A 53,711-nucleotide genomic window follows, 5' to 3' on the forward strand; every position below is an offset into this window, starting at 1 on the left:
CCGCCGCCGCAAGGTCGCAGGCCTTACGAGCCCTCCGATGCGACGAGACGCGGCAAGAATACGCGCGTTTCGGAGGGAGGATGGATGATGGGGGAGATAATTCGGCAAGCGGTTGGATTCGCTAGGAATCAACCAGCCGCATTGTGATGGCTGGGCGAGCCACCCTCTCAATCCGTCACCCTAGGCCTTGTGCCGAGGATGACGAAGTGGGGTGGATGGGGGGAGAAGACGGGGGGCGTTCAGCCCTTCATCCGCCAGGTCGCGCCGTCGGGGCCGTCCATGACGACGACATTCAGGGCGTTCAGCCGGTCGCGGATGCGGTCGGCCTCGGGCCAGTCCTTGGCGGCGCGGGCGGCGGCGCGTTGCTCCAGCAGGGCCTCGACCTCGGCCTTCAGGGCGGGATCGCCGCCCTCGAACCAGGCGTCCGGCGTCAGCGACAATACCCCAAGCAGGCCGGCGGCCTCCCGAAGGCTCCAGCGCGCCATGGCGACGTCGTTGATGTCGGCCTCGGCGTCGTTCAGCAGGTCGCGCAGGGCGTTGCCCAGGCCGAACAGCTGGGCGATGGCGCCCGGCGTGTTGAGGTCGTCCTCGAGCGCGTCGAGCACGGGGTCAAGGGCGTTTTCGGCCAGCTCCGTCTCGGCCTCGTCCAGCGTGGCCGGGTCGAAGTCGGCCAGGGCCGCGTCGGCGTCGCGCAGGACGCCGTACAGCCGATCCAGGTTCTTGCGGCTCTGATCCAGCAGGCCCTGGTTCCAGTCCAGGGGCTGGCGATAATGGGCCGACAGCAACGCCCAGCGGACGACCTCGCCCGGCATGGCCTGGACCAGATCGTGAAGCAAGAGAACGTTGCCGATGGATTTCGACATCTTCTCGGCGTCCACCGTCAGGAAGCCGTTGTGCATCCAGTAGCGGGCGTATTCGTCGTGCGCCAAGCCATCATGCGCATGGCCGTGGGCGCAGACCCCCTGCGCGATCTCGTTCTCGTGGTGGGGAAACACCAGGTCGACGCCGCCGCCGTGGATGTCGATGGGCAGGCCCAGGGTCCGTTCGATCATGGCCGAGCATTCGATGTGCCAGCCCGGACGCCCCTGCCCCCAGGGCGACGGCCAGGACGGCTCGTCCGGCTTGGACGGCTTCCACAGGACGAAGTCGTGAGGGTTCTTCTTGTAAGGCGCGACCTCGACGCGGGCGCCGGCGATCATGTCGTCCAGATTCCGGCCCGACAGGGCGCCGTAGGCGGGATAGGACGAGACGTCGAACAGGACGTGCCCCCCCTCCTTCTCGTCATGGACGGCATAGGCGCAGCCGGCGTCGACGATGGCCTGGATCTGATCGACGATGGCCGGGATGTAGTCGGTGACGTGCGGGGCGATGTCGGGCGGCGAGACGTTCAGCAGCCCCATGTCGGCCAGATAGGCGGCCTCGTAGCGGGCGGCGATCTGGCCGATCGGCACGCCTTCGCGCGCGGCCTTCTGGTTGATCTTGTCGTCCACGTCGGTGACGTTGCGGGCGTAGATCACATGGTCCGCGCCGTAGGTCCGGCGCAGCAGGCGCACCAGAACGTCGAACACCACCGGCGGGCGCGCATTGCCGATATGGGCGTAGTCATAGACCGTCGGGCCGCACACATAGAGCGTCACCCGGTTCGGATCGCGCGGCTCGAACAGGCGCTTTTCACGGCGCAGGGTATCGTGGATGTGCAGCGGCATCGGGTAAGGCGGACTTCGTTTTCTTGCAGGACGGAGGCTCCGTCCCATATAGCGGCCTGATATACAGTCCGAGCGGATTGTTAAATGCTAACCTGGGGGCGTCGGCCCCGGTCGGATCAGTTCATGAGCGTCATCCCCGCCAAGCCCGTCCTCGTCAGCGACGGAATCACCCAACGCCCCAGCCGCGAACAGGCGCTGGAGGCGGTGCGGACGCTGATCGCCTGGGCCGGCGACGATCCCGACCGGGCGGGCCTGATCGACACGCCCCAAAGGGTGGTCGACGCCTATGGCGAATGGTTCGACGGCTATGAGGCCGATGCGGCCAGGGAACTGAGCCGCACCTTCGAGGACGTGACCGGCTACGACGACATGGTCATCCTGCGCGACATCGAGGTGGAGAGCCATTGCGAGCACCATATGGCCCCCTTCCTAGGCAAGGCCTATGTCGCCTATCTGCCGGGCGAGAAGGTGGTCGGCATCTCCAAGCTGGCGCGGGTGGTCGAGATCTTCGCCCGACGCCTGCAGAACCAGGAGACCCTGACCAACGACATCATCGACGCCATCGAATCGCATCTGCAGCCGCGCGGCGTGGCTGTTCTGATCGACGCCGAACACCAGTGCATGACCACGCGCGGGGTGCATCATCGGCACGTTTCGACCATCACCACCCGCTTCACCGGCGCCTTCAAGGACGATCCTGCCCTGGCGGACCGTTTCCTGAAGCTGGCGAAGGCGTGAAACGGTCCTGCGCCGGCCCGTGTCGGGGGGCTGTCGCGTATAATTGACGTTCGGGCACGGCCGATCGTTTAGAACCGCTTTACAAGCGCGCATCGGGACGCCAAGAACCGAACGAGCTTTCGGGCGACCCATAGGGCCAAGACCGGCGCGCCACGGCGTCGGCCAGTAAACGGAGACGCAGCATGGCTGCCAAACTGAGCGGAGCCGGCGGCGACGGCGGCAAGACCATCGAACAGAACGCGGACATCAACGTCACGCCGTTCGTCGACATCATGCTGGTGCTGCTGATCATCTTCATGGTCGCCGCGCCTATGGCCACCGTCTCGATCCGCCTGGACCTGCCGCCGGCCCAGCCGCCGGTCAATCCGACCCAGGAAAAGGAACCGGTCTACATCACCATCCAGGACTCGGGTCAGCTGTTCATCGCCGAGAAGCAGACCTCGCTCGACAACCTGGCCACCGACGTCTGCACCGCCCTGGGCGGCGGCGCCTGCCAGGAAGAGCGCGTCTTCGTCCGCGCCCAGCCGGAAGTGAAATACTCCCAGTTCATGGAAGTCATGAACAAGATGCAGGAGAACGGCTTCTTCAAGGTCGGCCTGCTGAACGAAGACATCGAATAAGACCGGCGTCCTCTTCCCCGGATCAGGGCCGCGCTCCGAAAGGGACGCGGCCTTTTTCTTTGGGCAAACCCAGCGTCAATCCCGTCTGGCTGAGGGCCGCGCTGGAGAAGCGGCGGCGCAAGGCGGCGCCGAAAAGCCTGGTGAAACAGCGCCCGGCCCCTACCGATCCGGCGAGGGGCGCCTAACTACGTCCCCTTGCCCGAACGACGCGAAGGAGCGCCCCCCATGGCCTATGGCGACCAACCCACGATCACCGTCGACGGGATCGAAATCCCCCTGCTGGGTTTCGGCACCTGGCAGCTGGAGCCCGACGACGCCCGGCGCATGGTCGCCGAGGCCCTGCGCATCGGCTATCGCCACATCGACACCGCCTGGATCTACAAGAACGAGAAGGCGGTCGGACAGGGCATCGTCGATTCGGGCGTGCCGCGCGAAGACATATTCCTGACCACCAAGATCTGGGTCGAACATTTCGGCCATGACGCCCTGCTGAACCAAGCCAGGGAATCGGCCGAGAGCCTGGGGACGACGCCGGACCTGCTGCTGCTGCACTGGCCCAAGGCGACGCCGTCGTTCGAAGAGACGCTGGGCGCGCTGAACGAAGCGCGCGACCAGGGCCTGACGAAGTCGATCGGCCTGTCCAACTTCCCTTCCAAGGAATTCCGCCAGGCGCAGAGCCTGTCGAAGGCGCGGCTGCTGACCGATCAGGTCGAGCACCACCCCTATCTGGCCGTCGATCGGCTGGTCGCGACGGCGGCCGACCTGGGATCGTCGATTACGGCCTGGTCGCCCCTGGCCCAGGGCAAGATCGCCGACGACGCCACCATTTCCGAAATCGCCGCCGCCCACGGCAAGACCAACGGGCAGATCACCCTGCGCTGGCTGATCCAGAACCGGATCATCGCCATCCCCCGCACCTCCAAGGAAAGCCGGGCGCGCGAGAATTTCGACATCTTCGACTTCGCCCTGACCGACGAGGAGATGCAGCGGATGGACGCCCTGGACCGGGGCGAGCGGCTGGGCGACTGGCTGGACCCGGCGTTCGAATGGGACAAGGCTGACGCCTGATCGACGGCGGAGGCGGCGATGCTGAGGGAAAGGGACCGGCCCCGGCTGTGGCGGGCGACCTTCGCGGTCGTCGGCTGGGCCGCGTTGGTCCTGCAGTACATAGTGATGGTCGGCCCAACCCAGGGCTGGGGCGTGGTCGAGCGGACAGTCAACTATTTCAGCTTCTTCACCATCCTGACCAACATCCTGGTCGCCCTGGCCTTCACCGGACCGCTGATCGACGCCAATCGCAGGCTGGCGCGCTGGAGCGCCAGCGAAGGCGTTCGGGCGGCCGTGGCCATGTACATCGTGGTCGTGGGCGTGGTCTATCACGTGCTTCTGGCGCCGCACTGGAAGCCGGAGGGGCTGATGTACGGGGTCAATCTGGTGCTGCACTACGTCATGCCGGTCGCCTTCGTGCTGGACTGGCTGTGGTTCACGGCGAAGGGGCGGCTGCGCTGGATCGACCCGGTGAAATGGCTGGCCTTTCCGCTGGTCTATGGCGGCTGGACGCTGGTCCACGGTCTGGCGACGCACTGGTGGCCCTATGGATTCGTCGATGTGGACGCACTGGGCCTGGGGCGGGTGCTGGCCATCTTCGCGGGATTGCTGGTCTTCTTCCTGCTGGTGGGTGTGGGGCTGGTGGGTCTGGATCGGCTGTTCGGGCGCGCAATGCGTGACAGTTCCGCTCCGGCGCTCTAGGCATCTTCAAACACCGCTCATCCCCGCGAAAGCGGGGACCCAGTTCTTTCGCGTAGCAGGGTTTCGGGGGATCATGGGTTGCGCCGCAATCGCGATTTCGAGACGCCCAAAGCACTAGGTCCCCGCTTTCGCGGGGATGAGCGGAATGAAAAAGACCGGACGCTTCATGGCCTACAAATCCCTTCGCGACTTCATCGATCAGCTGGAAGCCCAGGGCGAGCTGGCAAGGGTGTCCGAACCCGTCTCCACCGTGCTGGAGATGACCGAGATCCAGACGCGCCTGCTCAGGAACGGCGGCCCGGCGGTGCTGTTCGAAAAGCCGGTGATGCCGGATGGGACGATCAGCCCCATCCCCTGCCTGGCCAATCTGTTTGGCACGGTGAAGCGGGTGGCCATGGGGGTGACGCTGGAGGGCAAGAGCCGCACCACCACCGCCGAACTGCGCGAAGTCGGCGAACTGCTGGCCTTCCTGCGCAATCCGACGCCGCCGCGCGGCCTGGGCGACGCGATGGAGATGCTGCCTCTGGCGCAGACGGTCATGTCGATGCGGCCCAAGACGGTGAAGAAGGCGCCGGTGCAGGAGGTGGTGCTGAAAGGCGACCAGATCGACCTGACGGCGCTTCCCGTCCAGTCGTGCTGGCCCGGCGAGCCGGCGCCGCTGATCACCTGGGGCCTGGTCGTGACCAAGGGTCCGTCGGACGACCGCGAGGACGACTTCAACCTGGGCATCTATCGGATGCAGGTGCTGGGCAAGGACAAGGCCATCATGCGCTGGCTGGCGCATCGGGGCGGGGCGCAACACTACGCCCGGCACAAGAAGGCCGGAAAGCGCGAGCCCCTGCCCTGCGCCGTGGTGCTGGGCGCCGATCCGGGGACCATACTGGCGGCGGTGACGCCGGTGCCGGACACCCTGTCGGAATATCAGTTCGCGGGCCTGATGCGGGGCGCCAAGGCCGAACTGGTCGCCTGCAAGACCGTGCCGCTGATGGTGCCGGCCCAGGCCGAGATCGTGCTGGAAGGCCATGTCCTGCTGGACGCGTTCGAGGACGAAGGCCCGTATGGCGACCACACCGGCTATTACAACTCGGTCGAGAAGTTCCCCGTCTTCCAGGTCAGCGCCATCACCATGCGCCGCGACCCGATCTATCTGACCACCTTCACCGGCCGGCCGCCGGACGAGCCGAGCGTGCTGGGCGAGGCGCTGAACGAGGTGTTCATTCCCTTGCTGCGTCAGCAGTTCCCGGAGATCGTCGACTTCTGGCTGCCGCCCGAGGGGTGCAGCTATCGCATCGCCGTGGTGTCGATGAAGAAGGCCTATCCGGGCCACGCCAAGCGGGTGATGCTGGGCGTCTGGAGCTATCTGCGCCAGTTCATGTACACCAAGTGGGTCATCGTGGTGGACCACGACATCAACGCCCGCGACTGGAAGGACGTGATGTGGGCCATCTCGACCAAGATGGACCCGGCGCGCGACATCACCGTGATCGAGTCGACGCCGATCGACTATCTGGATTTCGCCAGCCCCGAGAGCGGCCTGGGCTCCAAGATCGGCCTGGACGCGACGGACAAATGGCCGCCCGAGACCAAGCGCGAATGGGGCGAGGAGATTCGCATGGACGAGGCGGTCGTCGAACGGGTCAACGACCTGTGGGGCCGTCTCGGCCTGCCGGGTGACGGGACGCCGATCTGGAAGTAAGCTTGGCTTTTGGTGACGCCGGGGGGCGATGTGAGCGCGTTCGAGTTCTTCTTCAGCTTTTACGGCCTGCTGCTGGGCCTGTCCGTGGCCGAACTGGTCGGCGGGTTCGCGCGAGTGCTGCATGAGAAGCAGCGGATCCGGTTCGGTTGGTTGACGCCGATGCTGGCCCTGTTCGTGGCCATCGACATCGCGACCTTCTGGAATCAGGCGTGGGTGATCTTTCGTGGTGCACCTTTCAACACCTTCGTGCTGCTGATTTCATTGGCCATCGCCGCGACCTTCTATGTCGCCGCCAGCGTGACCTTCCCGCGCGTATCGACCAAGGGCGTGGGCGAGCGCCTCGACCTGGACGACCATTTCTGGAGCCATCGACGCCTCGTGTTCGGCTGCATCCTGGCGGCCAACCTGATTGTGGCCGTCGTGGTGATCGGCCTGGCTCAACTGAATTCCGACTTCGCTCGGCTCGCTTCGTCCGTCCGGCTCTGGGTGGGGGTGGCCATATTCGTGATCGGCACAGCGACGGCCGCCTTTGCACCCCGGCGCCGGGTCGCGGCGGGCGCCTTGATCGTCGTTCTGCTCTACAGCCTGTGGGGCGTGGCGAACTCGGCGGCGATCCTGATCAAGGCTGGAGGCTGGGCGCCGGCGCTGGGCGGCGGTTGAATCTTGTAAGCTGGATGCAATCGGCCCACGAAGAGCCATGAAATCCTTTGTCCTGGTCACGGCCCTGCTGGCCGCCCTTGCCTGTAGCGTGAGTTCCGCCATGTCCCAGACCCCGCCCGCGTCGCTTGCCAACGGCGCCCCCTGGGATCAGCCGTTCCTGCCGCCCGCCCTGCCCTGGGAGGGGGCGTCCAAGGCCCTGCTGCGCGACGTCTCCGATCCGTGGGTCACGGCCTTCGAGGCCGATCCGGGCCACGACTTTTCACCGAACTATGTCGACACCCGCGCCTGGTTCGACCGGCTGGACGCGGCCAGCGACCTGATCCGCATCGAACAGTTCGGCGTCTCGCCCGAGGGACGGCCCATCTATGCGGTGATCGCCTCCAAGGACGGCCCAAAATTTGGTTCTGGGTTCGATCCGGCCAAGCCGGTGCTGATGATCCAGGCCGGCATCCATCCGGGCGAGATCGACGGCAAGGACGCGGGCATGATGCTGCTGCGCGACATCGCCTTCTACGGGAAGGACGGCCTGCTGGACCGGGTGAACCTGATCCTGATCCCGATCCTGAGCGTGGACGGGCACGAACGGGCCAGCGCCTATTCCCGTCCCAACCAGCGCGGGCCGCGCATCCAGGGCTGGCGCAATACGGCGACCAACCAGAACCTGAACCGCGACTATCTGAAGCTGGACCAGCCCGAGATGCGGGCGGTGCGCGGGCTGATCCTGAAATACCGGCCCGACCTGTATCTGGACGTGCACGTCACCGACGGCATGGATTACCAGTACGACGTCACCTATGGCTTCAACGGCGAGGACGGGGCGTTCAGCCGCTCGCCCAACAGCTCGGCCTGGCTGGATTCGGTGTTCAAGCCGGCGATGAACGGGGCGCTGGAACGCGAAGGCCACATCCCTGGCGAACTGGTCTTCGGCATCGACGACGACGAGCCGAAGAAGGGCCTGTCCGACGGCGGACTGGGCGAGCGGTTCTCCAACGGCTGGGGCGCGGCGGCGCATGTGCCGACGATCCTGATCGAGAACCACAGCCTGAAACCGCACGAGCAGCGGGTGCTGGGGACCTATGTCTTCATCGAGGCGGCGCTGCGGCTGCTGGCCGACCAGGGCGCGGACCTGCGCGCCGCGACGGAACAGGACAAGGCCCTGCGCCCGGCGCAGATCCCGGCCAACTTCGAAGCGGAAGAGACGCCGTCGTCGATCCGCCCGTTCAAGGGCGTGCTGTACGAGATGTACGACAGCGCCGCCTCCGGCCGCAAAGAGATCCGCTGGCTGGGAAGGCCCGATCCCGAACCGTGGCGGATGCCCTTCTACGGCTCCAGGCCGACCCTGACCCTGACGCGGCCGACCGCCTATTGGGTTCCCGGCTATCGCACCGACATCATCGAGCGTCTGAAGGCGCACGGGATCGAGATGGAGACGGTCGAGGCGCCGCGCACCATCACTCTGTCGATGCTGCGCTTGGTCGAGCCGAAGCTGGCGACGCGGGCCAACGAGGGCCATGTCCAGGCCTCGGTCAAGACGGTCGAGGTCGAGCGGCGCAACTGGACCTGGCCGGCCGGATCGGTGCGCGTGCCGACCGACCAGCCGCTGGGCGACATCGTCGTGCTGCTGCTGGAGCCGCAGTCGAACGAGAGCTTCTTCGCCTGGGGGATGTTCCCCGAGGTCATGAGCCGGGTCGAATATATCGAGGCCTACGCCATCGCGCCCTTGGCGGACAGGATGATGGCCGCCGATCCCGCGTTGAAGGCCGCGTTCGAGGCCCGGCTGGCGGCCGAGCCGGCGTTCGCCGCCGATCCGCAGGCGCGCCTGGCCTGGTTCTACGAACGGACGCCCTTCTACGACGACCGCTATCTGCTCTATCCGGTCGGGCGCGAGGACTGAAACCATGACCACGCCGATGATGTACGCCGTCCAGGCCGCCGCCCTGTGGAGCGGCCTGCTGATCCTGCTGATGCTGGTGCTGTCCGGCGTCGTGGTCAGCGGCCGGCGAAAGCATATGGTGTCGTTCGGCGACGGCGGGAACGCCGACCTGATGGCCGCCAGCCGGGCGTTCGGCAATCTGACGGAATATGCGACGCCGGGCATGATCGCCCTGCTGCTGTTGGCGGCCGTGGGCGGGCCCGCCTGGATGGTCCATGCGGTCGGGGCGACCTTGCTCGCCGGGCGGATCAGCCATGCGCTGGGCCTGCTGTTCCAGACCGGACCGTCGCTGGGACGGGTCGCGGGGATGCTGCTGACCTGGGTGGCCTTGCTGGCGGCGGCGGTCGGACTGATCGGCTTCGCGGTCGTCTGAACCACCGGCCGGTTGCGGCGCAGCAAGCCGTCCGCCATATCGGGGCATGACCGACACCCTGGCCGCGCCCGTATCCACCGATCTTCTGAACGACATCGTCAAGGCGGCCTTGAAGGCCGGCGCCGACGCCGCCGAGGCGGTCAGCGCGGATCGCCGCGCCCTGTCGGTCGGGGTGCGCAACGGCGGGCTGGAGGATGTGGAGCGCGAGGAATCGCGCGACCTGGGCCTCCGGGTCTTCGTGGGACAGCGTCAGGCCTCGGTGTCGGCGTCCGACCTGTCGCCGGCTGCCCAGGCGCGGCTGGTCGAGCGGGCGGTGGCGATGGCGCGCCTGGCGCCGGAAGACCCCTACGCCGGCCTGGCCCCGGAGGACCGTCTGGCGCGCGGCCCCTTCCCCGACCTGGACCTGTTCGACGCCACCGAACGCAGCGCCGAGGCCCTGGAGCGCGCCGCCGCCCAGGCCGAGGCCGCCGCCCTGGCCGTCGACGGGGTGGCGCGATCCGAGGGCGGACACGCCAGCTGGTCGTCCAGCCAGTGGCGGCTGGTCACGTCGCACGGTTTCGACGGCGCCTATCAGGGTTCGGCCTTCTCGCTGGGCGTCGGCGTCATCGCCGAAAAGGACGGGGCGATGGAGCGCGGCGGCGAAAGCCGTTCGACGCGGCACCTGTCCGACCTGCCGGACGCCGACCGGATCGGACGCACGGCGGGCGAACGCGCCGCAGCCCGCGTCGGGCCGCGCAAGATCGCCTCCACCACCGCCCCCGTCATCTTCGACAACCGGATGGCCGGCCAGATCGTATCGCCCGCCCTGGGGGCCATATCCGGTCCGTCCATCGCGCGCGGCACCTCCTTCCTGAAGGACCGGCTGGGCCAGCGGGTGTTCGCCGAGGGCGTCACGCTGATCGACGACCCGTTCCGCCCGCGCGGCATGGGTTCGACCCCCTTCGACGACGAGGGCGCAGCGGTCGAGAAGCGCGCCCTGTTCGACGACGGCGTCCTGACCACCTGGCTGCTGAACAGCGCCGCGGCCCGGCAGCTAGGTCTGCAATCGACGGGTCACGCCTCGCGCGGCCTGGCGGGACCGTCAGGCGTCTCGACCCATAATCTGCACATGGAGCCGGGCGAGCGGGACCTGGAGGGGCTGATGGCCGATGCGGGGTCCGGGCTGCTGATCACCTCCATGTTCGGCCCGTCGCTGAACGGCAATACGGGCGACTGGTCGGCCGGGGTGTCGGGCTTCTGGTTCGAGAACGGCCAGATCGCCTATCCGGTCAGCGAGGTCACGGTGGCGGGCAGGCTGACCGAGCTTTATCTGCGGATGCAGCGTGGATCGGACCTGGAGTTCCGGGGCGGGTTCAACGTGCCCAGCCTGATGTTCGACGCGGTGGCCATCGCGGGCAAATGACGAGCCTGGACGACGACCTCGACCTGATCCGCCAGGCCGCCCTCGACGCCGGCGCCCTGGCCGTGGGCGAGCGCGAGGCGGGGCTGACGACCGAGGCCAAGCCCGGCGGGTCGCCCGTCACCAGCGGCGACCTGAAGGTGGACGCCATGCTGAAGGAAAGGCTGCTGTCCGCCCGCCCCGACTATGGCTGGCTGTCGGAGGAGACGGCGGACACGCCCGACCGACTGTCGAAGCGGCGCATCTTCGTCGTCGACCCCATCGACGGCACGGTCGCCTATATGAAACGGACTCCCTGGTGGTGCACCCCCATCGCCGTGGTCGAGGACGGCCAGGTCGTCGCCGCCGTCATCCACGCCCCCGAGGTCGAGGAGACCTATGTCGCCGTGCGCGGCGGCGGGGCGTGGCGCAACGGCAAGTCCATCCACGCCTCTGACGTCGACACGCTGGAGGACGCCTCCGTGCTGGGGGACGCGCGGCTGATCCAGGCGCCCTGGTTCGAGGAGCCGTGGCCGCCTATGCGGTTCGCCAAGCGCAACGCCCTGGCCTATCGGATGGCGCTGGTGGCGTCGGGCGCCTTCGACGCCGCCCTGGCCCTGACGCCGAAATGGGACTGGGACGTCGCCGCCGGCTGGCTGATCGCCACCGAGGCGGGCGCCCGGGTCAGCGACCACCACGGACGGCCCTGGGCCTTCAACCGGCCCGATCCGCGCCAGGCCAGCCTGGTCTGCGCCGCCCCGACGATCCAGCCGATGATCGTGCAGCGCTGTAAAAACGTGCCGTTTTCGACCTAGGCCCAGGGTGGAAAAACCCCGGGCCGCATTGATCCAAGACCGTTCTCGGCCTATTGCGCGCGCAAAGCTCCTCCCCAAGCCTTTCAGGACTCTTCAATGACCGACCAGAACGTCCCGCAGCAGCTTCTGCACATCGTGATCGGCGGCGAGCTGCGCCACCTGAACGAGCCGGTGTTCCGCGACGTGTCCAAGGTCGAGTTCGTCGGCGCCTACGGCAGCTACGACGAGGCCAAGAAGGCCTGGAAGGCCCGCGCCCAGGCCACCGTGGACAACGCCCATATGCGCTATTTCATCCTGCACGCGCACAAGCTGATCGACCCGCGCGGCGAAGGCGCCTGATCCTGCGACATCGGGGCGTCCGAACCGATGTCCCGATCCCGCGTTTCGCCTGCAGGACGCGAGGACGACGGTGAACCTGGAACCGCAACAGATATTCCAACTGGTCAGCCTGCTGACGGTGCTGGCCCTGTTCAGCTTTTCGCTGCGCGGCCATCTGAACCATGCCCGCTGGTTCAGGCGCTGGGAGGCCGACCGGAAGGCGCGCCGCGACGCCGAACTGGCCGCCGAAGCGCGCCAGAACGGCCAGGACGGCGACGCGCCCAAGACCGGCCCCTGGGGCTGAACCCCTACTCCCGCCGCAGCAGCTTGTCGGTCAGCAGCGTGCCCCACCAGCCGGCCTTGAACTCGGCGCGGATGGCCTTGGGGTCGTAGTCGGGACTGTCGATCCAGTCGATGAAGCTGACGCCCTTCGGCTCGATCTCGCGGACGTATTTCTCCAGCGTGTAGTCCAGCACCCCGGTCAGGCCCTCGCGCGAGTGCAGGTATTTCTTGGACAGCTGTTTCATGGCGACCGAGATCGGCTCGCCCAGGTGGAAGTGGCGATAGAAGACCGCCATCATCCCCGCGCGGTCCGCCCCGGACTTGCAGTGGATCAGCACCGGGTATTCGATGGTCCTGAACAGGTCGCGGGCGCGGTGGACGCGGTCGCGCTGAGGCGGATCGCGCGAGTCCAGCGGAGCGTCGATCAGGGTCAGGCCCAGCCGCGCGCAGGCATCCTTCTCCAGCCAGTAATAGCCCTCGTCGCGTTCGCCGCGCAGGTTGATCACCGTCCTGACGCCCTTTGATTTCCAGTAGGCGAGTTGGCGCGGCGACGGTTGATTGGTGCGGACCAGGTCCGGTCCCAGCCAGTGGGCGTTGGAAAAGGCCAGGCGCAGGAAGCCGTGATCGGCCCAGAAATAATGCCAATGCGCCCGGAAACGGCCCATCGCGGTCGAGAGATCAAATCGCGCCATGAGCGCCAGATAGCGAGCCGCGGCCCTGACGTCATCCAAACACCGCGTCCGCGCGTTGGATTGGCCATGCCGCACCCAAGGACCGCCATGACACGCCAAGCCGCCGCCCTCGCCCTCGCCCTCGCCGTCGGTCTCTCGACCGGGGCCGCCGCCCAGGCGCCCTCCGCCGCCGCGCCGCCCGAAGACCCCGGCCTGATCGCCTATCTGCGACAGCGGGCGCACGATGCGCTGGACACCACCCGCTATACGGCGGCCAACACCCCGGACGGGGCGATGACCGTCGTCTATCTGACCGGACCGAACTGGTGCGGATCGGGCGGATGCCGCCTGCTGGTGCTGGACCGCGTGGGCGGAACCTATCGCTCGATCGGCGAGATCGGCGTCGCCCGCGCCCCGGTCCGCCTACTGGAACGCCAAAGCCATGGCCGGCGCGATCTGGCGGTGCAGGTCGCGGGCGGCGGGATCGTGGAGGGCTACGAGGCCGCCGTGCCGTTCGATGGGCGGCGATATGCATCCAATCCGACCGTCGCCCCCTCGGCCCGGATCGAGGACGCGCCGGGCGAGACCCTGATCCGCGCCGACGAACCCGGCCGCCCGCTGGTTCCGGCGCCCGACAAGCCTTGACTCGAGGGGCGGGTCGGACGACCGAAGGCCGATGAGCGAGCCCGCCCCCTCCATGCCCCTTCGCGTCCTGCTGGCGCGGATCTGGCGTGACTATCTGAGCAGCCGCAAGGGATCGCTGATCCTGTCGATCCTGTGCGCGGCGACGACGGGCCTGCTGACCGCCGCCCTGCTGAAGCTGTTGGAGCCGGCGGTGAACGGCCTGTTCCTGGGCGGGGATCAGCCCATCGTGCTGTTCGACCGTTTCCGCTTTCCCGCCGACCAGGCCCTGATCGTCATCCCGGCCGCCATCCTGGGGGTGGCGATGGTGCGGACCCTGGCGGCCATCGGACAGGCGGCCCTGGTCAACCGGCTGGGCCACACCATCGTCGGCGACATCCAGATCCGCCTGTTCGGGGCCATGATCCGGGCGGACCTGGCGCGCCTGCGCAGCCAGCACTCGGGCGGCTTCGTCTCCTCGGTGCTGTTCGACGCCAATCTGGTGCGCGAGGCCTTCACCTCGGGCGTGGTCAACTACACCCAGAACCTGCTGACCCTGATCGCGGTGCTGGTCTATATGGGCTTCATCGACTGGCGGCTGACCCTGGTGGTGTTGCTGGGCGTGCCGCTGGTGGCGCTGGTTCTGCGCCGGTTCGGCCGCAAGACGCGCAAGGCCGCGCGCGGCGCCATGGCCGAGACCGAAAACCTGTCGACCGCCCTGATGGAGAACCTGGACGGGGTTCGCCTGATCAAGATCGAGAACCGCGAGGCGGCCGAACAGGACCGCGTCGCCGAGGTGATCGCCCGCCGCCAGCGCCACGTCATCAAGGGCGCCGACGCCCGCGCCTTCGCCGGGCCGTCCAGCGACATGGTGGCCTATGTCGTGGTCGCCGCCGTCATGGCCTACGCCGGGTGGCGGGCGCAGTCGGGCGACATGACCGTGGGCGGGTTCGCCGCCTTCATCGGCATGCTGCTGGCCGCAGGGCAAGCCCTGCGCCAGGTGACCAACCTGGCCACGGTGATGAGCGAGGGCTTCACCGCCGCGCGCCGCCTGTTCGCCGCCCTGGACATCCAGCCCGAGATCCGCGAGGCGACCGACGCCGCCCCCCTGCCCCCCGGCCCGGTGGAGGTGGCGCTGGACCGCGTCGCCTTCGCCTATGCTGGGACGGACGCGCCGACGCTGGAGGATGTGTCGATCCGCGTGGCGCCGGGCGAGACCGTGGCCCTGGTCGGGCCGTCGGGCGGGGGCAAGAGCACGATCCTGAGCCTGCTGCCGCGCTTCTACGACGTGACGGGCGGGGCGGTGACGATCAACGGCCGCGACGTGAGGGCGCTGCGCATCCACGACCTGCGCGACCACATCGCCCTGGTGACGCAGGAGCCCTTCCTGTTCGACGACACCATCGCCGCCAACATCGCCTATGGCCGGCCGGGCGCGACGCAGGATCAGATCGAGGCGGCCGCCCGCGCCGCCGCCGCCCATGACTTCGTCACGGCCCTGCCTCAGGGCTACGACACCCGCGCCGGCGAGGCGGGTCTGCGTCTGTCCGGGGGGCAGCGCCAGCGCATCGCCATCGCCCGCGCCTTCGTCAAGGATGCGCCCATCCTGTTGCTGGACGAGGCCACCAGCGCCCTGGACACCGAGAGCGAGGCCCTGGTCCAGGCGGCGCTGGAGCGGCTGATGCACGGCCGCGCCACCCTGATGATCGCCCACCGGCTGTCGACCGTCAGGAACGCCGACCGCATCTATGTGATCGAGGCGGGCAAGGTGGTCGAACAGGGATCGCACGACGCCCTGGTGGCCAGGGGCGGCCTCTACGCCCGTCTGGCGCGGCAGCAGTCGCTGGACGGCGCGCAGCCCAGCGTGGAGACGGTGGCGTGAGACCCCTGCGCAATCCCGCCGTCCAGTCGGCCCTGGCCTGGACCCTGGCGAAATGGATGCGGTTCTGTTTCGCCACCATCCGTTGGACCCATGTGAACCGGGAAGCCGCCGAGGCGGTATGGGACCAGGGCGGCGGCGTCCTGTGCGTCTTCTGGCATTCGCGCATCGGCCTGGCGCCGGCGTGCTGGCCGCTGGATCGGGCGCAGCCGGCCAAGGCCCTGATCTCGCTGTCGGCGGACGGGGAATTCATCGCCAAGGCCGTCGCGCGTCAGGGCTTTCCCGCCGTGCGCGGGTCGTCCGCCAACAAGGACAAAGCCGCCATGGCCAAGGGCGGTTCGCAGGCCCTGCGCGACGGGCTGAAGCAGCTGAAGGTCGGCGCCCTGGCCATCACCCCCGACGGCCCGCGCGGCCCCGCCAATGTGATGGCCGAGGGGCTGCCGCTGCTGGCGAAACTGTCCAAGGCGCCGGTGCTGTTCATCGGCCTGTCGTGCAGCCCGGCGATCCGGCTGAACAGCTGGGACCGCGCCGTCCTGCCCCTGCCCTTCGGCAAGGGCGCCATCGTGTGGGACCGGGCCGACTACCCCGCCGGGGCCGAGATCGCCGATGTGGCCGCCGACTGGACGGCCCGGCTGAACGCCGTCGAGGCGCGGGCCGACGCGATGACGGGCCTGAAACCGTGACGCCCCTGCCGCTGATCGCCTATCGGCTGGCGACCCGCGCGCTGGAGCCGCTGGCGCCGCGCCTGCTGGACGCGCGCGCAAGGCGGGGCAAGGAGGATCCGGTGCGCGTGGACGAACGGATGGGCTTCACCCGCACCGAACGCCCTGACGGCGACCTAGTCTGGCTGCACGGCGTCAGCGTGGGCGAAAGCCTGTCGCTTCTGCCCGTGGTCGAGCGGTTCGTCAAGGCGCGGCCGGACCTGACGGTGCTGGTCACGTCCGGCACCGTGACCTCGGCCCAGGTCCTGGCCGAGCGCCTGCCGGCGGGGGTGATCCATCAGTATGCGCCGGTCGACGCGCCCGGCGTGGTCGCGCGGTTCCTGGACCACTGGCGGCCGAGCCTGGCGGTCTTCGTCGAGAGCGAACTGTGGCCCAATCTGCTGCTGGAGGCGCATCGGCGCGGGGTCGGACTGGCCCTGGTCAGCGCGCGCCTGACCGAAAAGACGGTCCAGGGCTGGGCCCGGTTTCCCGCCTCGGCGCGGGCGGTCACGGGGGCGTTCGACCTGGTCATGCCCCAGGACGCGACCTCGGCCCGGCGGCTGGAGGCGATGGGCGCGCGCATCGACGGGCTGGTGAACCTGAAACTTTCGGGCGAGGCCCTGCCCCACGACCCCGCCGCCTTCAGCCGCCTCTCCGCCGCCATCGGCGACCGCCCGGTGGTCGTGGCCGCCAGCACCCATGAGGGCGAGGAGATCGCGATCGTCCGCGCCCTGGACGGCTTGGGCGACCGCATCTGCCTGATCCTGGCGCCGCGCCACCCGGAACGGGGGCCGCATATCGCCCAGGGTCTGGCGCGCGAGGGCTACGCCTTCGCCATGCGCTCGCGCGGGGAAACGATCGGGGCGGACACCGACATCTATCTGGCCGACACCCTGAACGAGATGGGGCTGTTCCTGCGGCTGGCCGATGTGGTCATCATGGGCGGATCGTTCGCCCCGGCCCTGGGCCTGCCGCCGGTCGGGGGACACAATCCGCTGGAGCCCGCGCGGCTGGGGCGGCCGGCGATCACGGGGCCGGACGCCTCCAACTGGGCGCCGGTGACGGCGGCCCTGAGCAGCGCGGGCGGTCTGGCCCTGGTCCAGGCGCCGTCGGACCTGGCCGGGGCCGTCGCGCCCCTGCTGGCCGACCCGGCGGCGGCCAAGGCGATGGGCGAGCGGGCGCGGCGCGCAGCGGCCGAGGCGGGCGGCGGGCTGGAGCGGCTGTGGGCTGCGCTGCTGCCGCTGACGCCCCCGCCGGCGCGGGCCGGACGATGAGGCTGAACACCCCCCGCTGGTGGTATGTGCGCGACAGCAGCCATGCGCGCCTGACCCGCACCCTGCTGAAACCGCTGGGCTGGGCCTGGGCCGGCGTGACGGCGCGGCGCATCGCCAGGGCCGCGCCGGTCGATCCGGGTTGCGCGGTGATCTCCGTCGGCAATCTGACGGTGGGCGGATCGGGCAAGACGCCGGTCGCGCGTGAAATCCTGCGTCTGCTGCGGGCGGCCGGCGTGGAGGCGCAAGGGCTGTCGCGCGGCTATGGCGGGCGGCTGGAGGGGCCGGTGCGGGTCGATCCGACCGCGCATACGGCCGCCGACGTCGGCGACGAACCCCTGATGCTGGCGCAAGGGGCGCCGGTCTGGATCGCGCGCGACCGAATCGCAGGGGCCAGGGCGGCGGTCCACGGCGGCGCCCGGACCCTGGTGCTGGACGACGGGCACCAGAACCCGGCCCTGAAGAAGACCGTCAGCCTGGTCGTCGTGGACGGCGAGACGCGCGGCGACGAATGGCCGTTCGGCGACGGCTCGGTCTTTCCCTCCGGCCCGATGCGAGAGCCGCTGAAGGCGGGGCTGGCGCGCGCCGATGCGGTGGTTGTGATGCTGCCGACCGACGTCGAGACCGCCGATCCCGAACTGCTGGAGACGTTCGGCGCCCTGCCCGTCTTCGTGGCCCGCCTGACGCCCGAAGGCCCGCCCCCGACCGGACCGCAGGTCGGGTTCGCCGGCATCGCCAAGCCGTGGAAGGTCGAACGGTCGCTGAAGGCGGCGGGCTGCGACCTGGTCGACTTCGTCCCCTTCCCCGACCACGCGGCCTATGGCGCCGACACCCTGGCCTTCCTGGCCGACCGCGCGGCCGTCTATGAGGCAGGCCTGGTGACGACGGAGAAGGACTGGGTGCGGCTGACGCCCGAGCAGCGCGCGGGCGTTTCGGCCTGGCCCGTCGTCGCCCGGTTCGAGGATCAGGCGGGCTTCACCGCCTTCCTTAACAAGCGGATTCAATCGGCGCGGTAGCGGCCACGCGCCATCTCTGCGCTTGGTTCCCCTTGATCACGAGAGTTTTATCGCGCTGCACAACGCCGTTCATCGGGTCCGTCTGCAACCTTGCACCTGAACGAACGTTGTCAGCGATTAGGATGAAACCCCAACGCCCGTGGGGCTTTGACGGGCGTCCTCGGTCGCCGCCGCCGCCATCGGCGCGGCGGGCTTCGGCGCCATCCGTCGCATCCGTCCGTCCATACAGGGCCGTCGCCGCAAAAATGCCCCACAAGGCTCAGGTTGCCTCGTCGTTCCGGCTTTGAAACAACCATGCCTTCGGACCAACCGCAACGAGGGCGTCGCATGCGGCTATCGAGACGAGGGCTGATCCTGGGCGGATCGGCGATGCTGGCCGGATGCGCCAGCGCCAGCGCAACCCCGCCGCTGACCACGGCCCAGACCATCACCCCCGTCGCGCCGCCGCAGGTCGGATCGCCGACCATCCAGACCGCGTCCCTGACGCCGCCGCCGCTGGACCCGCGCGGCCAGGTGCGCAAGGAACTGATGGAAAAGGCCATGACGGCGCTGGACACCCATCACCGCCACCTGCCGCTGCGCGACCGGATGTATCTGGTCGATTTCCAGAAATTCTCGGGCGAGGAACGGCTGTACGAGGTCGATCTGGTCGCCGGCGAGGTCAAGGTCCTGCGGACCTGCCACGGTCGCGGCTCGGACCCCCGCCACAGCGGCTACGCCCAGCGGTTCTCGAACACGCCGGATTCCAACATGTCCTCGGTCGGCGCCTACGCCACCGCCGGCGCCAACTGGGGCCGCCAGCAGGGGCCGAACGTGCTGCTGGATGGGCTGGAATACACCAACGACAAGGCGCGCGAGCGGGCCATCATCATCCACGGCGCCGACTACGCCGACCCCGACTTCCTGGCGCGCGAAGGCAAGCTGGGCCGCAGCTACGGCTGTTTCTCGGTCGCCCACACCGACCTGCCCGCCTTGCGCGAACGCATGGGCGAGGGCCGACTGCTGTACGCGGCCGCCTGACGCTCAGCCGTCCGGCCTGCGCGCCGAATGGCGGATGGTGATGACCTCGACATGGTCCACCTGACCGCATATCTGATCAGATAGGGCTTGACCAAGGTGAGTTCGCGCGTGCCGTGGATCGCGTGTCGTCCGCGATCGGCGAATTCCGAAAGGCTTTCTGCGGCGGCTTTCAGCCTGATGAAAAATCGGGCGGCGGCGGCCGGAGTTCGCGATATACAGGCTGATGTCTTCCAGATCGGCCAGAGCCTGATCGGTCCAGACGACTATCCGCATTTCGGCCTAGGCAGGGGATTGCCCGAGGCCCAAGACTCGACCCACCGCATTACGGTGTCGTTGTCCACCACCCGCCCGGCCTCGGCGTCCGCCAGGCCGCGCAGGGTCGCCGCCTCGTCGGCGGCGTCGTCGGGAATGTCGAAGACGCCCGGCTCGTCGTCATCGTCGTGACAAGCGGGTTCGACCATGCCCCGACCCTTAGCACAGCTTGGGCGCGCGGTCAGCCCCGCTCCAGCGCCCGCCAGCCGATGTCCGAACGGTTGAAGCCGCCGGGCCAGTCGATCTTCCTGATGGCGGCGTAGGCCCGGTCGCGGGCCTGGGCGATGTCGTCGCCCTCGGCGCAGACGTTCAGAACGCGCCCGCCCGAAGCGCATAGCTGGCCGTCGTCGCGGCGTTTGGTGCCGGCGTGGAACACCTGGACGTGGGGGCCGAAGTCCTGATCGGCGCCGCGGATGATGGAGCCTTCCAGCGGGCTGTCGGGATAGCCCTTGGCCGCCATGACCACGCAGATCACCGTCTGCGGCTTGAACGCCGGCGCCGGCAGGCCCGACACGTCGCCCCGCGCGCAGCCCAGCAGATAGGGCACGATGTCGCCCGCCATCCGCATCATCAGCACCTGGCATTCCGGGTCGCCGAAACGGGCGTTGAACTCGACCACCTTGGGGCCGTCCTCGGTCGCCATCAGGCCGGCGTAGAGGACGCCGCGATAGGGGGCGCCCTCTTCGGCCATCTTCTGGATGGTCGGCTGGACGATCCGCTCGTCGGCCTGGCGCACCAGATCGGCGGTGAAGACGGGCGCCGGCGAATAGGCGCCCATGCCGCCGGTGTTCGGTCCCAGGTCGCCGTCGAAGGCGCGTTTGTGGTCCTGAGCCCCGCCGAACAGCAGGGCGTGGCGACCGTCGCAAAGGGCGAACAGCGACCCCTCCTCGCCGTCCATGAACTCCTCGATGACGACGCGCGCGCCGGCCGCGCCGAAACGGCCGCCCAGCATCCGCTCGATCTCGGCCTCGGCGTCGGGGCGGTCGGGGCTGATGGCCACGCCCTTGCCGGCGGCCAGGCCGTCGGCCTTGACGACATAGGGAGGGCGGAAGGCGTCCAGCGCCGCCTTGGCGCCCGCGACCGTATCGTAGACTCCGTAGCTGGCGGTCGGGATGTCGTGGCGTTCAAGGAAGGCCTTGGAGAAGGCCTTGGACGTCTCAAGCCGAGCGGCCTTGGCCGTGGGGCCGAAACAGGGGACGCCCGCCGCCGCCAGACGGTCGGCCAAGCCGGCGGCGAGCGCCGCCTCCGGTCCCACCACCACCAGATCGGCGCGGATCTCGCGCGCCAGGGCCGCCAGGCCTTCGGCGTCGTCGGCCTTGACCGCGCGCAGTTCGCACAGTTTCTCGATCCCCGGATTGCCGGGCGCCGCCACCAGGCGCGTGACCAGCGGCGACTGGGCGATCTTCCAGGCCAGGGCGTGTTCGCGGCCGCCCGATCCGACGAGAAGAATGTTCATGAGACCGGGCAATGACCGGCCCGCGCGGGCCGGTCAAGCGCCGGTCGGGCTTAACGCCGAATTCGGCGCTGGATCATCGCGCGGGCGGCGTCCAGGCCGGCAGGGCCTGAAGCTGGCCGGGCGTCAGGTCCGTGACCAGATCCTTGTCGCCGTTACGGTCGACGAGGGCCACGTCGGCGACCGGAACCAGCACCTTCATGTCGCCCGGGCCGTTCAGTTCGACCACCAGATGGGTCAGGGCGCCCGAGGCGTCCAGCACCAGGGTCTCGACATCGCCCAGGTCGGCGTCGGCGCGCGAATAGAGGTCGGCGTCCTCCAATTGATCGCGCGTCATACCGAAGGCCAGGGCGGCGTTGGTCGCGGCGGCGTCGGCCTGACGGTCGGGCAGAGGCGCAGGCGGAGCCCCCGGCGCCGGCGCCTGGACCACGTCGTCGTCGCGGTCCGAACAGGCGGCGGCGGCTCCGGCCAGGCACAGGACGGCGGCGAACGGGACAAGGCGGTTCATGGGATCTCCTTACAACAGGGCGAAAACGACGTAGGCGGCCAGACCCAGCAGGGCGATGCCGCCGACGATCAGCCACGGGCTCATGGCGCCGCCCTCGCCCGCGCGGCGGCGCAGATCGCGCTCACGCGGGTCCTGGTCGGACGGATCGGTGCCTGGGGGATCGGCGGCCATGAGGACCCAACGAGGCGCCGCGGCCCCCGTTCCCGGACGCATCGACGCAGGCTAGAATGCCCCGATGAGCGACGACTATGTTTTCGAAGGCCCGGCCCAGGCCCCCGCCCCGCGCGACAACAATCCGCCGCTGTCGATCTCGGAACTGTCGTTCGCGCTGAAGCGGACGCTGGAGGACCGATTCGGCCATGTGCGGCTGCGGGGCGAGATCTCCAAGGTCAACCGCCACGCCTCGGGCCACATCTATCTGACGCTGAAGGACGACAAGTCCGCCATCGACGGCGTGGTGTGGAAGGGATCGACGCGCGGCCTCGGCGTCCAGCCCGAGGCGGGGCTGGAGGTCATCGTCACCGGCAAGATCACCTCCTATCCGGCGCGCTCGTCCTATCAGATCGTGATCGAGAGCATGGAGGCGGCGGGGGCGGGCGCCCTCCTGGCCCAGCTGGAGCGGCTGAAGGTCCGCCTGCGCGAAGAGGGTCTGTTCGATCCGGCCCGCAAGAAGCCCCTGCCCGCCTTTCCCGCCGTCATCGGCGTGATCACCAGCCCCACCGGCGCGGTGATCCGCGACGTGCTGCACCGGATCGCCGAGCGCTGGCCCTGCCGGGTGATCGTCTGGCCGGTGGTGGTCCAGGGCGACACGGCCTGCGGCCAGGTGTCGAATGCGATTCGCGGCTTCGACGGCATGACGGAGGGCGGTCTCGTCCCCCGCCCCGACCTGCTGATCGTGGCGCGCGGCGGCGGGTCGGTCGAGGACCTGTGGTGTTTCAACGACGAGGGGCTGGCCCGCACGGTGGCGGCGGCGCGCATCCCGATCATCTCGGCCGTCGGGCACGAAACGGACACCACCCTGATCGACTTCGTCTCGGATCGGCGCGCGCCGACCCCGACCGGCGCGGCCGAAATGGCGACGCCGGTGCTGGCGGACCTGCGCTACGCCGTGTCGGATCTGGACCGGCGCATGGTCCAGGCGGGCGGGCGGTTGATCGAGGATCGGCGCACGCGGCTGCGGGCCGTGGCGCGCGGCCTTCCGGCCCGGCCCGAGGACCTGCTGGCCCTGGCGCAGCAGCGGCTGGACCATGTGTCGAGCCGTCTGGGATCGGGTCTGCAACGCAATGTCGCCCTGCACGAGCGGCATCTGGCCGTCGCGGGCGGCAAGCTGAGCCCCGCCCTGCTGCGCACACGGATCGAGCGGGGGCGGGACCGGCTGCGCGGCGCCGGCGACCGGCTGGGCGCGGCCCTTCAGGCGGGGGTGGCGCGCGGCGAGCGGCGGCTGTTGCAGGTGTCGGCCCGGCTGTCGCCCGAACCGCTGCACCGGCGGCTGGACCAGCGCGAGGCGCGGCTGGATGCCCTCGGCGCGCGGCTGGACAGCGTCATGCCGCGCCGGATGGAGCGGGAAGCCGACCGTCTGGCGGGCCTGTCGCGGGCCCTGGCCACCCTGGATCCCGGCCGACCCAAGCCGGGATTCGCCCGTGTCGAGAATGCCGACGGCGGCTGGATCACCTCGGCCTCCGCACTGGAGACGGGTCAGGCGGTCCGGCTGGTGTTCGGCGACGGCGCCCGCCCGGCCGTCATCGAGGGCGATCCCGGGCCGGCTTCGCCGCGTCCGCCGGCGAAACCGAAGCCGCCGGCGGCGGGTCAGGGAAGTCTGTTCTAGCTTCTGTCGCCGACCGTCATTCCGGGGCGTCCGCAGGACGAACCCGCAACCCAGAAGGCGTGCATCCGGCGCCCAATGCATCGGACAGCTCGAGTGCGGCCCTGGGTTCCGGGTTCTTCGCTTCGCTCAGCCGCGGAATGACGACCGGGCGGCAGGTGACGGCCGTTTTCCGCTTCGTCCCGGCTGCGCTTCCTGCTAACCGGCCCGGCATGAAGATCACCCGCCTCGCCGCCGCCGCCTATGTCTTCGCGCTTCTGATCATCCTGCTGGACCAGGCGACCAAGGCCTGGGTCATCGGCGGCCTGACGCTGCACGAGGTCGGGCGCATCCCCATCCTGCCGCCGATCCTGAACTTCAGCTGGGTCGAGAACACCGGCGTCAGTTTCGGCCTGTTCGGCGGCGGCGAAGCGCGCTGGGGCCTGGCCGTCTTCTCGGTCATCGTCTCGGCGGGGCTGGCCTGGTGGGCGACCAAGGCGGATCGCCGCCTGCTGATCACCGCCATCGGCTTCGTCATGGGCGGCGCGCTCGGCAATGTGATCGACCGCATCCGCTTCGGCTACGTGGTGGATTTCATCGACTTCTCGGGCACGGGCGTCTTTCCCTGGGTTTTCAACGTCGCCGACAGCGCCATCACCATCGGCGTGATCCTGCTGATTCTGGACAGCCTGATGTCAGACAAACCCGGCAAGGTTGGCGCGGCCCCCGAAAAGTCGTAATCACCCCGTCTTCACTATGCCCATGACGCCCGCGCGGCGTTTCGTGCATCAGCCGACCAGAGCCTGAAACCATGCGTATCCGCAGCGTCGCCGTCCTGACCCTCGTCGCCTCCTCCGCCCTGGCCGTCTCGGCGTGCGGCGGACTGAAGCAAGGCATCGGCCTGACCAAGGTGGTGCCGGACGAATTCGTCACCGTCTCGACCGCCCCGCTCAGCGTGCCGCCGGAATACGGCCTGCGCCCGCCCGCGCCCGGCCAGCCGCGCCCGCAGGAACTGGCTCCCGAAAGCGCCGCGCGCCAGATCCTGCTGGGCCAACGCCAGGCCGTGACCCGCACGCCGGGCGAGCAGGCGCTGGTGGCGCAGGCCGGCGGCGAACAGGCCGACCCCCTGGCCCGCTATGTCGTCGACGACGAGTTCGGCGACCTGGCGCACAAGGACGAAAGCTTCGCCAACCGGCTGATGTTCTGGCGCAAGGACGACCCCTCGACCCAGGCCCCGACGGTTCGCCAGACCGCCGAGGGCCAGAAGACCGTCGACGCCGCCACCGAGGCCGAACGCCTGCAGGCCCTGACCGGCGGTCGTCAGGCCATCACCATCCAGCCGCGCCGCAGCTCGGGCTTCAAACTGCCTGGCCTGTAAGCGACGCCGGAACGGACGCTTGCCACGGCGGCGTCCGTCCTTATTGTAAACGGACCTGCTGGAGCCGTTTGCATGACCGAAGCCCTCGACATCGCCGCCCTGTCCGGGGTCGAACAGCTGCGTTTGGGCCTGAGCGGCGGATTCGTCGCCCCCATCGCGCGCACGGTCGGATTCGACCTGACCGAGGTGGAGGAAGGCCGCGTGGTGTTCGAGGCCGTGCCGACGACGGCCGTCTACAATCCCCTGGGATCGGTGCATGGCGGCTGGATCGCCACCGTGCTGGATTCGGCCTGCGGCTGCGTGGTCCATTCGACGCTGCGGCCAGGCCAGACCTATACGACGCTGGAGCTGAAGACCGTCTTCCACAAGGCGTTGAGCGCCGGCACGCCGGTTCGCGCCGAGGGGCGGATCGTCCAGGCCGGCCGCCGCGCCGCCTTCGCCGAGGCCGATCTGCGGGGGCTGGACGGGCGGTTGTACGCCACCGCGACCTCCACCTGCCTGGTGATGGAGCTATAGGCGGCCAGCAAGCGTTTGCCGCGCCTCGCTTTAGCCGCTATCAGCGGCGAGCGTTCAACGGTCGGCCGCCGATCGTGGCGCGCCCCCTTTCGCTGTCGGAAATATAAGCTGATGCGTCGCGTCCTCACCGCCCTGGCCGCCTTCTCGATCGCGGCCTCCGTCCTGCCGGTCGCCGCTGAGGCCCAGACCTCGCAACGCCAGCGCGACCGCGGGTCCAGCGGCCAGCAGCAGGCGTCGGGCGAGGATGCCGCCCCGCGCCGCGCGCCCCGCATCGCCCCCTTGCGCCGCCGCGCCAACGCCGGTCCCTGCCCCTATGTGAAGGTGCTGTACGACGCCGCCCGCTATGTCGAGCTGGAGGGCGGCCGAGCCGCTGTGGCCAACGTCGGCTATACCGGCGAGATCGAAGGCGTGTCCTCCGACTGCGAATATCGCGAGGACGACCCCATCCGGGTGGATATGAACGTGCTGTTCAACCTGGGGCGCGGGGCCCAGGCCGCCGGCGACCAGCGCACCTATCGTTACTGGATCGCGGTGACGGAGCGGAACACCGCCATCCTGTCCAAGGAATATTTCGACCTCCCGGTGAACTTCCAGGGACAGCGCACGGCCTCCGTGACCGAGGAGCGCACCATCGTCATCCCGCGCGCCGAGGCCACGACAAGCGGAGGCAATTTCGAAATCCTGGTCGGTTTCGACGTGACGCCGGAAATGGCCGAATTCAACCGTTCGGGCAGCCGCTTCCGCGTCAACGCCGGCGCGGCCCCCGCCGCTCCCGCCCCGACCAGCACGCCGAACCCGTAATGGCCGACCTGAAGACCGTTCTCGGCGAAGCGGTCGGCGCCGCCTTCGCCGCCGAAGGCGTGGACGCGGCCCTGGCCCGCGTCACCCCGTCCGACCGGCCCGACCTGGCCGACTTCCAGTCCAACGGCGCCCTGGCCGCCGCCAAGGCGCTGAAGGCCAATCCGCGCGAGCTGGCCGGCAGGGTCGCCGAACGCCTGGCCGCCGATCCCCGCTTGGCCTCGGTCGAGGTCGCCGGCCCCGGCTTCATCAATCTGAAGATCGCCGACGCGGCCCTGGCCGAACGCGCCGAAGAGGTCGCCGCCGACGAAGCCCATGCGGGCGCCGCCATCGTCGCCGACCCGCGCCGCGTGGTCATCGACTACGGCGGACCGAACGTGGCCAAGCCGATGCACGTCGGCCATCTGCGCAGCGCCATCATCGGCGAGAGCCTGAAGCGGCTGTTCCGCTTCCGAGGCGACCATGTGACCGGCGACGCCCATTTCGGCGACTGGGGCTTCCAGATGGGGCTGCTGATCGTCGCCTGCGGCGACGAGAAGCTGGCCGACGCCTTCATGGTCGAGGGCGACGGCCCCTTCCCGGCCGACAGCCCCGTGACCCTGGCCGATCTGGACCGCCTCTATCCGCTAGCGGCCGGCAAGGCCAAGGAAGACCCCGCCTTTCGCGACCGCGCGCGCAAGGCGACGGCGGAATTGCAGAACGGCCGCCCCGGCTATCGCGCCCTGTGGCGGCATTTCGTGGCGGTCAGCCGCGAGGCGCTGAAGCGCGAATACGGCGACCTGTCGGTCGATTTCGACCTGTGGAACGGCGAGAGCGACGCCGATCCCCTGATGCCGGAGATGCTGGCGCATCTGAAGGACGCCGGCCTGCTGGTCGAGGACGACGGCGCCCAGGTGGTCCATGTCGCCAGGCCCGGCGAGACGCGCAAGAAGAAGCTGGCCGACGGATCGGTGGTCGAGGCGCCGTCGCCCCCGCCCCTGCTGGTCATCAGTTCGGAAGGTTCGGCCATGTACGGCACGACCGACCTGGCCACCATCCTGGACCGCAAGAAGACCCTGTCGCCCGACCTGATCCTGTACGTCGTGGACGAGCGTCAGGCCGAGCATTTCGAACAGGTGTTCCGCGCCGCCTATCTGGCCGGCTACGCCCCCGAAAAGTCGCTGGAGCATCTGGGCTTCGGCACCATGAACGGCCAGGACGGCAAGCCGTTCAAGACCCGCGCGGGCGGGGTTCTGAAGCTGCGCGACCTGATCGACCAGGCGACGGACAAGGCGCGCGAGCGTCTGCACGAGGCGAAACTGGGCGACGATCTGTCGGCCGAAGAGTTCGAAACCATCGCCCACAAGGTGGCCATCGCCGCCCTGAAGTTCGCCGACCTGTCGAACGCCCGAACGACCAGCTATGTCTTCGATCTGGACCGGTTCATGAGCTTCGAGGGCAAGACCGGGCCGTATCTGCTGTACCAGGCGGTGCGGATCAAATCCCTGCTGCGGAAGGCGGCCGGTCAGGGCGTGAGCCCCGGCCCCATCGCCGTCGCCGAACCGGCCGAACGCGACCTGGCCCTGACGCTGGACGCCTTCTCGACGGCCGCGGCGGACGCCTACGACAAGCGGATGCCGCACCTGATCGCCGAACACGCCTATCGCACGGCCCAGGCCTTCTCGAAATTCTACGCCGCCTGCCCCGTGCTGGTCGCGCCGGAAGAAGCGACCCGACGTTCGCGCCTGGCCCTGTCGGCCGCCGCCCTGCGCCAGCTGGAAATCGCCCTGAACCTGCTGGGCGTCGACACGCCGGAGCGGATGTAGCGACAGAAAGCCTCGCGTGCTATATCTGCTAGCAGAGGAGTGCGCCAATGCCTGCCAATCTCCATGTCCGCAACGTGCCCGACGAAATCACGCGACGCATGAAGGCCCGCGCCGCCGCAAACGGACGCTCTGCCGAGGCGGAGCATCGCGCGGTGCTGGAACAGGCTTTCGGCGGCGAGGACAAGCAGGCCTGGCTGAACCGTGCGGACGCCTTGCGGGCCGCGATCCTGGCTCGACGCGGCGGCGAGCCCTTGCCCAGCTCCGTGGACCTCATTCGAGAAGATCGGGACTCGCGGTGATCGTCGTCGACGCCAGCGTCGTCATCACCTGCCTATTGCCCGAAGCCGAAAGCGACGCCGCCAGAATGCTGATCGCGGCGGAGTTCTGCGTGGCTCCCGATCTGCTGGTCAGTGAATGCGTCAACGCCTTCTGGAAGAACGTCCAACTGGGCCGCATCCTGCGATCCGAGGCGGAAACCGCGCTGATGACCCTGCCGCATCTGGGCGTGGAGCTGGTCCCGTCTCAGGACATGGCGGACCGGGCGATGGCCTTGGCGATCGATCTGAAACACCCCGCATACGATTGCTTCTATCTCGCCCTGGCCGAAAGTCGCCGCGTGCCCCTGATCACTCAGGACAGAACATTGCTTCGAAAGGTGAAGGCCTCTTCGGTCTCTACCGCCGACCTCAGACTTCTAGCTCCGAACATTGCATGACTGACCTCGACGCCTACATCGCCGGCCTGCCCAAGGCGGAACTGCACCTGCACATCGAGGGGTCGCTGGAGCCGGAACTGATGTTCGAACTGGCGCGGCGGAACGGCGTCGCCATTCCCTACGACAGCGTCGAGGCCGTGCGGGCAGCCTATGACTTCTCGAACCTGCAGGATTTTCTGGACATCTATTACGCCGGCGCCGCCGTCCTGCTGACGCGCCAGGACTTCGAGGACCTGGCCTTCGCCTATTTCCAGCGCGCGGCGGCGGACAATGTGCGCCATGCCGAGATCTTCTTCGACCCCCAGACCCATACGGATCGGGGCGTGCCGTTCGGCGTGGTGGTCGAGGGGCTGATCGCGGGGATGGACCGGGCCAGGGCGGAGTTGGGCGTGTCCTCGGGCCTGATCCTGAGCTTCCTGCGCCATCTGACCGAAGCGGAAGCCTTCGCGACGCTGGAGGCGGCCAAGCCGTATCTGCATCATTTCATCGGCGTGGGACTGGATTCGTCCGAGGTCGGCCATCCGCCGTCCAAGTTCCAGCGCGTCTTCGCCGCCGCCCGCGACCTGGGCCTGAAACTGTGCGCCCATGCGGGCGAGGAAGGCCCGCCCGCCTATGTGCACGAGGCGCTGGACCTGCTGCACATCGACCGGATGGACCACGGCAATCGTTCGATGGAGGACGCGGCCCTGGTGGAGCGGCTGGCGCGCGAGGGCATGACCCTGACGGTCTGCCCGTTGTCCAACCTGAAGCTGTGCGTGGTGAACGACCTGAAGGACCACCCCGTGCCCGAGATGCTGCGGCGGGGGCTGCACGTCACCCTGAACTCCGACGACCCGTCCTATTTCGGCGGCTATGTGAACGACAACTACATCCGATTGGCCAGGGCGGTCGGCCTGACCAAGGATCAGGTGACGCAGATTGCCAGGAACAGCTTCGCAGGCTCGTTCCTGCCCGAGGCGGCGAAGGCGGCGTATCTGGCGGAAGTCGAGGAATACGCGAAGGCGGGCTGAGCCTGCTTCTTCCTTTCGTCATCCTCCGGCGAGCGCAGCGAGACCGGGGACTGACGAAAGGATGGGGTCAGCCGAGGAGCGACCCGGCCTCGACCTCCGTCACGCCCAGTGCGCGGAAGCTGTCGCGCGCCGCAGCCGCCGTGTCGGGCGCGATGGCGCGGCTGGCGTCGGAGATCACAACGGCCTCGAAGCCTTCGCGCACTGCGTCCTCGGCGGTGAAGCGGACGCAGTAGTCATAGGCCAGGCCCGCCAGGAAAACGCGCGTCACGCCGAACTCGCGCAACAAACCCGCCAATCCCGTCGACGTGCGGCGGTCGTTCTCGAAAAAGCCCGAATAGCTGTCGACCGCCGGATTGTAGCCCTTGCGGATCACCGCCAGCGCCTTGCGGACCGCAGGAGCGGCATCCGAGTGGAAGTCGGCGCCCGGCGATCCCTGCAGACAATGGTCGGGCCACAGCCGCTGGCGTCCATAGGCGACGTCGACCTCGGAAAAGGGCGCCGCGCCCGGATTGTTGGAGGCGAAACTGATCTGGTCCGGCGTGTGCCAGTCCTGGGTGACGATCACCCGGTCGAACCGTTCGGCCAGTCTTACGATCAGCGGCATGATCGCCGTCCCGCCGTCGACCGCCAGGGCCCCGCCCTCGCAGAAGTCGTTCTGCGGATCGATGACCAGAAGCGCGTCCGTTGGCCGAATGTCCATCAGGCGGCGGCCAGGGCGTCGATCTCATTGGCCGAGCCGAGGGCGACCGGAATGCGCTGGTGCAGCTGTTCCGGCTGGACGTCGAGGATCGGCTGCACCCCGTCGGTCGTCGCCTTGCCGCCCGCCTGTTCGACCAGCAGGGCCATCGGATTGCCCTCGTACATCAGGCGCAGCTTGCCCGGCTTGTTCGGCTCGCGACTGTCCCAGGGATAGATGAAGACGCCGCCGCGCATCAGGATGCGGTGCACGTCGGCGACCATGGCCGCGACCCAGCGCATGTTGAAGTTCTTGCCGCGCGGACCGTCCGCCCCCTTCAGCAGGCCTTCGACATAGCGTTGCACCCCCTCGGCCCAATGACGCTGGTTCGATACGTTGATCGCGAACTCCCGGGTCTCGGGCGAAATGGCGATGGCGTCGTGCGTCAGGAACCACTGGCCGTCCTGCGCCAGGGTGAATCCCTTCACCCCCGCTCCGGTCGTCAGCACCAGCATGGTCTGCGGCCCGTAGACGGCGTAAAGGGCCGCGACCTGCCGGCGTCCGGGTTGCAGGAAGTCGGCCTCGACCGGCGTGGCGGACGGCGATTTCAGCACCGAGACGATGGTGCCGACCGGGGCGTTGATGTCGATATTGGACGAGCCGTCCAGCGGGTCGAACAGGGCCAGATAGGCGCCACCGGGATTGGACGCGATCTGAGCCTTGTCCTTCTCTTCCGAGGCGACCCCGGCGATGGCGGGACAGGCCAGCAACGCCTGGGTCAGCATGTCGTCGGTGATGACGTCCAGCTTCTTCTGTTCCTCGTCCTGGACGTTCATCCGGCCCGAGGCGCCCATGGCCCCGACCAGGGCGCCGCCCGCGACCACCCGGCTGATCTCGGCGCAGGTCCGGGCCACGACGGTCAGCACCGACTCCAGGCCGTCGTCCACGTCCAGGGCGGCGATATGGGCGTCCAGGCTGGGGCGGGTCATGCGGTCGGTCCGGTTCTCTGAAGCGTTGCGCCGTTCTTGGCGGCCAGACGGCATGACCGCAAGAACCCTCTTCAATCTTCTCCCGCCGTCATCCCAGGCCCCTGCGCCAGGGACCGGCACAAGACCGAGGATGACGGGTGTCGTGGTCGGAGGATCAGATCGGCAGGATCGCCGTGCCGAAGGCCCGCTTCAGTTCATGGGCCGCGAAGGTCTGGGCGGCGGCCGCATCCGGCACGACCATGGCCATGCCGAAGAACTCGTGCGTCGAACCGTGGAAGGTCTTGTGTCGCACCTCAACGCCCGCCTGCTCCAATCTTTCGGCCAGCAGTTCGCCTTCCGAACGCAAGGGGTCGATCTCGGCGCAGATCACAGTCGACGACGGCAGGCCGGTCAGGTCCGCATTTTCGACGATGTTGACGCGCGGGTCCTGGGCGTCGCCTTCGTTTTCGAAGATGTGCTTCACGAACCACTGCATCATCGGCTTGTTCCAGCGGTTTGGCGGCGGCGTTTTCGACATAGGACTCGGTGTTCATGTCCACGCCGGCGACAGGATAGACCAACACCTGATGAACCGGCGCCGGCAGGCCGGCGTCGCGCGCCATCATCGACACGCCGATGGCCAGATTCCCGCCCGCGCTCTCGCCCATCACCGCCACCTTCTGCGGGTCGCCGTTGAAGCTCTGGGCGTTGTCCAGCACCCAGCGATAGGCCGCCAGGGCGTCGTCGTGGGCGGCGGGGAAATGATGCTCGGGCGCCTGGCGATAGTGGACGGAGACGACGATGGCGTCGGCCATCCTGGACACGCCGCGCGGCCCGCCGTCATAGACGTCCAGGTCGGCGATGACGAAGCCGCCGCCGTGGAAATAGACCACGACCGGATGCAGCTTGTCCTCGGAATGGTCATGCGGCTTGTAGATGCGGGCCTGGATCTGGCCGGCGGCGCCGGGGATGGTGATGTCCGTAGTCTTGACGCCCAGATCGTCGGACTTGGGCTCCTTGCCGGCCTTGCGAAGCAGCGAATGGACGGCGTCGGCGGGAGTCGGCTGGCGGCGCGCCTCGGCCGGGGTCAGGGTCTCGATCGGCTGGCCGCCGAGCGACGCCAGTTCGTCCAGCACCTTCTGCATCGGGCCATCGGGTTTGGCGGGGATGTCGCGCGGCTTGTCGTGGCCGCCGAACAGCTTGTCTATTATCGACATTTTCGTCTTCCTGGGGTTCGAGTGAGGGCTCGGAACGACAACCCGCCCCCGCCGGCCTTGTTCCGCCGACGCTTGACTTGGCGCCGGAGTCGATGCCTTAGGTCGAACGCTCTCGCGGGAGAGATCGAGGACGGGGAACCGTCTTCGACGCCGAAGGCGCAACCGCCCCGGAAACGCTCAGGCAAATGGACCGCGACAGCATACGGACGCTGGAAAGCCGCCCTTGCGGGCGCGCCGACGGAGCAAGGCGACATGATTTGGTCGCCGGAATCTCTCAGGCTTCAGGACAGCGGGGGCGCGAGGACGGCGGAGCTCCGCCACAACACGCGACCGCGAAAGCCTGAGCCATGACCGATCAAGCCCTGAAGACCACGCCCCTGAACGCCGCGCACCGGCGCCTGGGCGCCCGCATGGTGGGCTTCGGCGGTTACGACATGCCGGTCCAGTACGCTGGCGAATTTGGGGGCGTCCTGGCCGAGCACCGCTGGACCCGCGAACACGCCGGCCTGTTCGACGTGTCGCACATGGGCCAGTGCAAGATCACCGGCGCGGATGCGACCGCCCAGTTCGAACGTTTCACGCCCGGCGACTATGCGGCGCTGAAGGCCGGCAGGCAGAAATATTCCCTGTTGCTGAACGCCGAGGGCGGGATCATCGACGACCTGATGGCCGGCCGCCCCGATCACGACGGCCTGTTCGTGGTCGTCAACGCCGGCAACAAGGATGAGGACTTCGCCATCTGGGAAGCCAACCTTGAAGGCGACGCCAAGCTGACCGTCCTGGCCGACCGCGCGCTGATCGCCATCCAGGGCCCCGAGGCCGCCGAGGTCATGGCCGCGCACGAGCCGATCCTGGCCGAGATGGGCTTCATGGACTGCGCCCGTCTGATGCTGTTCGGGGCCGACTGCTATGTGTCGCGCTCGGGCTACACCGGCGAGGACGGCTATGAGATTTCGGTCCCGGCGGACCAGGCCGAGCGCATCTGGAACACCCTGTTGGAAGACGCCCGCGTCAAGCCGATCGGCCTGGGCGCCCGCGACAGCCTGCGGCTGGAGGCCGGCCTGCCGCTGCATGGCCACGACATCGACCCGACGACCAGCCCGGTCGAAGGCGCCCTGACCTTCGCCCTGTCGAAGTCGCGCAAGGAGCGCGCGGACTTCGCCGGCGCCGAGCGTATCCTGAAGGAACTGGCCGATGGTCCGTCTCGCGTTCGGGTCGGCCTGATCGTCAAGGAGGGCGCCCCGGCCCGCGAAGGCGCCGATATCGCCGACGCCGAAGGAAACGTCATCGGCAAGGTCACTTCGGGCGGCCCTTCGCCCACCCTGGGCAAGAACATCGCCATGGGCTTCGTGCCGCCGGCCTTCGCGGCGCTGGGCACGGAACTGAAGGTCATCGTGCGCGGCAAGACCGCCGCCGCCGAGGTCGTCGCCATGCCCTTCGTGGCGCAACGCTATTATCGGAAGCCGAAGGCGTAACACCCTTTTCTTCCGTCACCCTGGGCCTTGCGCCCAGGGTCCATAAATACCGACGCCCGCCGCCGGATCGCGACTTCCAGCACCGGGAGTCTGGATCCTAGGCACAAGGCCTAGGATGACGAGTTGAACCCTGACCGCCATTGGCGCTCAACCGAGGACAGACAGATGAAGTTCACCAAGGATCACGAGTGGGTCAGCCTGGACGGCGACATCGCCACCGTCGGCATCTCCAAACACGCCGCCGACGCCCTGGGCGACGTGGTGTTCGTTGAGGTCCCGGAAGTCGGCAAGACCGTCTCCAAGGGCGACAGCTTCGCCGTCGTCGAGAGCGTCAAGGCGGCGTCGGACGTCTACGCCCCCGTCTCGGGCGAGGTGGTCGAGGCCAACGACGCCCTGTCGACCGCCCCGGAAACCGTCAACTCGGCCGCCGAAGCCGACGGCTGGTTCGCCAGGATCAAGGTGTCGGACGCCTCGGAACTGGACGCCCTGATGGATCAGGCCGCCTACGACGCCTTCCTCGCCACCCTCTAAGACCCATCGGACCCTCTGGTTAAAGCCAGAGGGTCCTTGGCCTTTCATGGCCCAGGACAAGACCATGCGTTACCTCCCCCTGACGCCCGACGACCGCACGGCGATGCTCGCCGCCATCGGCGCGAAATCCATCGACGACCTGTTCGTGGACGTGCCCGAAAGCGCCCGTCTGGCCGGCCCCGTGGACCTGCCGCGCGTGGCGGGCGAGCTGGAGGTAGAGCGCGCCCTGTCCGCCATGGCCGCCAAGAACGCCACCGCCGGCGCCGTGCCCTTCTTCTGCGGCGCGGGGGCCTATAAGCACCATGTCCCGGCCACCGTGGACCATGTGATCCAGCGGTCGGAATTCCTGACCAGCTACACCCCCTACCAGCCGGAAATCGCGCAAGGCACGCTGCAGTATCTGTACGAGTTCCAGACCCAGGTCGCGAACCTGACCGGCATGCCGGTCGCCAACGCCAGCCTGTATGACGGTTCGACCGCCATGGCCGAGGGCGTGCTGATGGCGACCCGCGTGACCCGCCGCAACAAGGCGGTGATCTCGGGCGGCGTCCACCCCCATTACGTCAAGGCGACCGAGACCGTGGTCCACGCCGTCGGCGTCGAGACGCAGGTTCTGGCCCCGGCCTTCGACGCCGAGGCCGCCGTCATCGACCAGATCGGTCCCGACACCGCCTGCGTCGTCGTCCAGACGCCCAACGTCTTCGGCACGGCGACCGATGTGACCAAGATCGCCGAGGCCGCCCACGCCGCCGGCGCCCTGCTGATCGTCGTCGTCACCGAGGCCGTGTCGATGGGCCTCTTGAAATCGCCCGGAGAAATGGGCGCCGACATCGTCGCGGCCGAGGGCCAGTCGATCGGCAACGCCCTGAACTTCGGCGGCCCCTACGTCGGCCTGTTCGCCACGCGCGAGAAGCTGATCCGCCAGATGCCGGGCCGCCTGACCGGCGAGACGGTCGATGCGGATGGGGAGCGGGGCTTCGTCCTGACCCTGTCGACCCGCGAGCAGCACATCCGCCGCGACAAAGCGACCTCGAACATCTGCACCAACTCAGGGCTCTGCACCCTGGCCTTCACCATCCACATGAGCCTGCTGGGCGAGACGGGCCTGCGCAAACTGGCCCTGCTGAACCACGAGAAGGCCGTGGCCACGCGCGACGCCCTGGCGGCGATCCCGGGCGTGGACATCCTGACCGACCGCTTCTTCAACGAGTTCGCGGTGCGGCTGCCCAAGGGCAAGACCGCCGCCGAGGTGGTCGACACCCTGGCTGGCCACCACATCCTGGCGGGCGTGCCCTACAGCCGTCTGGCCCCGGACGCCGGCATGGACGACGTTTTGCTGGTCGCCGCGACCGAGACCACCCTGGATCACGACATCAAGTTCCTGGCGACCGTGCTCGCCAAGGTGCTGGCGGCCTGACGATGATCATGCACGCCCTCCTTCCGCTCATCCCCGCGAAGGCGGGGACCCAGACCTTTCGCACGACGGGTCTGGGACACGCGGCTTCGAACATCGGCGAGATCTTTCGCCCAAAGACCTGGGTCCCCGCTTTCGCGGGGATGAGCGGTGAATTGAAATGAGCACCATGAACACCGTCGGCCGCCCGACCGCCCCGAACGCCGTCGATCACGACTACAAGCACCCGACCCTGACCGGCGGCCGCGGCCTGCTGCAGAACGAAGCCCTGATCTTCGAAGGCGAAGGCTGGGGCAAGACCGGCGTCGACCTGCCGGAACCCAAGACCGACGGCTCCGACCTGGGCGACCTGGTCCGCACGGACCCGATCGGCCTGCCCGGCCTGTCGGAGCCCGAGGCCATGCGCCACTATGTGCGGCTGAGCCAGAAGAACCACGCCATCGACCTGGCCATCTATCCGCTGGGCTCGTGCACGATGAAGCACAACCCGCGTCTGAACGAGAAGATGGCCCGCCTGCCCGGCTTCTCGGACATCCACCCGCTTCAGCCGCAATCGACGGTCCAGGGCGCGCTGGAGCTGATGGACACCCTGGCCCACTGGCTGAAGACCCTGACGGGCATGCCCGCCGTGGCGCTTTCCCCGAAAGCGGGCGCCCACGGCGAACTGTGCGGCCTGATGGCCATCCGCGCCGCGCACGAGGCCTCGGGCCAGCATGGGAAGCGCCGCAAGGTTCTGGTGCCCACCAGCGCCCACGGCACCAACCCGGCCACCGCCGCCTTCGTCGGCTATTCGGTGGTCGAGGTCGCCCAGACCGAGGACGGCCGCGTGGACGTCGCCGATCTGGCCGCCAAGCTGGGAGACGACGTCGCCGCCATCATGGTGACGAACCCCAACACCTGCGGCCTGTTCGAGCGCGACATCCTGGAGATCAGCCGCCTGACGCACGAGGCGGGCGCCTATTTCTACTGCGACGGGGCCAATTTCAACGCCATCGTCGGCCGGGTGCGCCCCGGCGACCTGGGCGTCGACGCGATGCACATCAACCTGCACAAGACCTTCTCGACGCCCCACGGCGGCGGCGGGCCGGGCGCGGGTCCGGTGGTGCTGTCGCAAGCCCTGGCCCCCTTCGCCCCCGCCCCCTGGGTCGTGCATGACGACGGCGGCTATCGCCTGGTCGAGCGCGAGGAAGACGAGGCCGAGCAAGCCTTCGGCCGCCTGTGCGCTTTCCAGGGCCAGATGGGCATGTATGTGCGCGCCCTGTCCTACATGATGTCGCACGGCGCCGACGGCCTGCGCCAGGTGGCCGAGGATGCGGTGCTGAACGCCAACTACATCAAGGCCCGCCTGTCGGACCTGATGAGCCCGGCCTTCCCCGACGGCCCGTGCATGCACGAGGCCCTGTTCGACGACGAATGGCTGAAAGGCACGGACATCACCACGCTGGACTTCGCCAAGGCGATGATCGACGAGGGCTTCCACCCCATGACCATGTATTTCCCGCTGGTCGTCCACGGCGCCATGCTGATCGAGCCGACGGAGACGGAGTCCAAGGCCGAACTGGACCGCTTCATCGAGGCGATGCGGGCCCTGGCCGGGGCCGCCAAGGCCGGCGACGTGGACCGCTTCAAGGGCGCCCCCTTCCACGCCCCGCTGCGCCGCCTGGACGAAACCCGCGCCGCCCGCCAGCCGGTGCTGCGCTGGTCCGCGCCGAAAGGCTCAAACCAGGCGGCGTAAGCTCGGCTTTCACCCTGCGGAGGCGGGTGAGACCGGCGGCCGCCCAGGTCGACCGTGGCGGCCGCGCCACAGGCGACAGGCCCAGGCGATACATGACCAAAGCTTCATTCGTCGGACACCGATCCGACATCGATTCCGCGCGTTAACAGGTTGTGGCAAGGTCGTCACGGTCGCCGTTTCCTTTCCCGACGAGGGATCGCGCGGTCGTGGCGGCCGTTGTCATGACCGCCCTCCCTTCCCATCTGGCGCATCCGTGACCGCTCTGCCCGTTCCCTTCGTTCCGCCGTCCAAGCCGCGCAGCCGCATGCTGCGCGCGGTGCGGCGCTGGGCGCTGATGACCGGCGGGCTGCTGGTGGTGCTGCTGGGCGTGCTGATCGCGCCCCTGCCCGGACCGGGCGGCGTCCCCGTCATCGCCGTCGGCCTTATGCTGATCCTGAAAAGCTCGTTCTGGGCCAAGCGCCAATTCATTCGCGCCCAGCACGCTCGGCCGAAATGGGTCTATCCGTTCCGCCGCCTGATGCGCAGGAAGCCCGAGTTCGCCCCTGTCTTCTGGCAACAGGCGTTGCGGGCCGAGAAGGTGGTGGTCAAACGCTCCAGCCGACGCCTGTCGCGCGGCCGCAAACAGATGCGGCGCTATTTCCGCAAGCTGTTCCGCTAGTTATCGGCCATCTCGCGGTTGCGTTGCTGCAACCGCTAACCACGGCATCGTGAACGCCGCTTCCCGCCGTCAGGCGTATTCTGCCTGCGCGTTATCAGAGAACCACTCAAGGCGTTGGGAGGCGCTAAGGTCATGATGTCACGCGTACAAAAGGGTCTGGTCGCCGGCGTCGCGGCGACGGCGGCCGCCTCGTTGCTCGAAATCCCCAATCTGTTCCTGAACTGGTTCGACCCGTTCCAGGGCGTCATCGCCTCGATGATCGGCATGCCCGGCAATCTGGCGGTGGGATGGGTGATCCATCTGATCAGCGGGATCTTCGTCCTGGGGCCGCTGTTCGCGGTCCTGTGCCCCCGGCTGCCGACCGACACGCCCGAGACCAAGGGCATCGTCTTCGCGGTGGGCGCTTGGGTCATCATGATGGGGGCTATCGTCATGTTCGGGAACTATCGCACCTTCACCGCAGGCGCGGGCTTCGGCACCTTCGCCTGGCTGCTGATCACCCATGCGGTGTTCGGCATCGTGCTGGGCAATGTCTACGCCCGGCTGGTGGCCCGCGAGAAGCGGATGGGCGCCTCAGTCATCGGCGGCGCGCCCGCCCACTGAGCCGGCGTCCGAATCGACCAGCAAAAAGGCCCCCGACGTCGCCGTCGGGGGCCTTTGTGTTTTTGACGCCCGGAAGGGCTCAGTTCAGGCGGTCCCCGATCTGGGCGATGGCGCCGTCCACCAGAGGGTCCTTGGCGCCCGAGGCCAGGCGCGCGGCCAGAATCTGTTCGGCGGACCTGGCGGCCAGGTCGGCGGCGGCCGCCTTGACCTCGGCCGCGGCCTGGGCCTCGGCCTGGGCGATGCGGTTCTCGGCCATGGTCTGGCGACGCGCCAAGGTCTCTTCCAGCTTGGCCTTGGTCTCGGTCTCCAGGCGGCGGGCGTCGGCCTCGGCCTGGGCCAGCATGTCGGCGGCCTGGGCCTCGGCCTCGGCCTTCTCCTTGCGGATCTGGGCCAGCATGGCCTCGGCCTCGGCGCGAAGGCGAGCGGCCTCGTCCAGGTCGGACTGAATCTTGGCGGCCTTGGCGTCCAGGGCGGCGGCGGCCATCTTGGGCACGCCCGCGACGACCAGAATGCCCAGGAAGATCAGCAGGCCGACGCCGACCCACAGCTCCGGGTTCGACAGGCTGTAGAAATGTTCGAATTCGAGGAAGGCGGGCATGTCAGGCGGCTCCCTTGACCGCGGCGATCTCGGCGGGGGTCGCGGCCTTGCCGGTCAGGCGTTCGACCATGGCGGTCGCGGCTTCTGCGGCGATGGCCGCCACATTGGCCATGGCGGCGTCGCGCGTCTTGCCGATGGCGGTCTCGGCCTCGGCGATGCGGGCGTTGACGACGGCTTCCTCGGCGGCCTGGCGGGCGTTGGCCTCTTCGGTCACGCGGGCCTTGGCGGCGGCGGCGGTCGCACGGGCGTCGGCGCGGGCCTTGGCGACCTCGGCCTGAGCGGCGGCGGCCTGGGCGGCGGCCTCGGCCTGGACCTGACGCGCGGCGGCCACGGCGTTGGAAATGGTGTCGGCGCGCTCGTCCATCACCTTGCGCATGCGCGGGGCGAAGATCTTGGCGACCAGCAGATACAGGACGAAGAACAGGATCAGCAGATAGACGATCTGCCCGAACCAGTGCTGGGCCTCGAACTGCGGCAGACCGCCCGCTTCGTGCTCGGCGGCGGCGTGGGCCGTGTTCTCGGGCACGTGTCCGGTTTGGACCGCGACAGAGGCGGCGTCTTCCACCGAAAGGACCGGCGGCGGGGCTGAAGAGTGAGCGGCCATGTTCATCCGTCGTGAAAACAGTCGCGGCGGCGCGGACCTTCAGCCCGCGCCGCCGCCGGTAGCAGGTTCAGGCGATCAGCCCAGCCAGGCCAGGATGCCCAGAACGAAGGCCAGGATGCCCAGGGCTTCGACCAGGGCGGCGCCGACGAACAGGTTGCCGACCTGGCTGGCGGCGGCCGACGGGTTGCGCAGGGCGCCCGCCAGGAAATTGCCGAAGATGTTGCCCACGCCGATGGCCGAGCCGAGCATGCCCAGGGTGGCCAGGCCGATGCCGAAATACTTGAAGGAGGCGGCGTCCATGATGAAGTCCTATTCAGTCTTGGTTGGTTGGTTATTCGGACTAGAACCCGGCCTTAATGGCCATGTCCCAGGTTGACCACATCGTTGAGATAGATGCTGGCCAGAACGGCGAAAACGAAGGCCTGGAGGAAGGCGACCAGGAACTCCAGGGCGGTCAGTCCCACGACCATGCCCAGCGACAGGCCCGCGACCGGCAGGCCCAGAAGGCCCAGCCCCCCGGCGGCGGCCAGGCCGCCCATCGACACGACGAAGCCGGCGAAGATCTTCAGCGCGATGTGGCCGCCCAGCATGTTGCCGAACAGACGCAGCGCCAGGGTGACGGGACGCAGCAGGAAGGACAGGAACTCGATCAGGCCCACGACCGGGCGGATCGCCAGCGGCGCGCTGGTCGGCCAGAACAGCAGGAAGAAGCCCAGGCCGTGTTTGGCGAAGCCGATGCCGATGACCAGCAGGATGGTGATCAGGGCGAAGGTTCCGGTGACGGCCAGTTGCGAGGTGGCCGTGAAGGTCAGGAACAGGCCCAGGATGTTCATGCCCAGCACCAGCAGGAAGATGGTCAGGACGAACGGGAAATATTTGCGGCCCTCGTGGCCGATGATCGACCCGGTCACGCCGTCGATCAGGTCGAACATCTGTTCGCCCGCCGCCTGGACGCGGCCGGGCACGATCTTGGCGTTCGACGTCACCAGGGTCAGCAGAGCCACGACCACCACGAAGACGATGGTCATCGCCAGGTGCGAATTGGTGAAGGCCAGGCTGGTCTCGCCGACGATCGGCAGGTTGACCGTGCCGAAATCAAGCCCTTCCAGGGGCGTGACCTTGAACTGATGAATCGGATCGGCCATGGGCCTTATCGGTCCTCGTCTTCGTCGGCGTCGTCGAAGGGAACGGACTTCGCCACGCCCCCCGCCGCCTTCGCCTGCGCCATCAGCCGGTTGGCCGTGCGGCGCGCCATGTAAATCGACAGGGCGAAGCCCAGAAGGACCCCGCCGATGATGCCCCACGGGGTGATTCCGAGGAATCGGTCCGCGAGAAAGCCCAGCGCCAAGCCCACCAGCACCCCGCCGACCAGGTCGGCGATGATCTTGTAGGCCTCACCCGTCACCTTTTGGGCGGCCAGGTGAGACGACTCCTGCTGAGCATGGCGCGCCTCAAGAGAGGATGCGCTTTCGTTGAGGCGTTTGATCGCCTCTTCGCGCGATTCCGTCATTGGGGACATGCCTGAACTGCTCGGCCCCGATCGACGTTCGAACGGGTCTGAATTCGGCGCGGAAACTAATCGTGAGCGGCCAGGAGGTCAAGGCGTCGTGATCGCGGCTTAAGTGATTGCTCGTGCTGACTTTTTATCAGCCAAGGTCAAGCCGTGACGATGCGCCGCTGTCGCGGGCGGCGGAATCTCGCTCAATGCCCGTCGCCTTCCGATGGCGATGGGCGACGCAAACCACTAGGTTGCGGCCATGAACGCCCACGTCCCGCCGCCCGCCGCCCCGCTTCGATCGATCTCGGTCCGCCTGGCGACGCCGCGCGGCTTCTGCGCCGGTGTGGACCGGGCCATTCAGATCGTGGAGCGCGCCATCGAGAAGTACGGCGCGCCGGTCTATGTGCGCCACGAGATCGTCCACAATCGCCATGTGGTCGAGCGGCTGAAGGCCATGGGCGCGGTTTTCGTCAAGGAACTGGACGAATGCCCGGACGACCGGCCGGTCGTATTCTCGGCCCACGGCGTGCCCAAGTCGGTCCCCGCCAGCGCCCGCGCGCGCGAACTGCTGTTCCTGGACGCCACCTGCCCGCTGGTGTCCAAGGTCCATGTCGAGGCCGAGCGTCATCATGCGGCCGGTCGCCACATCGTCCTGATCGGCCATGCGGGCCACCCGGAGGTGATCGGCACCATGGGCCAGCTGCCGCCCGGCGCCATCACCCTGGTCGAGACCGAGGAGGACGCGGAACGATTCCAGAGGCCCGGCGACGCCCCCCTGGCCTACGCCACCCAGACCACCCTGTCGGTGGACGACACCGCCGGCATATTGAAGGTGCTGAAGCGCCGCTTCCCCGAACTGCCCGATCCGCACAAGGAAGACATCTGCTACGCCACCACCAACCGCCAGGATGCGGTCAAGGCGCTGGGCGAAGGGTGTCAGCTGGTGCTGGTGGTCGGATCGAAGAATTCGTCCAACTCGGCCCGGCTGGTCGAGGTGGCGATGCGGGCCGGGGCGCGCGCCGCCTATCTGGTCGACGACGCCTCCCAGGTGGACTGGGCCTGGTTCGACGGGGTGGATACGGTCGGCGTCACCGCCGGGGCCTCGGCGCCCGAGCCCCTGATCGCGGCCCTGGTCGACGCCATCGCGGCCCGGTTCGACGCCACGGTGTCCGAGGATGCGGGCGCCCAAGAAACCGTCACCTTCAAGCTTCCGCGCCTGCTGACGGCCTGAGGCGGCGAGGCGCATCATGAGTCGACAGAACGAGGTTTCCCCATGAAAACGCCTGTCCTGGCCGCATTGCCGCTGCTGGCCGTCGCCGCCTGCGCCAGTGAGACGCCCGAGCCGCGCCCCATCGGCATGCCCAATCCGGCGTCCAAATACTGCATCGACATCGGCGGGCGCAGCGAGAGTCGCACGGCGGCGGACGGCGGCCAGTTCAGGGTCTGCATCCTGCCCGACGGCCGCACTGTGGAGGAATGGGACCTGTTCAGAAGCGCCCATCCCCGCCCCTGAGGGCGCGCAACGCCTCCAGGCGACAGGCTTGGCTTGCAGGCCGATGAAGACGACGTGAAAGCGAGGCGGCGTCAGCGATCCTCGGCCACGAAATCCTGGGCGAATTCGGGCGCATCCTCTTCGATCGGCAGGCCTCCGTCCTCGTCGTCGGCCTCCAGGGCGCGGCTGGGGTCCGGCGTCTCGAACCCGACGGGAAGCGAAAGGTCCAGAAGGCCCGCCGCCTTCATTTCCTGAACGCCGGGCAGATCATGAAGGGTCGCCAGGCCGAAATACTCCAGGAACCGATCCGTGGTCGCATAGGTCACGGGCCGTCCCGGCGTCCGCCTGCGCCCCCTCAACCGCACGAACCCCATCTCCAGCAGCAGGTCCAGCGTGCCCTTGGAGATGCTGACGCCGCGCACGCTCTCGATCTCGGCGCGGGTCACGGGCTGGTGGTAGGCGATGATGGCCAGGGTCTCCAGCGCGGCCTTGGACAGGCGGCGAGGCTCCTCGCGCTCCTGCGTCATCATGAAGGCCAGGTCCGGCGCCGTGCGGAAGCGCCAGCGGTCGGCGACGCATTCCAGCTCCACCCCCCGACCCTCGTAGCGGGCGCGCAGCCCCGCGATGGCGCGCGCGACATTGCAATTTTCGGGCAGGCGAGCGGCGATCTCGGCGGCCGTCAGCGGCCCGGCGGCGGCGAACAGCAGGGCCTCCACCCGCCGCTCGATCTCGGCCTCGTCGGGTTGGAAGGCCAGGTCAGACATCCCCCTCTCCCTCACCGTCATCCTCGCCCTTGTGGCGAGGATCCAGACTCACGGTATTTGCGTGCGCGCAACCATGCTCGACACCGGGAGTCTGGATCCTAGGGACAAGCCCTAGGATGACGGATTCAGGGTGACTGAAAGGAGCGGCCATCACGGCGTCAACTCCAGCGGCTGGCCCGGTCCGCGGCGTTTCAGATAAAGGTCCGCGAACGCCTGCGCCTGTCGGATGTCCATCGCCCCCTCCTTCACCAGTTCCAGACTGGCTGACAGGGTCGAGGCGGTAAAGCTCGCCTGGCTGGGTCCGTCCTGGTCCTCGCGGCGGGGCGCAACCTTGTCCAGCGGGGTCCAGTCGGCCAGTTTCGGCATGATCTCGCGCAGCCAGTCGCGCGCGGCCTCCAGTGGAAAGGCCTCGACCCGCTGGCCGGGGGCGTAGCGCCTGGCCTCCTCGCGCCGCCGCTGCACCACATAGGCGCTCATCAGTTCGTACAGGCTGGCCTCGATCCGGTCGGAGGGCGTGATCACGGTCGCCTCGGGGTCGCCGCGCGTGAAGACGTCGCGTTTCAGCTGGGGCCGGGCCATCAGCTGTTCGGCGGCGTTGCGCATCGCCTCCAGCTTCTGCAGGCGAAAGGCCAGGGCGGCGGCCATTTCTTCGGCGGGCGGTTCCTCGGCCTTGCCCTTGTCGGTGCGCGGCAGCAGCAGGCGCGACTTCAGATAGGCCAGCCACGACGCCATCACCAGATAATCGGCCGCCAGGGCGAAGTTGCGCCGCCGCGCCTCGTGCACGAAGGCCAGATACTGTTCCGCCAGATGGGTGATCGACAGTTTCAGCAGATCGACCTTCTGGTTCCGCGCCAGGGCCAGAAGGACGTGCAGCGGCCCTTCATAGCCGTCCAGATCGACGACGAAGGCCTCGCGCTCCTCGACCGCATCGACCGCGTCGAAGTCCAGAGTGGGCTGGAAGGCTTCAGACATTGTCCGGGCCTACCGCGCTTCGCGCTACTTGAGGCCACGACGTGCCGATCACGCCTGCGCCTCGCCCACGTCCGGTCCCTTGGCGACGTCCATTCGACCGCCCAGCGCCTTGAAGAAGCGGTCGTGCGCCGCGACGGGGTCCAGCGGTTCGGGCGCCCGCACGATGCGGGCCAGCGCCGCCTCGGCCCGCGCCCTGGCCTTGCCCTTCAGCCGGCCGGTCCCCTCGGCCACCGCCTGCATTTCCGCCAGGTCGCCGTTGCAGTGCACGACCACGTCGCAGCCGGCCTTCAGCGACCGATGCGCCCGCTGACCCAGATCGCCGCTCAGCGCCTGCATCGACAGGTCGTCGGTCAGGATCAGGCCCGAAAAGCCCAGATGCTCTCGCATCGTGCGGACCGCCTTCTTCGACTGGGTCGCCGGCCGTTTCCCGTCGATGGCGGTGAAGACGATGTGCGCCGTCATGGCCAGCGGCATGTCCGACAGGGCCTTGAACGGGGCGAAGTCCCAGCCGTCCAGCGTTTCGAAATCCGCGTGGACCGTCGGCAGGGCCTTGTGGCTGTCGGCGAAGGCCCGACCGTGTCCCGGCATATGTTTGATGCAGGGCAGCACCCCGCCCGCCAGCAGCCCCTCCGCCGCCGCCCGGCCCAGCAGGCCGACCACTGCGGGATCGGCGGCGTAGGCGCGGTCGCCGATGATGTCGTGGGCGCCGGGCGCCGGCACGTCCAGCACCGGCAGCAGATCGACGGTGATCCCGACCTCGCGCAGATCGTGCGCCATCAGACGCGCGCCCAGCCGCGCCAGTTCGCGCGCGCCGTCCAGGTCGTTCGCCGCCTTCAGATAGGCGGCGCCGGGCGGATATTTCGGCCAGTGCGGCGGCCCCATACGCTGGACCCGCCCGCCCTCCTGGTCGATCAGCACGGGCGCCTGGGCATCGCCGACGGCGGCGCGCAGGTCCTCGGTCAGCGCCCGCACCTGTTCCGGCATGTCGATGTTGCGCCGGAACAGGATGAAGCCCCACGGCCGCGCCTCGGCGAAGAAGGCGCGTTCCGCCTCCGTCAGCCGATGTCCGGCGCAGCCGTAGATGGCGGCCGAAGTCACCGAACGATGCAGTCCCGGCCCGCCGCCTTCAGCGCGTAGCAGAAGGCTGTGGCTCGCTCGCGCGACAGGCCCGAGAAAGCGGTGCGGTACAGGGTCGATCCGCTGGAGGTCGTCACCTCGGTCACGCGCTTTTCGGCGCCCGAGGCGTACTGGCCGAACCGGCCGGCGACCGCGGCGTATTCCCGGTCCGCGATCTCGGTCGAGGAGAAGGCCCCGATCTGGACCGAGGCCGAACCGCGCGCGGCGGGGGCGGCGGGCGCGGGCGTCGCGGCCGGAGGCGGGGCGGCGGGGGCCGGACGCGGCGCGGGGGCCGGGGTCGCCGGGGTCGGGGCCTTGGCGGCCGGCAGGCCCTGGCCGGTCGGGGCGACGGGCGGCGGGGCGGCGGGACGCGGCTGGGGCGTCTCGGGCGGCGGGGTGAAGGTCACGGGCGCGTCGGGCGTCTCGGTCTCGTCGCGATAGACGCGCACCCCCTCGGCCGGATCGATCGGCTGGGCGTCGATGGGCGGCGCCGTCTTCATCTCGCCCACGGGCTGACCCACGGCCGGCGGCGCGTCGGTCGAGGCGCGCATGCCCGAGCGATAGAAGAAGATCACCGCCACGATCAGCAGCAGCAGGACCACCGCGCTGACGATCAACGTCACCGGCGGCGCCTTGCCCCCGCCCGAGCCGCCCGAGCCAGAACCAATGGCGCGGCCGCTGCGCGGATCATAGCTGTTGCGACGGAACGGCAGGTCGTCGTCGGTGGGGGGCGTATAGGCGCCCCGGCCCGGCTTGTTGTCGTCTTCGAATGACATGGTCGCGCTCCGCCGTCTGTCCGGCGCGAATCGGGCGCCGAACGTTCACTTTACGCCCCCACGTCCGTCTTTCGAATCACAGATCGAGGGCGAGGTCGAGGCTGAACAATTTCTGGTGGACTTCTATGGCGTAGCGGTCCGTCATGCCGGCGATATAGTCGCAGACGGCGCGCGCCCGTTGCGTCCGGTCGCTGGTCATGGCGGGCGTGCCCCATTCGGGCGGCATCACCTCCGGCTCGGCCATGAACAGTTCGAACAGTTGCGACAGCACCCGCCGCGCCTGGCTGCGCGTGCGGTTGACGCGGTAGTGGCGATACATCCGCTCGAACAGGAACTTCCTCAAGACGGCCAGGTCCAGGTGCATGGCCTGCGAGAAGTCGACCAGGGTCCGTTTCGCCGTCCGCACGTCCTCGGTCGTGACGATCCGGTCCTCCTCCAGCCGCCGCCCCGTTTCGGCCAGCACGTCCTCGACCATGACGCCGATCATCCGCCGAACGGCCTCGATGCGCAGCATACGATCGTCGATCGTGGGCCAGTCGCGACGAACCTCGGCCAGCATCGGCCCGATCAGCGGCACCTGATCCAGGTCCGACAGAGTGAACAGGCCCGCCTGCGCCCCGTCGTCCACGTCGTGGTTGTTATAGGCGATGTCGTCGGCGATGGCGGCGCACTGGGCCTCCAGCGAGGCGAAACTGTCCAGCCGCAGGTCCCAGCCCGCCTCTCCGCCCGCGCGATAGGGCCGCACCACCGACCAGGCCGGTTCGTCCAGCCGATGCGCCACCGGCCCGTTGTGCTTGACGACCCCCTCGACCGTCTCCCAGCTCAGGTTCAGCCCGTCGAACTGCGGATAGCGGTTCTCCAGCTCGGTCACGACGCGGAAACTCTGGACATTGTGGTCGAAGCCGCCGTGCCCGGCCATCTGCACCACCAGTTCGTCCTCCCCCGCATGGGCGAACGGCGGATGGCCCAGGTCGTGGGCCAGGGCGATGGTCTCGGCCAGGTCGTCGTCCAACCTGAGCGCATGGGCCAGCGACCGCGCGATCTGGGCCACCTCCAGCGAATGGGTCAGGCGGGTGCGGTAATGATCGCCCTCGTGCGCCACGAAGACCTGGGTCTTCTCCTTCAGCCGCCGGAACGCCGTCGCATGGATGATCCGGTCGCGGTCGCGCGCGAAGGCGGTGCGGGTGCGGCTGGGCGCCTCGAAGAAGCGGCGGCCCTTCGTCTGATCGGCGCGTTCGGCGTAGGTTGCGAGTTCGATCTGGCTCAAGTCATCAACTTTGCTGAGGCGGGGCCTTTGCGAACGCCCGCCCGCGCCTCATATAGGCAGGCGTGAGCACCGTCCAATCCACAGAACCGTCCACACCCGCCTTCACCGTCGCCCAACGCGCGCCGGAAGGCATCGTCCTGGCCGCCAGCGCCGCCAGACGCCTGGCGAAACTGGGCGCGGCCGAGGGCAAGGCGCTGATGCTGCGCGTCGCGGTCGACGGCGGCGGCTGTTCGGGCTTCCAGTACCGGTTCGAACTGGTGGAAACGGCCGAGGACGACGACCTGCGCATCGAACGCGACGGCCAGGCCGCCCTGGTCGACCCCGTCTCCATTCCCTTCCTGAAGAACGCCGAGATCGCCTTCGTCGACGAACTGGCCGGCGCCCAGTTCGTGGTCCGCAACCCCAACGCCGCCTCCAGCTGCGGCTGCGGCGTCAGCTTCTCGATCTGACAGGCAGAGGGCCTTCCCCTCCTCGTCGTCCTCGGCGCAAGGCCGAGGGTGACGGCCGGTTACACTAGGTTGAACGTCATTCCGGGGCGTCCGAAAGACGATCCCGGAACCCAGGAGGCGGACGTCAGGCCTTGGAGGCGTTCAACAGCGCGACTGCGGCCCTGGGTTCCGGGTTCTTCGCTCCGCTCAGCCCCGGAATGACGCGCCGAGACACCTGTCATGAATGTCGATGAACCAATCCGCCGACCCACCGCTTGCATTTAGTCAATTCCCTAATTAGGGATGCGCCTATGAACACCTTGTTCAAGGCCCTGTCGCATCCGGTCCGCCGCCGCATCGTCGCCATGCTGCGCGCGGGTCCGCTGGCGTCCGGCGACATCGCCGCCGCCTTCGACATGAGCTGGCCCACCATCACAGGCCATCTTAACGCCCTGAAGGACGCCGGCCTGGTCAGCCCCGAGCGCGAGGGCCAGACCATCCGCTATCGGCTGGAAATTTCCGCCGTCGAAGAGGCCATGGCCTTTCTGATGGACATTGTTGGAACCGGAGAGGCCGCCCCCGCCCTTTCGCACGCCGCCAAGGCGCCGCGCCGATGAAGGATCGCCTGTCGCTGCTGGATTATCTGACCGTCGCCGTCTTCGCCGTCCAGGCGGGATTCGCCCTGCACGTCGGACTGAACGGTCCGACCGAAAGGGTTCTGCCCATACATTGGAACGCCGCCTTCGAAATCGACGGATGGGCGTCCGGCCAAGAGTTCGCCGTGCTTCTCGGCGGCATGGCGGTGATTGGTCTGATCTCTGGCGGCGGTTTGGGCTTATACGCGATGCGCGCATCCATCTCTGGCGAATCGCCACGCGCCCGCACCCTGCGGATTGGACAGGGCGTGATCGCTTTCACCGTCGCCATCCTGGGCTTGACCATATCCGCTCAGACCTTCGGCGATCTGCCACCCGAAGGGACAGCGAGACTGTCCATGGCCGGCTTGTCGCTGATCCTCTTTGGAACCGGCGCTTTCCTCGGCCGCGTGGCGCCCAACCGGCTCGTCGGGGTGCGCACGCCCTGGAGCTACAAGAGCCGGCTGGCCTGGGACCGATCCAATCGACTGGCGGGACGGCTGCTCTTCCTTTTGGGCTTGATCGGGCTGTTCACAGCGCCTTGGACGCCTCAACCGGCGGGAACCCTGTCCCTGATCGCCGCCGCACTTGTCGCCGCCGCTCTATCGACCTTCGAAAGCTGGCGCGTGTGGCGCGCCGATCCGAACCGCCGGCCCCTCTGACCCGTTCCAAGGACACCGCCCATGTTCAGTCTCGCCGCCGCCCTCGCCGTCCTGGCCGCCGGTCCCGTCTCGACCGAGATCGCCCTGCCCGCCCAGCCCGCGCCGCTGCATGGAACCCTGCTGACGCCGTCGGACGCCTCGGCCGCGGCCGTCATCCTGCCGGGATCGGGTCCGACCGACCGGGATGGGAATAGCCCGATGGGCGTCGCGGCCGGGACCTATCGCCTGCTGGCCGAAGGTCTGGCGCAACAGGGGATCGCCACGGTCCGCATCGACAAACGCGGCATCGCCGCCAGCGCCGCCGCCGGTCCGGCCGAGGCCGATCTGCGGTTCGACGCCTATGTCGCCGACGCCCGCGCCTGGGCCGCCGAGGCCGCCTCGCGCGCGGGCCTGCCCTGCGCCTGGCTGATCGGCCATAGCGAAGGCGCCCTTGTCGCGCTGAAGGCGGTTCAAGGCGGCCCGAACGCCGACACAGACAAGATCTGCGGCCTTGTGCTGCTGTCGGGCGCCGGTCGCCCGGCGGGCGCGGTGCTGCGCGAACAGATGGCCGCCGTTCCCGAGCCGATGAAGACCCAGGCCTTCTCGATCCTGACCGAGCTTGAGGCCGGCCGGGCCGTCGCCGATACGCCGCCCGCGCTGGCGGCCCTGTTCCGCCCCTCGGTCCAGCCCTATCTGATGTCGTGGCTGCCGCTGGACCCCGCCGCCCTGATCGCACCCTACGACGGCCCGGTCTTCATCGGGCAGGGAACCACCGACCTCCAGGTCGGCGTCGCGGACGCCCAAGCCCTGGCCGCCGCCGATCCCAGGGCCACGCTGAAACTCTGGGACGGCGTCAACCACGTCCTGAAGACCGCCCCCGCCGCCCGCGCCGCCAACCTGGCGACCTACGCCGATCCCGCCCTGCCGCTCGCGCCTGGCGTCGCGGAGAATGTGGCGGCGTTCATCAAGGCGCACTGACTGGTCCTTCCCACAGCGCGAGGGATCAATCCAACGCGCCCCGCGCCTGATCCGCCAGCGCGAAAAACCTTTCCCTGACCTCGGCCGCGAAGGGGTTGTCGCGTTCGATGGCGCGGAACACCGCCGGGCTGTCGTGGCGGACCATGTCGACGGCCTGCATCAGCCGGTCGAAGCTGGCGGTGGTCATGCGCGTCGGCAGGGGCTCCATCGCCATCAACACGCGGGCGATCAGGTGGGTCAGGCCCTGGACGACGGCGGCCTCGCGGTCGTGATCCTCGGGGCTGACCTGAAAGACCTTCAGCCCCAGGGCACGGCGGCAGAAGGCGGCGACGCGGCGGGCGTCCTTTCCACCCCGCACTTCGCACACGGCGATCCGCAGTCCGGCGATCCCGTCCTTGCCGCTCTGGGGGCCGAACAGCGGGTGGGTTCCGACGACTCTCACGCCGGGCGGCAGCCTCTCGTCCATCAGCCGCGCCGGCTTCACCTTCACCGATCCCACGTCGATCACGAGGGCGTCGGGGGACAGATGCGGGCGGATCGCGTCCAGCGTCGCCTCCAGCGCCTCGACCGGCACGGCCAGGATCACGACGGGACAGGCGGCGGCGGTCGCCAGCTCGGTCAAGGTCGCCACGCCCTCTCCGTCCGTCGCCGCCGGATCATGGGCCTTGATCTCGAACGACGGCGACAGATGCCGCGCCGTCAGCCGCCCGAAGGCGCCCAAGCCGATCAGGCCGAGGCGGGGCTTTTCAAATAGGGTCACGCCCACGCCCCCACTCCCGTCATCCTAGGCCTTGTGCCTAGGATCCAGAGACTCCGTCGAAGACGGTGCGCACCACCGACCACCGGGCGTCTGGATCCTCGGGACAAGCCCGAGGATGACGAAAGAAAAGAGAGCCTCACAGCGTCTCCATGAACCGCACCGGCCGCCCGTGCGCCGATCCGATCAGTTCGCCGTCCTGCATCACCACCCGGCCGCGCACGACGGTCGCCATCGGCCAGCCAGTCGCCTCGACGCCGTCGAACGGGGTCCAGCCGCAGCGCGTCGCCTGCTGGTCGTGGGTGATCGTGCGCTTCGCCTTCAGATCGACTATGGTCAGGTCGGCGTCATAGCTGACCGCCATCCGCCCCTTGTTGGCCGTGCCGAACACCCGCTGCGCCCCCGCCGAGGTGAGGTCGATGAACCGTTCCAGCGACAGTCGCCCATTGGCCACGTGCGTCAGCATCAGCGGCACCAGCGTCTGCACCCCCGGCATCCCCGAAGGCGAGGCCGGATAGGGCTTGGCCTTCTCCTCCTTGGCGTGCGGCGCATGGTCGGAGCCCAGCACGTCGGCCACGCCCTGCTGCATCCCCCACAGCCACAGGGCGTCGACGTGCTCCTGCGACCGGATCGGCGGGTTCATCTGGGCGTAGCTGCCCAGCCGCTCATAGGCTTCCGGCGCCACCAGCGTCAGGTGCTGGGGCGTGATCTCGACGGTGGCGACATCCTTGTGGAATCGCAGATAGTCCATCTCGTCCTTGGTCGTGACGTGCAGGACGTGGATGCGCGCGCCCGTCTCCTTGGCCAGACCGACCAGACGGTGGGTCGAGCGGATGGCGCTCTCGGCGTCGCGCACCTCCGGGTGGCTGGTCCAGTCGCCGGTGCGGGCCAGGCCGCGGCGCTCGACCAGGCGGTATTCGTCCTCGGAGTGGAAGGTGGCGCGCCGGCGCACGTTGGACAGCACCTTGCGCACCCCGTCATCGTCGGCGATCAGCAGGTCGCCGGTCGAGGCGCCCATGAAAACCTTGACCCCGCAACAGCCGGGCAGCCGCTCCAGCTCGCCCAGGTAGTCCGCATTCTCATGCGTGCCGCCGATGTAGAAGGCGTGATCGGTCCACATCCGATCCTTCGCCCGCGCCAGCTTGTCGGCCAGAGTGTCGGGGTCGGTGGTGTTGGGGTTGGTGTTCGGCATTTCGAACACGGCGACGACCCCGCCCAGGGCTGCCGCGCGGCTGCCCGTCTCCAAGTCCTCCTTCCACTCCAGCCCCGGCTCGCGGAAATGGACCTGGGTGTCGATGACGCCCGGCAGGACCGTCAGGCCGGTCGCGTCGAAAGTCTCCCCCGCCGAGGCCTGGCCCAGGTCGCCGATGAAGGCGATCTTGCCGTCGATGACGCCCACATCCGCCAGCCCGCGTCCGGCATGGTTCGCCACCTCCCCGCCGCGCACGATCAGGTCATAGGTCTGGGTCATGGGCGTGTCCTGTGTGACGGGTGGCTGCTTCTAACCTTCCGGTCATCCCCGCGAAAGCGGGGACCCAGTTCTTTCGTTCGCAAGTCCTGTCCGAGATCGGCAGACGGGATGAATATCGACGCCGGGTCGCCCAAAGCGCTGGGTCCCCGCTTTCGCGGGGATGAGCGGAAAAGAGAGGGCCTAACCCCGCACCTTCAACACCCGTATCGCCGCCTTCAGCACCCGTTCCCACGGCAGGTCCATCATGTGCTGGATGGCTTGGTTCAGGCGGGGGTCCAGGGTCTTGAACTCCTGATAGCTGCGCGGCCCGCGAACGGCCTGGCCCTTCCAAGGCCCGCGCGTCGTCTCGTCCGAAGGGCCGAAGACCGCCACCGTCGGAACGCCCGCCGCCACGGCCAGATGGGTCCAGATGGAGTCCGCCCCGACATAGAGCGCCGCCTGCGACAAGGCCGCCGCCGTCTGCAGCCGCGTCAGCCTGCCCTGAAGTTCGATAACCCGCGCGCGCGGCACGGCGTAGCGGATGGTGTGGGCGGCCTCGCGGTCCACCTCCTCGCCCACGATCATCAGCCGCCCGCCCGCCAGGGGCCCGTCGTCGGCCAGCAGCTGGGCCGCCACCTTGGCGTAGCGTTCGGCGGGCCAGCGCTTGCCCATCCATTCCACGCCCGGTCCGACCGCCAGGATCGGCCCCTCTCCG

Annotated in this window: 63 protein-coding genes and 1 riboswitch (1 of these 64 running past the window's edge); of the genes, 39 read left to right on the forward strand and 24 right to left on the reverse strand. The window is 68.7% G+C overall.

All coding sequences use genetic code 11. The features are described 5' to 3' along the window. Nucleotides 1–239: 239 nt before the first annotated feature. Entirely contained in the window at nt 240–1,706 is a 1,467-nt protein-coding gene (gene cysS, locus DI624_RS03570) for a cysteine--tRNA ligase (RefSeq protein WP_291536059.1), read from the reverse strand. A gap of 123 nt (nt 1,707–1,829) precedes the next feature. Here cysS and folE point away from each other — a divergent pair, with 123 nt between their 5' ends. The 12 genes from folE to DI624_RS03630 all read left to right on the forward strand — a co-directional run bounded on the left by folE (nt 1,830) and on the right by DI624_RS03630 (nt 12,290). Continuing rightward, nucleotides 1,830–2,444, forward strand: coding sequence for a GTP cyclohydrolase I FolE (gene folE / locus DI624_RS03575; protein WP_291536060.1), 615 nt, complete (start codon nt 1,830–1,832; stop codon nt 2,442–2,444). Between the two features lie 182 nt (nt 2,445–2,626). After that, a complete protein-coding gene (locus DI624_RS03580) occupies nt 2,627–3,064 on the forward strand; it encodes a biopolymer transporter ExbD (RefSeq protein WP_291536061.1) in 438 nt (145 codons plus the stop codon). Nucleotides 3,065–3,289: 225 nt separating this feature from the next. Next, nucleotides 3,290–4,132 (forward strand): aldo/keto reductase, encoded by an 843-nt coding sequence (locus tag DI624_RS03585; protein WP_291536062.1) that lies wholly within the window; start codon nt 3,290–3,292, stop codon nt 4,130–4,132. Nucleotides 4,133–4,150: 18 nt separating this feature from the next. Continuing rightward, on the forward strand, nt 4,151–4,813 hold the full coding sequence (locus tag DI624_RS03590) for a Pr6Pr family membrane protein (protein WP_291536063.1): 663 nt from the start codon (nt 4,151–4,153) through the stop codon (nt 4,811–4,813). Nucleotides 4,814–4,979: 166 nt separating this feature from the next. Then, nucleotides 4,980–6,509 (forward strand): UbiD family decarboxylase, encoded by a 1,530-nt coding sequence (locus DI624_RS03595; RefSeq protein ID WP_291536157.1) that lies wholly within the window; start codon nt 4,980–4,982, stop codon nt 6,507–6,509. 30 nt (nt 6,510–6,539) lie between these two features. Further along, nucleotides 6,540–7,169 carry a hypothetical protein gene (locus tag DI624_RS03600; RefSeq protein WP_291536064.1) on the forward strand — a complete coding sequence of 210 codons (630 nt, stop codon included), beginning with the start codon at nt 6,540–6,542 and terminating at the stop codon, nt 7,167–7,169. Nucleotides 7,170–7,269: 100 nt separating this feature from the next. Next, nucleotides 7,270–9,063, forward strand: a complete 1,794-nt coding sequence (locus tag DI624_RS03605; protein ID WP_291536159.1) for a M14 family metallopeptidase — start codon at nt 7,270–7,272, stop codon at nt 9,061–9,063. A 4-nt stretch (nt 9,064–9,067) separates the two neighbouring features. Next, complete coding sequence (locus DI624_RS03610; protein ID WP_291536065.1) at nt 9,068–9,475, forward strand: MAPEG family protein; 408 nt, start codon at nt 9,068–9,070, stop codon at nt 9,473–9,475. 46 nt (nt 9,476–9,521) lie between these two features. Next, nucleotides 9,522–10,877 (forward strand): TldD/PmbA family protein, encoded by a 1,356-nt coding sequence (locus DI624_RS03615; RefSeq protein WP_291536066.1) that lies wholly within the window; start codon nt 9,522–9,524, stop codon nt 10,875–10,877. Then, on the forward strand, nt 10,874–11,668 hold the full coding sequence (locus DI624_RS03620) for a 3'(2'),5'-bisphosphate nucleotidase CysQ (protein WP_291536067.1): 795 nt from the start codon (nt 10,874–10,876) through the stop codon (nt 11,666–11,668). Before DI624_RS03615 ends, DI624_RS03620 begins: the two co-directional genes overlap by 4 nt. Before the next feature lie 96 nt (nt 11,669–11,764). Then, nucleotides 11,765–12,007 (forward strand): DUF4170 domain-containing protein, encoded by a 243-nt coding sequence (locus tag DI624_RS03625; RefSeq protein WP_291536068.1) that lies wholly within the window; start codon nt 11,765–11,767, stop codon nt 12,005–12,007. A gap of 70 nt (nt 12,008–12,077) precedes the next feature. Continuing rightward, on the forward strand, nt 12,078–12,290 hold the full coding sequence (locus DI624_RS03630) for a hypothetical protein (RefSeq protein WP_291536069.1): 213 nt from the start codon (nt 12,078–12,080) through the stop codon (nt 12,288–12,290). A 4-nt stretch (nt 12,291–12,294) separates the two neighbouring features. Here DI624_RS03630 and DI624_RS03635 read toward each other — a convergent pair whose 3' ends face one another. Further along, complete coding sequence (locus DI624_RS03635; RefSeq protein ID WP_291536162.1) at nt 12,295–12,960, reverse strand: sulfur transferase domain-containing protein; 666 nt, start codon at nt 12,958–12,960, stop codon at nt 12,295–12,297. 87 nt (nt 12,961–13,047) lie between these two features. Between DI624_RS03635 and DI624_RS03640 the strand changes: the two genes are divergently transcribed. The 6 genes from DI624_RS03640 to DI624_RS03665 all read left to right on the forward strand — a co-directional run bounded on the left by DI624_RS03640 (nt 13,048) and on the right by DI624_RS03665 (nt 19,447). Continuing rightward, complete coding sequence (locus tag DI624_RS03640; RefSeq protein WP_291536070.1) at nt 13,048–13,584, forward strand: hypothetical protein; 537 nt, start codon at nt 13,048–13,050, stop codon at nt 13,582–13,584. 31 nt (nt 13,585–13,615) lie between these two features. After that, entirely contained in the window at nt 13,616–15,442 is a 1,827-nt protein-coding gene (locus tag DI624_RS03645) for an ABC transporter ATP-binding protein (RefSeq protein WP_291536071.1), read from the forward strand. Next, a complete protein-coding gene (locus DI624_RS03650) occupies nt 15,439–16,122 on the forward strand; it encodes a lysophospholipid acyltransferase family protein (RefSeq protein WP_291536072.1) in 684 nt (227 codons plus the stop codon). Before DI624_RS03645 ends, DI624_RS03650 begins: the two co-directional genes overlap by 4 nt. Then, nucleotides 16,119–17,414, forward strand: a complete 1,296-nt coding sequence (locus tag DI624_RS03655) for a 3-deoxy-D-manno-octulosonic acid transferase (RefSeq protein ID WP_291536073.1) — start codon at nt 16,119–16,121, stop codon at nt 17,412–17,414. Before DI624_RS03650 ends, DI624_RS03655 begins: the two co-directional genes overlap by 4 nt. Then, nucleotides 17,411–18,427: a tetraacyldisaccharide 4'-kinase gene (gene lpxK, locus DI624_RS03660; protein WP_291536074.1), complete on the forward strand. Its 1,017-nt coding sequence runs from the start codon at nt 17,411–17,413 to the stop codon at nt 18,425–18,427. Before DI624_RS03655 ends, lpxK begins: the two co-directional genes overlap by 4 nt. A 327-nt stretch (nt 18,428–18,754) precedes the next feature. Continuing rightward, entirely contained in the window at nt 18,755–19,447 is a 693-nt protein-coding gene (locus tag DI624_RS03665) for a murein L,D-transpeptidase catalytic domain family protein (RefSeq protein WP_291536075.1), read from the forward strand. 3 nt (nt 19,448–19,450) lie between these two features. Here the strand turns inward: DI624_RS03665 and DI624_RS03670 are convergent, their stop codons facing one another. From DI624_RS03670 to DI624_RS03690, 5 genes are all read right to left on the reverse strand, one after another. Next, nucleotides 19,451–19,720 carry a hypothetical protein gene (locus tag DI624_RS03670; RefSeq protein ID WP_291536076.1) on the reverse strand — a complete coding sequence of 90 codons (270 nt, stop codon included), beginning with the start codon at nt 19,718–19,720 and terminating at the stop codon, nt 19,451–19,453. Continuing rightward, the gene (locus DI624_RS03675; RefSeq protein WP_291536077.1) at nt 19,711–19,908 is read right to left on the reverse strand and encodes a CopG family transcriptional regulator; all 198 of its coding nucleotides are present in this window, start codon (nt 19,906–19,908) and stop codon (nt 19,711–19,713) included. Before DI624_RS03675 ends, DI624_RS03670 begins: the two co-directional genes overlap by 10 nt. Nucleotides 19,909–19,940: 32 nt before the next feature. Then, nucleotides 19,941–21,215 carry a phosphoribosylamine--glycine ligase gene (gene purD / locus DI624_RS03680; RefSeq protein WP_291536079.1) on the reverse strand — a complete coding sequence of 425 codons (1,275 nt, stop codon included), beginning with the start codon at nt 21,213–21,215 and terminating at the stop codon, nt 19,941–19,943. Between the two features lie 73 nt (nt 21,216–21,288). Continuing rightward, nucleotides 21,289–21,720 carry a PRC-barrel domain-containing protein gene (locus DI624_RS03685; RefSeq protein ID WP_291536080.1) on the reverse strand — a complete coding sequence of 144 codons (432 nt, stop codon included), beginning with the start codon at nt 21,718–21,720 and terminating at the stop codon, nt 21,289–21,291. 9 nt (nt 21,721–21,729) lie between these two features. Beyond that, nucleotides 21,730–21,891 carry a hypothetical protein gene (locus DI624_RS03690; RefSeq protein ID WP_291536081.1) on the reverse strand — a complete coding sequence of 54 codons (162 nt, stop codon included), beginning with the start codon at nt 21,889–21,891 and terminating at the stop codon, nt 21,730–21,732. A 64-nt stretch (nt 21,892–21,955) separates the two neighbouring features. Here DI624_RS03690 and xseA point away from each other — a divergent pair, with 64 nt between their 5' ends. The 9 genes from xseA (at nt 21,956) to DI624_RS03735 (ending at nt 29,743) form a co-directional block, all read left to right on the forward strand. Continuing rightward, on the forward strand, nt 21,956–23,545 hold the full coding sequence (xseA, locus tag DI624_RS03695) for an exodeoxyribonuclease VII large subunit (protein WP_291536082.1): 1,590 nt from the start codon (nt 21,956–21,958) through the stop codon (nt 23,543–23,545). A 209-nt stretch (nt 23,546–23,754) separates the two neighbouring features. After that, entirely contained in the window at nt 23,755–24,261 is a 507-nt protein-coding gene (gene lspA / locus DI624_RS03700; RefSeq protein ID WP_291536083.1) for a signal peptidase II, read from the forward strand. A gap of 71 nt (nt 24,262–24,332) precedes the next feature. Then, nucleotides 24,333–24,899 carry a DUF3035 domain-containing protein gene (locus DI624_RS03705; RefSeq protein WP_291536084.1) on the forward strand — a complete coding sequence of 189 codons (567 nt, stop codon included), beginning with the start codon at nt 24,333–24,335 and terminating at the stop codon, nt 24,897–24,899. Nucleotides 24,900–24,971: 72 nt separating this feature from the next. Further along, a complete protein-coding gene (locus DI624_RS03710) occupies nt 24,972–25,415 on the forward strand; it encodes a PaaI family thioesterase (protein ID WP_291536085.1) in 444 nt (147 codons plus the stop codon). Between the two features lie 111 nt (nt 25,416–25,526). After that, nucleotides 25,527–26,216: a Tat pathway signal sequence domain protein gene (locus DI624_RS03715; protein WP_291536086.1), complete on the forward strand. Its 690-nt coding sequence runs from the start codon at nt 25,527–25,529 to the stop codon at nt 26,214–26,216. Continuing rightward, nucleotides 26,216–28,018, forward strand: a complete 1,803-nt coding sequence (gene argS / locus DI624_RS03720; protein ID WP_291536087.1) for an arginine--tRNA ligase — start codon at nt 26,216–26,218, stop codon at nt 28,016–28,018. The genes DI624_RS03715 and argS overlap by 1 nt, the downstream gene beginning before the upstream one ends. A gap of 47 nt (nt 28,019–28,065) precedes the next feature. Continuing rightward, a complete protein-coding gene (locus DI624_RS03725) occupies nt 28,066–28,317 on the forward strand; it encodes a hypothetical protein (protein WP_291536088.1) in 252 nt (83 codons plus the stop codon). After that, the gene (locus DI624_RS03730) at nt 28,314–28,733 is read left to right on the forward strand and encodes a type II toxin-antitoxin system VapC family toxin (RefSeq protein WP_291536090.1); all 420 of its coding nucleotides are present in this window, start codon (nt 28,314–28,316) and stop codon (nt 28,731–28,733) included. Before DI624_RS03725 ends, DI624_RS03730 begins: the two co-directional genes overlap by 4 nt. Then, entirely contained in the window at nt 28,730–29,743 is a 1,014-nt protein-coding gene (locus tag DI624_RS03735; RefSeq protein ID WP_291536091.1) for an adenosine deaminase, read from the forward strand. Before DI624_RS03730 ends, DI624_RS03735 begins: the two co-directional genes overlap by 4 nt. Nucleotides 29,744–29,810: 67 nt before the next feature. On the opposite strand, the gene DI624_RS03740 is transcribed toward DI624_RS03735, so the two are convergent. The 4 genes from DI624_RS03740 to DI624_RS16085 form a co-directional block, all read right to left on the reverse strand. After that, nucleotides 29,811–30,443, reverse strand: a complete 633-nt coding sequence (locus tag DI624_RS03740) for a nicotinamidase (protein WP_291536092.1) — start codon at nt 30,441–30,443, stop codon at nt 29,811–29,813. Continuing rightward, nucleotides 30,443–31,408, reverse strand: a complete 966-nt coding sequence (locus DI624_RS03745; protein ID WP_291536093.1) for a class 1 fructose-bisphosphatase — start codon at nt 31,406–31,408, stop codon at nt 30,443–30,445. Before DI624_RS03745 ends, DI624_RS03740 begins: the two co-directional genes overlap by 1 nt. A gap of 154 nt (nt 31,409–31,562) precedes the next feature. Then, nucleotides 31,563–31,820, reverse strand: coding sequence for an alpha/beta hydrolase fold domain-containing protein (locus DI624_RS16080; RefSeq protein ID WP_367142076.1), 258 nt, complete (start codon nt 31,818–31,820; stop codon nt 31,563–31,565). After that, the gene (locus tag DI624_RS16085) at nt 31,702–32,604 is read right to left on the reverse strand and encodes an alpha/beta hydrolase (RefSeq protein WP_367142075.1); all 903 of its coding nucleotides are present in this window, start codon (nt 32,602–32,604) and stop codon (nt 31,702–31,704) included. The genes DI624_RS16080 and DI624_RS16085 overlap by 119 nt, the downstream gene beginning before the upstream one ends. A 105-nt stretch (nt 32,605–32,709) precedes the next feature. Further along, nucleotides 32,710–32,807: riboswitch (glycine riboswitch) on the forward strand. 144 nt (nt 32,808–32,951) lie between these two features. On the opposite strand from DI624_RS16085, the gene gcvT reads away from it, so the two are divergent. From gcvT to DI624_RS03790, 6 genes are all read left to right on the forward strand, one after another. Continuing rightward, complete coding sequence (gene gcvT, locus DI624_RS03765) at nt 32,952–34,079, forward strand: glycine cleavage system aminomethyltransferase GcvT (protein ID WP_291536094.1); 1,128 nt, start codon at nt 32,952–32,954, stop codon at nt 34,077–34,079. A 165-nt stretch (nt 34,080–34,244) separates the two neighbouring features. Next, nucleotides 34,245–34,610 carry a glycine cleavage system protein GcvH gene (gcvH, locus tag DI624_RS03770; protein WP_291536095.1) on the forward strand — a complete coding sequence of 122 codons (366 nt, stop codon included), beginning with the start codon at nt 34,245–34,247 and terminating at the stop codon, nt 34,608–34,610. A gap of 64 nt (nt 34,611–34,674) precedes the next feature. Then, the gene (gcvPA, locus tag DI624_RS03775; RefSeq protein WP_291536096.1) at nt 34,675–36,027 is read left to right on the forward strand and encodes an aminomethyl-transferring glycine dehydrogenase subunit GcvPA; all 1,353 of its coding nucleotides are present in this window, start codon (nt 34,675–34,677) and stop codon (nt 36,025–36,027) included. Between the two features lie 157 nt (nt 36,028–36,184). Next, on the forward strand, nt 36,185–37,759 hold the full coding sequence (gcvPB, locus tag DI624_RS03780) for an aminomethyl-transferring glycine dehydrogenase subunit GcvPB (protein WP_291536097.1): 1,575 nt from the start codon (nt 36,185–36,187) through the stop codon (nt 37,757–37,759). Nucleotides 37,760–38,012: 253 nt separating this feature from the next. Further along, on the forward strand, nt 38,013–38,417 hold the full coding sequence (locus DI624_RS03785; protein WP_291536098.1) for a hypothetical protein: 405 nt from the start codon (nt 38,013–38,015) through the stop codon (nt 38,415–38,417). Nucleotides 38,418–38,549: 132 nt separating this feature from the next. After that, nucleotides 38,550–39,020 (forward strand): DUF6789 family protein, encoded by a 471-nt coding sequence (locus DI624_RS03790; RefSeq protein WP_291536099.1) that lies wholly within the window; start codon nt 38,550–38,552, stop codon nt 39,018–39,020. A gap of 79 nt (nt 39,021–39,099) precedes the next feature. Here the strand turns inward: DI624_RS03790 and DI624_RS03795 are convergent, their stop codons facing one another. The 5 genes from DI624_RS03795 to DI624_RS03815 all read right to left on the reverse strand — a co-directional run bounded on the left by DI624_RS03795 (nt 39,100) and on the right by DI624_RS03815 (nt 41,732). After that, nucleotides 39,100–39,618, reverse strand: coding sequence for a F0F1 ATP synthase subunit B (locus DI624_RS03795; protein WP_291536100.1), 519 nt, complete (start codon nt 39,616–39,618; stop codon nt 39,100–39,102). A 1-nt stretch (nt 39,619) separates the two neighbouring features. After that, nucleotides 39,620–40,222, reverse strand: coding sequence for a hypothetical protein (locus tag DI624_RS03800; protein WP_291536101.1), 603 nt, complete (start codon nt 40,220–40,222; stop codon nt 39,620–39,622). 75 nt (nt 40,223–40,297) lie between these two features. Next, nucleotides 40,298–40,522, reverse strand: coding sequence for a F0F1 ATP synthase subunit C (locus DI624_RS03805; protein ID WP_087119802.1), 225 nt, complete (start codon nt 40,520–40,522; stop codon nt 40,298–40,300). 53 nt (nt 40,523–40,575) lie between these two features. Continuing rightward, a complete protein-coding gene (locus DI624_RS03810; protein ID WP_291536102.1) occupies nt 40,576–41,367 on the reverse strand; it encodes a F0F1 ATP synthase subunit A in 792 nt (263 codons plus the stop codon). Nucleotides 41,368–41,372: 5 nt separating this feature from the next. Beyond that, on the reverse strand, nt 41,373–41,732 hold the full coding sequence (locus DI624_RS03815) for an AtpZ/AtpI family protein (protein ID WP_291536103.1): 360 nt from the start codon (nt 41,730–41,732) through the stop codon (nt 41,373–41,375). Nucleotides 41,733–41,979: 247 nt separating this feature from the next. Here DI624_RS03815 and ispH point away from each other — a divergent pair, with 247 nt between their 5' ends. Together ispH and DI624_RS03825 are read left to right on the forward strand one after the other, a co-directional pair. Further along, nucleotides 41,980–42,951, forward strand: coding sequence for a 4-hydroxy-3-methylbut-2-enyl diphosphate reductase (ispH, locus tag DI624_RS03820; RefSeq protein ID WP_291536104.1), 972 nt, complete (start codon nt 41,980–41,982; stop codon nt 42,949–42,951). A gap of 42 nt (nt 42,952–42,993) precedes the next feature. After that, complete coding sequence (locus DI624_RS03825) at nt 42,994–43,233, forward strand: DUF333 domain-containing protein (protein WP_220675483.1); 240 nt, start codon at nt 42,994–42,996, stop codon at nt 43,231–43,233. 71 nt (nt 43,234–43,304) lie between these two features. Here the strand turns inward: DI624_RS03825 and scpB are convergent, their stop codons facing one another. From scpB to DI624_RS03850, 5 genes are all read right to left on the reverse strand, one after another. Further along, entirely contained in the window at nt 43,305–43,976 is a 672-nt protein-coding gene (gene scpB / locus DI624_RS03830; protein ID WP_291536106.1) for an SMC-Scp complex subunit ScpB, read from the reverse strand. A 150-nt stretch (nt 43,977–44,126) separates the two neighbouring features. Next, a complete protein-coding gene (locus tag DI624_RS03835; RefSeq protein ID WP_291536107.1) occupies nt 44,127–44,948 on the reverse strand; it encodes a ScpA family protein in 822 nt (273 codons plus the stop codon). A 48-nt stretch (nt 44,949–44,996) separates the two neighbouring features. Further along, nucleotides 44,997–46,046 (reverse strand): beta-N-acetylhexosaminidase, encoded by a 1,050-nt coding sequence (gene nagZ, locus DI624_RS03840; RefSeq protein ID WP_291536108.1) that lies wholly within the window; start codon nt 46,044–46,046, stop codon nt 44,997–44,999. Then, a complete protein-coding gene (locus DI624_RS03845) occupies nt 46,043–46,840 on the reverse strand; it encodes an SPOR domain-containing protein (RefSeq protein WP_291536109.1) in 798 nt (265 codons plus the stop codon). Before DI624_RS03845 ends, nagZ begins: the two co-directional genes overlap by 4 nt. A gap of 76 nt (nt 46,841–46,916) precedes the next feature. Continuing rightward, complete coding sequence (locus tag DI624_RS03850) at nt 46,917–48,107, reverse strand: deoxyguanosinetriphosphate triphosphohydrolase (protein WP_291536110.1); 1,191 nt, start codon at nt 48,105–48,107, stop codon at nt 46,917–46,919. Between the two features lie 62 nt (nt 48,108–48,169). Here DI624_RS03850 and erpA point away from each other — a divergent pair, with 62 nt between their 5' ends. From erpA to DI624_RS03870, 4 genes are all read left to right on the forward strand, one after another. Beyond that, nucleotides 48,170–48,556, forward strand: coding sequence for an iron-sulfur cluster insertion protein ErpA (gene erpA / locus DI624_RS03855; protein ID WP_291536111.1), 387 nt, complete (start codon nt 48,170–48,172; stop codon nt 48,554–48,556). Nucleotides 48,557–48,846: 290 nt separating this feature from the next. Further along, entirely contained in the window at nt 48,847–49,152 is a 306-nt protein-coding gene (locus DI624_RS03860; protein WP_291536112.1) for a metalloregulator ArsR/SmtB family transcription factor, read from the forward strand. Next, nucleotides 49,149–49,832 carry an SdpI family protein gene (locus DI624_RS03865; protein WP_291536114.1) on the forward strand — a complete coding sequence of 228 codons (684 nt, stop codon included), beginning with the start codon at nt 49,149–49,151 and terminating at the stop codon, nt 49,830–49,832. Before DI624_RS03860 ends, DI624_RS03865 begins: the two co-directional genes overlap by 4 nt. Nucleotides 49,833–49,853: 21 nt before the next feature. Next, nucleotides 49,854–50,789: an alpha/beta hydrolase gene (locus DI624_RS03870; protein WP_291536116.1), complete on the forward strand. Its 936-nt coding sequence runs from the start codon at nt 49,854–49,856 to the stop codon at nt 50,787–50,789. A gap of 25 nt (nt 50,790–50,814) precedes the next feature. Here DI624_RS03870 and DI624_RS03875 read toward each other — a convergent pair whose 3' ends face one another. The 3 genes from DI624_RS03875 to DI624_RS03885 all read right to left on the reverse strand — a co-directional run. Beyond that, complete coding sequence (locus DI624_RS03875) at nt 50,815–51,555, reverse strand: prephenate dehydrogenase (RefSeq protein ID WP_291536117.1); 741 nt, start codon at nt 51,553–51,555, stop codon at nt 50,815–50,817. A gap of 130 nt (nt 51,556–51,685) precedes the next feature. Further along, nucleotides 51,686–53,017, reverse strand: coding sequence for a dihydroorotase (locus tag DI624_RS03880; protein WP_291536118.1), 1,332 nt, complete (start codon nt 53,015–53,017; stop codon nt 51,686–51,688). Between the two features lie 180 nt (nt 53,018–53,197). Then, nucleotides 53,198–53,711: the 3' portion of a glycosyltransferase family 9 protein gene (locus DI624_RS03885; protein WP_291536119.1), read on the reverse strand. The gene runs 452 nt beyond the window's last position; the window shows 514 of its 966 coding nt (coding positions 453–966); the start codon falls outside the window, past its right edge — the gene reads right to left on this strand; its stop codon occupies nt 53,198–53,200.

The sequence above is a fragment of the Brevundimonas sp. genome (assembly GCF_003248455.1).
In the GTDB taxonomy this organism is placed as follows: Bacteria; Pseudomonadota; Alphaproteobacteria; order Caulobacterales; family Caulobacteraceae; genus Brevundimonas.

Bases quoted from the DNA above. Each gene is read 5' to 3' on its own strand.
- DI624_RS03625 (WP_291536068.1), top strand. From the start codon at position 11,765: ATGACCGACCAGAACGTCCCGCAGCAGCTTCTGCACATCGTGATCGGC.
- DI624_RS03590 (WP_291536063.1), top strand. From the start codon at position 4,151: ATGCTGAGGGAAAGGGACCGGCCCCGGCTGTGGCGGGCGACCTTCGCG.
- DI624_RS03845 (WP_291536109.1), bottom strand. From the start codon at position 46,840: ATGTCATTCGAAGACGACAACAAGCCGGGCCGGGGCGCCTATACGCCC.
- DI624_RS03705 (WP_291536084.1), top strand. From the start codon at position 24,333: ATGCGTATCCGCAGCGTCGCCGTCCTGACCCTCGTCGCCTCCTCCGCC.
- DI624_RS03690 (WP_291536081.1), bottom strand. From the start codon at position 21,891: ATGGCCGCCGATCCCCCAGGCACCGATCCGTCCGACCAGGACCCGCGT.
- lpxK (WP_291536074.1), top strand. From the start codon at position 17,411: ATGAGGCTGAACACCCCCCGCTGGTGGTATGTGCGCGACAGCAGCCAT.
- DI624_RS03805 (WP_087119802.1), bottom strand. From the start codon at position 40,522: ATGGACGCCGCCTCCTTCAAGTATTTCGGCATCGGCCTGGCCACCCTG.
- scpB (WP_291536106.1), bottom strand. From the start codon at position 43,976: ATGTCTGACCTGGCCTTCCAACCCGACGAGGCCGAGATCGAGCGGCGG.
- argS (WP_291536087.1), top strand. From the start codon at position 26,216: ATGGCCGACCTGAAGACCGTTCTCGGCGAAGCGGTCGGCGCCGCCTTC.
- cysS (WP_291536059.1), bottom strand. From the start codon at position 1,706: ATGCCGCTGCACATCCACGATACCCTGCGCCGTGAAAAGCGCCTGTTC.
- DI624_RS03605 (WP_291536159.1), top strand. From the start codon at position 7,270: ATGTCCCAGACCCCGCCCGCGTCGCTTGCCAACGGCGCCCCCTGGGAT.
- DI624_RS03735 (WP_291536091.1), top strand. From the start codon at position 28,730: ATGACTGACCTCGACGCCTACATCGCCGGCCTGCCCAAGGCGGAACTG.
- DI624_RS03675 (WP_291536077.1), bottom strand. From the start codon at position 19,908: ATGGTCGAACCCGCTTGTCACGACGATGACGACGAGCCGGGCGTCTTC.
- DI624_RS03710 (WP_291536085.1), top strand. From the start codon at position 24,972: ATGACCGAAGCCCTCGACATCGCCGCCCTGTCCGGGGTCGAACAGCTG.
- DI624_RS03810 (WP_291536102.1), bottom strand. From the start codon at position 41,367: ATGGCCGATCCGATTCATCAGTTCAAGGTCACGCCCCTGGAAGGGCTT.
- DI624_RS03740 (WP_291536092.1), bottom strand. From the start codon at position 30,443: ATGGACATTCGGCCAACGGACGCGCTTCTGGTCATCGATCCGCAGAAC.
- DI624_RS03615 (WP_291536066.1), top strand. From the start codon at position 9,522: ATGACCGACACCCTGGCCGCGCCCGTATCCACCGATCTTCTGAACGAC.
- DI624_RS03715 (WP_291536086.1), top strand. From the start codon at position 25,527: ATGCGTCGCGTCCTCACCGCCCTGGCCGCCTTCTCGATCGCGGCCTCC.
- ispH (WP_291536104.1), top strand. From the start codon at position 41,980: ATGAACGCCCACGTCCCGCCGCCCGCCGCCCCGCTTCGATCGATCTCG.
- DI624_RS16085 (WP_367142075.1), bottom strand. From the start codon at position 32,604: ATGTCGATAATAGACAAGCTGTTCGGCGGCCACGACAAGCCGCGCGAC.
- DI624_RS03620 (WP_291536067.1), top strand. From the start codon at position 10,874: ATGACGAGCCTGGACGACGACCTCGACCTGATCCGCCAGGCCGCCCTC.
- gcvT (WP_291536094.1), top strand. From the start codon at position 32,952: ATGACCGATCAAGCCCTGAAGACCACGCCCCTGAACGCCGCGCACCGG.
- xseA (WP_291536082.1), top strand. From the start codon at position 21,956: ATGAGCGACGACTATGTTTTCGAAGGCCCGGCCCAGGCCCCCGCCCCG.
- DI624_RS03865 (WP_291536114.1), top strand. From the start codon at position 49,149: ATGAAGGATCGCCTGTCGCTGCTGGATTATCTGACCGTCGCCGTCTTC.
- DI624_RS03860 (WP_291536112.1), top strand. From the start codon at position 48,847: ATGAACACCTTGTTCAAGGCCCTGTCGCATCCGGTCCGCCGCCGCATC.
- folE (WP_291536060.1), top strand. From the start codon at position 1,830: ATGAGCGTCATCCCCGCCAAGCCCGTCCTCGTCAGCGACGGAATCACC.
- DI624_RS03725 (WP_291536088.1), top strand. From the start codon at position 28,066: ATGCCTGCCAATCTCCATGTCCGCAACGTGCCCGACGAAATCACGCGA.
- DI624_RS03635 (WP_291536162.1), bottom strand. From the start codon at position 12,960: ATGGCGCGATTTGATCTCTCGACCGCGATGGGCCGTTTCCGGGCGCAT.
- DI624_RS03790 (WP_291536099.1), top strand. From the start codon at position 38,550: ATGATGTCACGCGTACAAAAGGGTCTGGTCGCCGGCGTCGCGGCGACG.
- DI624_RS03745 (WP_291536093.1), bottom strand. From the start codon at position 31,408: ATGACCCGCCCCAGCCTGGACGCCCATATCGCCGCCCTGGACGTGGAC.
- DI624_RS03645 (WP_291536071.1), top strand. From the start codon at position 13,616: ATGAGCGAGCCCGCCCCCTCCATGCCCCTTCGCGTCCTGCTGGCGCGG.
- gcvH (WP_291536095.1), top strand. From the start codon at position 34,245: ATGAAGTTCACCAAGGATCACGAGTGGGTCAGCCTGGACGGCGACATC.
- DI624_RS03595 (WP_291536157.1), top strand. From the start codon at position 4,980: ATGGCCTACAAATCCCTTCGCGACTTCATCGATCAGCTGGAAGCCCAG.
- DI624_RS03585 (WP_291536062.1), top strand. From the start codon at position 3,290: ATGGCCTATGGCGACCAACCCACGATCACCGTCGACGGGATCGAAATC.
- DI624_RS03870 (WP_291536116.1), top strand. From the start codon at position 49,854: ATGTTCAGTCTCGCCGCCGCCCTCGCCGTCCTGGCCGCCGGTCCCGTC.
- DI624_RS03835 (WP_291536107.1), bottom strand. From the start codon at position 44,948: ATGTCTGAAGCCTTCCAGCCCACTCTGGACTTCGACGCGGTCGATGCG.
- DI624_RS03880 (WP_291536118.1), bottom strand. From the start codon at position 53,017: ATGACCCAGACCTATGACCTGATCGTGCGCGGCGGGGAGGTGGCGAAC.
- DI624_RS03685 (WP_291536080.1), bottom strand. From the start codon at position 21,720: ATGAACCGCCTTGTCCCGTTCGCCGCCGTCCTGTGCCTGGCCGGAGCC.
- DI624_RS03795 (WP_291536100.1), bottom strand. From the start codon at position 39,618: ATGCCCGCCTTCCTCGAATTCGAACATTTCTACAGCCTGTCGAACCCG.
- purD (WP_291536079.1), bottom strand. From the start codon at position 21,215: ATGAACATTCTTCTCGTCGGATCGGGCGGCCGCGAACACGCCCTGGCC.
- DI624_RS03800 (WP_291536101.1), bottom strand. From the start codon at position 40,222: ATGGCCGCTCACTCTTCAGCCCCGCCGCCGGTCCTTTCGGTGGAAGAC.
- lspA (WP_291536083.1), top strand. From the start codon at position 23,755: ATGAAGATCACCCGCCTCGCCGCCGCCGCCTATGTCTTCGCGCTTCTG.
- DI624_RS03815 (WP_291536103.1), bottom strand. From the start codon at position 41,732: ATGACGGAATCGCGCGAAGAGGCGATCAAACGCCTCAACGAAAGCGCA.
- DI624_RS03825 (WP_220675483.1), top strand. From the start codon at position 42,994: ATGAAAACGCCTGTCCTGGCCGCATTGCCGCTGCTGGCCGTCGCCGCC.
- DI624_RS03670 (WP_291536076.1), bottom strand. From the start codon at position 19,720: ATGCGGATAGTCGTCTGGACCGATCAGGCTCTGGCCGATCTGGAAGAC.
- gcvPB (WP_291536097.1), top strand. From the start codon at position 36,185: ATGAGCACCATGAACACCGTCGGCCGCCCGACCGCCCCGAACGCCGTC.
- DI624_RS03665 (WP_291536075.1), top strand. From the start codon at position 18,755: ATGCGGCTATCGAGACGAGGGCTGATCCTGGGCGGATCGGCGATGCTG.
- DI624_RS03580 (WP_291536061.1), top strand. From the start codon at position 2,627: ATGGCTGCCAAACTGAGCGGAGCCGGCGGCGACGGCGGCAAGACCATC.
- DI624_RS03610 (WP_291536065.1), top strand. From the start codon at position 9,068: ATGACCACGCCGATGATGTACGCCGTCCAGGCCGCCGCCCTGTGGAGC.
- DI624_RS03640 (WP_291536070.1), top strand. From the start codon at position 13,048: ATGACACGCCAAGCCGCCGCCCTCGCCCTCGCCCTCGCCGTCGGTCTC.
- gcvPA (WP_291536096.1), top strand. From the start codon at position 34,675: ATGCGTTACCTCCCCCTGACGCCCGACGACCGCACGGCGATGCTCGCC.